This window comes from Brevundimonas kwangchunensis (assembly GCF_039523815.1).
Lineage (GTDB): Bacteria > Pseudomonadota > Alphaproteobacteria > Caulobacterales > Caulobacteraceae > Brevundimonas > Brevundimonas kwangchunensis.
Genome location: NZ_BAAAGA010000001.1, coordinates 343,969 through 398,972 on the forward strand (window position 1 = coordinate 343,969; position 55,004 = coordinate 398,972).

Consider the following 55,004-nt stretch of genomic DNA (forward strand, 5'->3'; position numbering starts at 1 on the left):
CACCTTCGGTGGAGAGGTGAGGGTTCGCGTTCACCTCTCCACGCAGTGGGGAGGTGGCTCGACGGCGTCAGCCGGCGAGACGGAGGGGTCACCCCCTCACAGCCCCAACGTCGGACTATCCAGATCCAGCTCCGCCGCCGGGATCACCACCACGTCCGGATGGGCTGCACGCAGGGCGTCGATGAACATCGAGGCCTCGCCGACCACGACCACATAGGCCTGCTCCGAACTCACCGCCTGCGCCGCCGCGCGGACGGTGTCCGGCGTATTGGCGCTGATGCTGGCGGGATAGGTCTCGATGACGCTGAGCGGCAGGCCGTAGGTCACCGCACTGGCCAGAGTGCCGCCCAGACCGCCCGTGGTCTCCAGCCCGCGGGAGAAGCCGCCATTGATGAAGGCCTCGCGGTCGGTGACGGCCTGATCGGTCACGGCCTCGGTGCGCAGGCGGTCGAACTCGTGCAGCACCAGCCCGACGACCTCGGCCGCGCTCTCGTTCTTGGTCTGGGTCGAGGCCGCCAGCAGGCCGCCGTCGCGGCGCGCGCCCAGCGTCGAATAGGCGCCGTAGCTCAGGCCGCGCTTGGCGCGGATTTCCTGGAACAGATGGCCGTTCTGCCCCTGCCCCATGATGCTGTTGACCACCGACAGCGGATAGAAGCTGTCATCGGCGCGGCGCGGACCGCGCACCGCGGCGCTGACCGCCGCCTGACCGGCGCCCGGCAGGTCCACGACGACGATGCGCGGCGCCGGCACGGCTCCGGCACGGTCGCCCAGCGTCGGGATGGCGCCCGACGGCTTCGTCCAGCCGCCCAGCGTCCGCTCGGCGAAGGCGAAGGCCTCCTCCGGCTCCATGCCGCCGGTGATGATCATCGTGGCGTTGTCCGGACGCCACCAGCGCTGATGGAAGCCGACGATCTCGTCGCGGGTGATGGCGCCGATCGAGGCCGGGGTGCCTGACGACGGCGCGCCATAGGCCGCCTCGCCGAAGGCCAGACGGTTCAGCACCAGACTGGCCAGCGGGCCCGGCTGACGCAGGTTCACGCGCAGGGCGTTGGCGCGACGGGTCCGCGAGCGCTCGACCTCCTCGGCCGCGAAGGTCGGGTTGCGCACCACATCGGCGAACACCGCGCCCGCCTGATCCGCCGAGGCGATCGGCGTCGACAGGGACAGGCCCGTGACGTCCGCATCCGCCCCGCCGCCGATGTTGGCGCCCAGCGCCTCCATCGTGCTGGCGATCTGCGGCGCGGTGCGTCCGCCGGCGCCGGCCGTGGCCAGGTCGGCGGTCATCGAGGCGACGCCCGGACGATCGGTCGGGTCAGCCGCCGCGCCGCCCCCGATGATCAGTTGGGCGTTCATGATCGGCAGGTCGGTGGACTTCGCCACGATCACGCGCATGCCGTTCGACAGGGTGCGTTCGACCACCGTCGGGGCGACCGCGGCGCGGGCCGCGCCCGGCGCGGGCGGGGCCATCCGCTGGCCCTCGGGCAGCAGTTCGTTCGGCGGCAGGATGGCCGGCGGCACGCTGACGAAGGTAGGGGTCGGCGCCGGATTCTTCCAGCTGTCCTCCGGCACGCCCTCCGGATGCTGGCTCTCGTCCTGGTAGCGGATGGAGACGCGGGCCTGCTCGTTCAGATACTGCCGCGCCACGCGCTGCACATCGGCGGCGGTCACGGCCTGGATGGCCGTCAGATGCGTATCCGGCGCGCGCGGATCGTTCTCCGAGACCAGCGCCTGACCCAGGATGAAGGCGCGGCCCGAGGCCGTCTCGCGCTGACGCAGCTCCGAGGCCACGATCTCCATCTTGGCCTCGGCCAGCTCGGCGGCGGTGACCGGCTCGTCGCGGATGCGGTCCAGCTCGGCGTTCAGCGCGGCCTCGGCATCGGGGATGGCCTTGCCCTGGGCGACCGTGACGCTGACGGTGATCGAGCCGTCCTCCTCCATAGAGCCCGAGCTCAGGAAGGCGCCGGAGGCCAGCTGGCTGCGATAGACGAGCGACTGATAGAGGCGCGAGCTCTCGCCCCGCGACATGATGCCCGACAGCACGTCCAGCGCCGCCGCATCGGCATGGTTCGCCGCCACACCCGGATAGATGGCCGCAATCGCCGGCAGCGGCACGTTCGGGGCGTAGGACTCAACGAGGCGCGGCCGGGTGCGCGGCGTCGGAACCGGACGCTCGAACACCGGCACCGGGCGATCCGGATTGCGGATGTCGCCGAAGTACTGATCCACCAGCCGGTCCAGCTCGGCCTGATCGAAATTGCCCGAGACGATCATCGTCGCCGTGGCCGGCCGATAGTAGGCCTCGTGGAAGGCGCGGGCGTCGTCGATGGTCGCCGAGTCCAGCTCCTCGATCGAGCCGATCACGCTGCGGCGATAGATGCTCTCGTCGAAGCTGTTGTCGCCGATGACGAAGCGCTGCAGCCGGCCGTAGGGCGGTGCATAGACCCGCTGGCGCAGTTCCTCCTTCACGATCGACCGCTCGGCGTCGAACACCGCCTGATCGACCACCGGCCGCGCCATCCGCTCGGCGTGGGTCCAGAGCATGGTCTCCAGATACTGCGGCGGCACGGTCTCGTAGTAGTTGGTGAAATCCTGCCCGGTGGACGCGTTGCGGCTGCCGCCCGCGTTCTCGACCAGGGTCGAGATCTGGCCGTAGGGCAGGTTCACCGTCTTGCGGCTCAGGATGTGTTCGAACAGGTGGGCGAAGCCTGACCGGCCTTCCGGATCGTCCTTGCCGCCCACGTCATACCAGAGGGTCACCGTCACCGTGCCGGCCGAGGGGTCTGGCATGGAGTAGACGTCCAGCCCGTTGGACAGCTCCCGGTGCGCGAACTGCAGCGGCGGCACAGAGATCGCGGCCGGCTCCTGCGCGGCCGCGGCGAAGGCCGGCGCGGCCAGGGCGATCAGCGAAGCGCCCAGAAGGGCCAGGGTGCGGGTCATATCGGTTTTCCCCCTTGGGACTGAGGGGCCGGACCCTGACAGCGCACCCGCCGGCCGCCTAGTTACAGGACGGTAATATACACCGCCGGACAGGACGATATTCCAGCCTCCATGGGTCGTCCGGACTGCGACAAAGCCAACGTCACGCTTAAGTCGACTTCCGACAGACGAACGGCCACGGTTCGCCGTATGCGCCGGATATGACCGCCTTTTCGCCTGGCAACAGACTGATCGACGCGCTGGAGTCCGATGACCGCGAGGCCCTGCTGGCACAGACCGTCGTGACCGAATTCGACGCCGGCCATGTCTTCCACGAGCCCGGCGATTCGATCGACCACGTCCATTTCATTGAGCAGGGAATCGTCTCCGCCGTCGCCGTGCTTCAGGACGGCCGCACGGTCGAGACCGTCATGGTCGGCTGCGAGGGCGTCGCCGGGGCTCTGGCCGCCAGCGTTCCGCAGTCCGCCCACACCCGCAACGTCGCCCAGGTCGCCGGCGTCGCCCGCCGCATCGAGGCGTCGCGTCTGCGCGTTCTGGTCGGCGACCGCCCCGGCCTGCGCGCCGTCCTCGCCAGCTATCTCGCCAGCCTTCAGGCCGAGCTGGAGCAGTCCTCCGCCTGCAACGCCCTGCATCGCGCCGATCAGCGCTTCGCCAAATGGCTGCTGCGCTGCCATGACCGGGTGAAGGGCGCCTCCTTCAACCTGACGCAGGAGTATCTGGCCACCATGCTGGGCTCCCAGCGCACCACGGTGAACGAGGCGGCGCAGGCCCTGCAGAAATCCGGGGCCATCTCCTATTCCCGCGGCCGGATCACCGTCCTGGACCGCGCCGCGCTCGAGCGGGTAGCCTGCGAATGCTACCGCGCCGCCGACACCTTCCGCTGGTCGCCGAAGCGCTGATCCGCGCGGAACCCTACCGCTTCGCTTCCGTTCCCGCCTCGTCCTGAACACGAGCGAGGAGCGAACCCATGGCGGACACCGGCAACGCCCTTCTTGATCGGATGCCCGAGGCGGATCGCGACCTGATCCTCGACGGCGCCACGCGCGTGCCTTTGATCCTCGGCGACGACCTCGTAACGCCCGGCGACCGGATCCTGCACGCCCACTTCCCGGTGTCTGGCATCATCTCGACGGTCAACGAGATGGCCGATGGCCGCTCCGTCGAGGCCTTCATGGTCGGCCGCGAGGGCGTCGCGGGCATCGAAGCCACGGTCATCCCGATGACTTCCGCCTCGCGCCAGACCATCCAGATCACCGGCGAGGCTCTCAAGGTCGACACGGCCCGCATCCGCATGCTGGTCGACGAGCACCCGTCGATCCGCCGCACGCTGGCCCTCTATCACGCCGAGATCCAGCGCGAGCTGGAGCAGACCTCCGCCTGTCACGCCCTGCATCCGGCCCATCGCCGCCTCGCCAAATGGCTGCTGCGCTGCCACGACCGGGCGGACGGCGACGTGATGCAGCTGACGCAGGAGTACATGGCCGCCATGCTCGGCTCGCAGCGCACCACGGTGAATGAGGCCGCCCAGTTGCTGCAGGCCGAAGGCGCCGTGCGTTACGCCCGGGGCCAGGTCCGGGTGCTGGATCGCAAGGCGCTCGAGCGCGCCTCCTGCGAGTGCTATCGCAAGATCATCGTGCACACGGCCGCGGCGGCCTAGCCTTCGAGAATCGCGTCCACCTCGTCGCGGGTCGGCATGGCCGGCTGAGCGCCCGCCCGCGTCGCGGCGATGGCTCCGGCGGCGCAGGCGAAGGTCAGCGCCTCCTGCGGCTCCATGCCTTCCAGCAGGGCCACGGTGATCGCGCCGACGAAACAGTCGCCCGCGCCGGTGGCGTCGATCGCCGTCACCTTCGGCGGCGTCGCCCAGGCCATCTCGACCCCGCGCTGGTACATGGTCGCCCCGGCCGACCCCTTCGTCACCACCACGCGCCCGCCGCCGTGGTGGATCAGGTCGCCGTAGAAGGCGGCCTCGGTCTCGTTGACCACGATCAGGTCGGCCCGGCGCAGCAGTTGATCCGACACCGGCTGGGCCGGCGCCAGGTTCACGCAGACGAAGTCCGTCGCCCGCCCCACGGCCGCCTCGACCGTCTCTATGGGCAGTTCCAGCTGCAGCACCAGTGGCCCCTCGATGCGGGCCGGCAGCTGCTCGGGGAAGACCTGATGGTTGGCCCCGGCCGCCACCACGATCTGGTTCTCGCCGGACGGATCGACGGCGATCAGGGCCACGCCCGTCGCCGCATCGGCGTCGCCGATCACCCCGCCCACATCGACGTCGTCGGCCAGCAGCAGGGCCATCGCCTCCTCGGCCATGGCATCGCGCCCGACACGACCAATCATGCAGACCTCGGCGCCCAGCCGCTGGGCCGCCAGCGCCATGTTCGCGCCCTTGCCGCCCGGATGCCGCGCCAGCGTCGCCCCGGTCACGGTCTCCCCGTCGTCCGGCAGCTTCGGCGCCGACGCCACGAAGTCCAGATTGATCGATCCGACGACCGTGATCCTCATGCGCACTTCTCCCCGATCAGCCCGAATACCCCGTCCGCATCTGCCTTCGTCGCCCAGCGGTGCCGCAGCGGCTCCCCGGCCACCGCCTCGCGGAACTCCACCGCCGTATGCCCGCGCGTCAGCTCGCTGTCGGTCTCCACCCGGATCAGGCAGGGCGCCAGTTCGAACAGCTCCGGTTTCAGCAGCCATGCCACCGGACAGGGGTCATGCAGGGGCGAGGCGTCCCAGCCGACGATGGTCCGCTCGACCCGCTGCGAGAACCGCAGCATGGCCGTCGCCGCATCGCTCTTCGCCGTACCCAGCGCCTCGATGGCCGCGATCCGCTCTTCGGTCGCCCGCACCTGATGCGTCGCGTCCAGACCGAACATCACGACCTCGCATCCGGTCGCCAGCACCTCGGCCGCGGCCTCGGGATCGGCCCAGATATTGAACTCGGCCGAGGCGGTGATATTGCCGCCCTCGCTGCGCGCCCCGCCCATGACGGCGACGGCGCCCAGCCGCTGCGCCAGCGCAGGTTCCTTGCGCAGCGCCAGCGCCAGATTGGTCATCGGTCCCAGCACGGCCAAGGCGACCGACTTCGCCGGCCGGCTCATGACCAGATCCACGATGGCGTCTGCCGCATGCCCGTCCGCGCATGGAAGATCCGGCTCGAACGGCTCCAGATCGCCCGTCCCCTCCGGTCCGTGGAAATCCGTCGCCGTGCCCAACACCCGTTTCAACGGCCGCTCGGCGCCCATGAAGACCGGCACATCCCCGCGCCCCGCGATCTGGCGCAGCATCCGCGCATTCCGCGCGGTCTTCTCCACCGGCACATTCCCGCCCACGGTCGTCACCGCCAGCAGCTCCATTTCACGGGCCCCGAAGGCCAGCATCAACGCCACGGCGTCATCCACGCCCGGGTCGCAATCGATGATGAGAGATCGTCTGTTCACCAGCCGGGTGTGAAGCGGGTCGCGCTGGAGGGCAAGGGAGGACAGCGTCTGCCTTCAGCCGCCGGCCGCACTTCGGCTGCTGCCAAGGCGCGGAGTGTGGGGCGAGGTATCCCCGGTCGGTTTATCGACCACAGACGGAAGTCTCCTGCCGACCCATTGCGGACGTTGCTAGGCGTTGCGAATGCGAGCGTTCTCGAAACACACGCCACAGATCAACGTGACCTTCGCGAAGGCCTCTGATTCATCGTTCCAACCGTCATGCTGGGCTCGAGACGCTTCACAATCGTTACACCAGGCCGCGAGTTCATCTGAGGCGTCCGGCTCCTGCTCGCCTGAAGGCTCGATAAAGCCAAGGCCCGATCCACGCACAAGGTGCTGGCAGACAAATGCAGGTAAGCAATCGCCATGGGTAGGGCAGGATACAAGGCCTATTGAGCGGTCCGATGGAGTCCCATGCCCCTGTCCGCTTTCCACCCGTTGCGGAAGTTGGAGCGCGCCTTAGACTTCAGGCATGACCGACTTTGATCCCGATAGCCCGAACGACGCTTGGCAGTTGAGGTTGTCGGACGTCGTGTGGCGTTTCGGACTGGACCTAAAGGCCCTTCATCAAACCAACCCCTGGCTCGATCAGCCCCTCCTGCCCCAAGCGATCAACAGCCTGATGACCGAGCTTTGGGACGCTGGATTCAGTCAGACTGAAATCCGGGACGCCTTCGCCTTCGCAATCGCTGATATGCCCCGCTACGCCGCTGGCGAAGAACGGCGACCGTAGGTCTGTTTTCCACCCTTAGGGGAACTTCTCTTCCCGACCCATTGCGGACATTAGCGGTTGGGCCAATCGAACCAGCCATTCGGTCCGATATCGTCGTCCACGCCCTCCGGCAGTCCGAACGCCTCGGCCAAAAGTATCGACCGCAGTTGGCCTTGAGGCCCGAGCGACCACGAGAAATGCCAACCGCCCCAACGCCTGCTGTGGTGTCTCACGTCATACCCGGTGGAGGGGCCGTCAGGTCTGGAATCGCCGCGTCCGTTGATAAGGCGGACCTCCCCGTCCAAGAAGCGCGGAGCAGCCCAGAAACACGGATCATCCAGAACCGAGTTGATTCGCCGTTCGCCCTGTGGAGTAAGGCGAACTTGTCGCCAGTCAGTCCACTGAAGGGACTGCGGGGAGCTGGCCGGGGTTGATCGTGCGTAGATTTCCCACCCCGCAGCAGATCGACGTCCAACGATCTCACGTATGGTCGGATCGGTGGTCAGGCCGCCGGGAGAGGTTATGAAGTGGATAGTGGAGGTGGGGTCGTCGATGCCCCACGAGACATCGCTTTCCGTGGCCGCCCAGTTTTTCCAGACACCTTCCAGCAGCGCATCGTTAGGGTCATCATTAAGATGCGTGGGAAGTTCAGAGTAGTCGATGTTTTGCCAAGCGGGGCATTGAGCAGGCGTCACAGCAGTCTTCGCCGAGTTACAACCCGAGGCTACGGTCAGTCCGACCGCCAACAGGAATATCACCCTCTTCAATGTCTGTGCTCCCCAATCCCGCCGGAGCGCGACGGCTTTAGCTTATCGCCGATCGATGTCCGCTTTCCACCCATTGCGGCCTCCCCCAGCGACCGCTTCACCCACACGCCTCAACACACGCCCGCGCCAGAACTTCCGCCGAGTCCGTCAGCGGAACCGGGCTCTCTTCGGCGCGCAGCAGCAGCGGCACCTCGGTGCAGCCGCCGATGATGACCTCGGCGCCGGCCTCCGCCAGCGCGCCTGCCAGCCGCCGCATCTCCGCCCTCGGTCCGTCCGTCAGGTCGCCGGCCTTGAAGGCGAACACGGCCGCCATGAAGGCCTTCCGATCACCCTCGTCGAGCCGGACCATCTCCAGCCCCGCGGACGTCAGCGCCTCGTCGTACAGCGCCTCCCCGCCCGGCGTGGCCAGCACCCCGATCCGATGGTCGCCGCCGGCGGCGACCGCCTCCACTGTCGCAGCGATCATGTCGATGAAGGGCAGGCCCGCCGCGCGGATCGCGTCCGCATGGGCGTGGGCGGTGTTGCACGGCATGGCCAGCACCTCGGCTCCGGCGTTGCGCAGCCGCACCGCCATCTCGCCCAGCGTCCGGCCCGCCGCCTCGCCCCGGGTATGGCGGTTCGGCACATGCGGGTTCAGGTCGACCAGCATGCGGATGTGATCCTCGTCCCCCTTCGCCGGCGTCAGCGCCTGCACCTGCGCCATGAAGGCCGTCGTCGCGACCGGCCCCATGCCGCCGAGGATGCCCAGAATCTTGCCCACGCCTCAGCCCTTCTGGCTGGCGGTGAAAACAGCCAACTGGTCGGCGAAGGCCCGCGTCCACGCCGGCCGCACCTCGGCCCGCGCGATGTAGGCGGTCAGGTTGGCATAGTCGTTCAGCATCCCCGAACTGCCCAGACGGCGCAGCACCGTCACCATCATCAGGTCCCCGGCGCTGAACTCCCCGTCCAGCCAGTCGGCGTCGCCCAGCCGGGCCGACAGGTCGTCCAGCCGCACGCGGATGCGCTGCTCCAGCATCGGCAGGCGCTCGGCGTGATACGGCTTGTCCGCTTCGGTCAGCACCGCGCCCTCGCGCTCGACGATCGGCGCCTGCACCGTCGTCTGGGCGGCGAACATCCAGTTGATGGCCCGCGCCCGCGCGGCCGGATCGGCCGGCAGCAGGCCCGGCGCGCTCTCGGCGATGTGCAGCACGATCGCGCCGGACTCGAACAGGGCCAGCCCGTCCTCCTCCAGCGTCGGGATCTGGCCGAACGGATGGATCGCCTTGTGCGCCGGTTCTTTCATCTGCGCGAACGAGACCAGCCGCACGTCATAGGCCCGGCCGACCTCCTCCAGCGCCCAGCGCACCTGCATGTCGCGCGCCAGCCCGCGGCCCTTGTCGGGCGACGCCTCGAAGGCGGTGATGACCGGCTTCATCCTAAAGCGCCCCGTCCAGTTCGCCCTGATAGCCGAACAGCCCCTGCGCCCCGCCGGTGTGGAGGAAGACCACCGTCTCGCCCTCGAACCGACCGGCTTTCGCCAGGGCGATCAGCCCCTTCATCGCCTTGCCGGAATAGACCGGGTCCAGGACGATGCCGTCGGTCCGCGCCGCCAGCTTGAGCGCCTCGATCACCGCCGCGTCGATGAAGCCATAGCCCTCGCCGACATAGTCGCAGTCGGCGACCACCATCTCCGCCGTCACCGTGTCCGGTCGGCCCAGCAGGGCGGCGGTCTCGCGCGCCAGCTTCAGCACATTCTCCTCCTGCTTCGGTTTCGGCGCCCGCACGCCGATGCCCAGCACCGGAATGTCCGTTCCCATCACCGCCAGTCCGGCGACCAGACCCGCATGGGTCCCCGCGCTGCCCGTCGCGGTGACGATGCGGTCGATCTTCAGGTCCAGTTCGTCGGCCTGCACCACGATCTCGCGCGCGCAATCGACATAGCCCAGCGCCCCTACCGGGTTGGAGCCGCCGCCGGGGATTACATAGGGCCTGTCGCCGCGCGCCCGCACCTCGGCCGCCGTCTTCTCCAGCTCGGCCGGCATGTCGGTCCCGCCCGGCACGGTGCGGATTCCCGCGCCGAACAGCCGGTCCAGCAGCACATTGCCGTTGCGGGTGTAGTCGATCGCCTTCGACCCGGTCCGCTCCTCGAGGATCACCTCGCAGGCCAGACCGTGCGCAGCGGCCGCCGCGGCCGTCTGGCGCACATGGTTCGACTGCACCGCGCCCTGGGTCACCAGGGTGTCGGCGCCCTGCTCGAACGCCTCGCCCAGCAGGAACTCCAGCTTGCGGGTCTTGTTGCCCCCGCCGGCCAGCCCCGTGCAGTCGTCCCGCTTGATCCAGAGCTCCACGCCCAGCGCCTCGCTCAGGCGCGGCAGCGGCTCCAGCGGCGTCGGCAGATGGGCCAGTCGGACGCGGGGAAAGCGGGCGAGGTGCATGCGAAACACTCCGTTGATACGCGCGTCCGCCTTAGCACCCGAGCCGCCGCGAGAATATCTCCGGCAATGTCGGGAACCGAACCCGGCGATCCCGGTTATCGCATCGGACCTTGCGGCGATGCGCGCTCGACAAAGTCCTTCAAGCGGCCCCGGTCTCTTCCACGCCCCCCGACGAAGACCGGGGCCGTACCTTGTCTCAAGCACCGTAATCGATCAGGCGCTTGCCCGACTCAGGTGACAGGTCCGATCCTGTCCCCATGGCCGAATCGACCCAGCCCGCCCGACTGCGCGACCGCGCCTCGACCGAGCGCCTCATCGTCGAGGCCGGCGAGCGCATCCTGCTGCGCGACGGCTTCCCCGGCTTGAACGTCCAGACGCTCGCCGCCGAGGCCGGCTGCGACCGCAAGCTGGTCTATCGCTATTTCGAGGGCGCCGACGGCGTGGTCGACAGGATCGCCGCGCGCGCCCACGCCGGTCTCGTCCGCACCCTGGACGCCGCGCCCGCCGAAGAGGCCGCCTCGTTGCGCGCCTTCGCCCGCCTCAGCCTCGCCGCCTGGATCGCCGCCCTGCGCGCCAGCCCGCTGACCCTGCGCCTGATGGCCTGGGCGCTGGTGGAGTCCTCGCCCCTGCTGAACCGCATCGAGGACCAGCGCGCCGCCGTGCTGCAGGCCTGGATGCGCGAGCGTCGCCCCCGCCTGCGCGTCCCGCCCGAGGGCGATCCCGTCGCCCTGAACGCCGTGCTTCTGGCCGCCGTCCAGCATCTGGCCCTGTCGGCCGGCTCCCGCCCCGGCGTCGGCGGCGTGGCTCTGGACGACGCCGGCTGGGCCCGCATCGAGGCCGCGTTGGACCAGTTGCTGGTCGCCTTCCCGGACTAGAAGGTCAGCCGCATGTCGTGCCGGTCGCTGCCGGGCGCATAGCCGTCCTTCACCACGCCCTCGATGACGAAGCCGAACCGCTCGTAGAAGCCGGTCGTATGCTGTCCGGTGTCCAGCCGCACGCTGGTCACGCCCGGCTCGGCCCGCGCCGCCGCCAGCCGTGCCTCGGTCAGCATCCGCCCCAGCCCCTGCCCGTGCAGCCCCTGCTCGACCATGCCCCAGCACAGCGACACCGTTCGCCCGTCCGGCTCCACCGCATGGCCGCCGCAGGCGACGATCCGTCCATCCCGCTCGATCACCTGATAGGGCCAGCGCATCTCGTCCAGAAACGCCGCATAGCCGTCCCGCTCCGCCCCGTCGAAGAAGCGCGGAACATTGCTGTCGAACAGGGCCAGACAGGCGTCGCGGTCGGCGGTCTGATAGGGGCGGGCGATATCCATACCCAATCATCGACTTGACCCCCGCGACCGGCAAGCGCAGTTTCCGCGCGTTCTCCGGGGGGTCGCAATCGAGCGGCTGAGATTGGCGTAGCCGCCTGACCCGTCGAACCTGATCCGGGTCATGCCGGCGAAGGGATGAGTAACGCGCGGTCCGGACGCCACAGGACCCACGCCCGACGTCGGCGGACCTCAAACGTCTTGAGGCCGCCATGAACATCATCGTCACCCCGCCCGTCACGCCGGAAGAGCTCGACCTGGCTCAAGCAGCGAGCGCCCGCGGCGCGAGCGATAGCCACGAACCAAATGTGGAGCTCCCGCTCGCCGACGCCCGCAGGGCTGTCGCCGCAGAGCACGGCCGCATCCCCACCGGCCCGCGCGCCGGCGGCGTGAAGGTCTATGTCGCAGGCGAGCTCTACCCCGAGATCCGCGTCCCCTTCCGCGAGGTCGCCGTCCACCCCTCGGCCAACGAGCCGCCGGTGACCATGTACGACAGCTCCGGCCCCTATACCGACCCGTCGGTGACCATCGACATCAAGCGCGGCCTGCCGAAGGTGAAGTCCAGCTGGCAGCTGGATCGCGGCGACATCGCCCCGGTCGCCGATCCCCGCGAGGTCAAGCCCGAGGACAACGGCCACGCCAGCGGCAAGCACCTGGCCCCGCGCTTCGACGTCTCCAACCATCAGGTCTTCAAGGGCGTCCCCGGCCGCCCCGTCACCCAATACGAATACGCCCGCGCGGGGATCATCACCCCAGAGATGGAATACGTCGCCATCCGCGAGAACCTGCGCCGCGAGCAGTCGGCCCCCTGCGTCCGAGACGGCGAGGACTTCGGCGCCTCCATCCCCGACTTCGTCACGCCCGAGTTCGTGCGTCAGGAGATCGCCCGCGGCCGGGCCATCATCCCGCACAACATCAACCACCCCGAGGTCGAGCCGATGATCATCGGCCGCAACTTCCTGGTGAAGATCAACGCCAACATCGGCAACTCGGCGGTCCTCAGCTCGGTGGACGACGAGGTCGACAAGCTGGTCTGGGCCACCCGCTGGGGCGCCGACAACGTCATGGACCTGTCGACCGGCCGCAACATCCACAACATCCGCGACTGGATCATCCGCAACAGCTCGGTCCCCATCGGCACCGTGCCCATCTATCAGGCGCTGGAGAAGGTCGGCGGCGTGGCCGAGGACCTGACCTGGGAGGTCTATCGCGACACCCTGATCGAGCAGTGCGAGCAGGGCGTCGACTACTTCACCATCCACGCCGGCGTGCGCCTGCCCTTCGTGCCCCTGACCGCCAACCGCGTCACGGGCATCGTCAGCCGCGGCGGCTCGATCATGGCCAAGTGGTGTCTGGCGCACCACAAGGAGAGCTTCCTCTACGAGCATTTCGCCGACATCTGCGAGATCATGCGCGCCTACGACGTGTCGTTCTCTCTCGGCGACGGCCTGCGTCCCGGCTCCATCGCCGACGCCAATGACGAGGCCCAGTTCGCCGAGCTGCGCACCCTGGGCGAGCTGACGAAGATCGCCTGGGACCACGGCTGTCAGGTCATGATCGAGGGCCCCGGCCACGTGCCGATGCACAAGATCAAGGCCAACATGGATGAGCAGCTCAAGCACTGCCACGAGGCGCCCTTCTACACCCTCGGGCCGCTGACCACCGACATCGCCCCGGGCTACGATCACATCACCAGCGCCATCGGCGCGGCCATGATCGGCTGGTTCGGCACCGCCATGCTCTGCTACGTCACGCCCAAGGAGCACCTGGGCCTGCCGGATCGTCAGGACGTCAAGGACGGCGTCATCACCTACAAGATCGCCGCCCACGCCGCCGACCTGGCCAAGGGCCACCCGGCCGCCCGCGCCCACGACGACGCCCTGTCACGCGCCCGCTTCGAGTTCCGTTGGGAAGACCAGTTCAACCTCGGCCTCGACCCCGAAACGGCCCGCAAATACCACGACGAGACCCTGCCCAAGGAAGCCCACAAGACCGCCCACTTCTGCAGCATGTGCGGCCCGAAATTCTGCTCGATGAAGATCAGCCAGGACATCCGGAGAGATGCGCAGGCGCAGAACGACGCGGGCGGCAGCCTGGCCGAGGCGGAGGCCGGGATGGCGGAGATGAGCGCGAAGTTCAGGGCCGGGGGCGGTGTGGTGGAGGTGAAGGTGTGAGGATACCGGAAACGGATAGAGAATCGCAGAGGCTTGAGCGACTCGATTCCAGAGGCCATCTTTCGCTTTGGCGAACTGCGAGGTGAGACATTGGCAAGACAGGTTCCTAGTGTCGAAGCGCAGAAAGCCGCTTTTGCGGAGGCGAAGCGCCGCATCCGACTCGCTGTCGAAATTGAAGAAAATTCTCTAAGCTTCAGTGACCTCACTGCGCTTACAGAAATCCCTTCTTCAATAACCCAGATTCAGGGACTGGCTTCGTTAAGTTTCGACGATACCTCCATATCTGATATTACCCCTCTGGCCGGACTGGAGAAGCTGTTCTCATTAGATTTAGACGACACGTTCGTACTAGATCTTTCACCGCTAGCAAATCTTGAGCATTTGTGGTCGCTGTACATATCAAACACATTGATATCAGACCTATCGCCGGTATCGAACTGTAAGAATCTACTCACTATACGCGCCAACGGAGCGCCCATAGATGATTTGTCCCCATTGACCAATCTACCCTCGCTGAGAACACTTTCAGTGAGCGGAACAAAGGTTAAGTATCTTGAACCGTTATCCCCACTAGTCAGCCTTACATCCCTCAATGTATCCAATACAGACGTCAGAGAACTTGCGCCGCTGGCAGCTCTACAGAGATTGAGCGACCTCGATATCAGCTCAACGGGCGTGTCTGACCTAACTGTGCTGAGAGGATTACACCGCCTTTTCAACCCACTTGGCAAAAGCGGCCTAACCTTCAAGAATTGTGCATTCCTTTCTGAACAACTCCAAGATCTTTCCAAAGAACGTAATCCTCGACGAACGATTGAAGCCGGCAAAATTATTGGCGCTGGCGACGGCTTGGCCCAAGCAGCTCGGGAAGATGATAGGGAAGAGGTTGCCCTCGGACAGAGACCTGCGCCTTACAGTTTTACTTGGCATGATGAGCGAATAGAAGCTCTCCCTCATATGCAAGCACCGTTCAGCGAGAAAACCGCTGACGAGATAATAGAAATACTCAAAGAAAAACTCGAATATGCGTTAAGTCAGTTGCAAGGCAACCGCGCAGACCCGCTTCTGCACAGCGCCCTTAGCAATTCTCTGCGCGAGATATCTGGAGGATCCTCAGCCGTTAGAGATGGCGTGTTACTGATGCGCCTCCGAACGTTGCAAGCGCTTTCAACCGCCTATTTTTCTGGCGAGAATGAGAGTGAAACTGGTGTCAGGGCGGCAGTGATAGACGCCGCATTGAGCTTGGAAGATTTGCTTGCCGTTTACCCTGGTGCACGAACCATTGACGCCAATAGACAGGCGCTTGAGTTCCAGTCATCTCAAACAGACATGCGCGATTTCAGCGCAGCTACGCAGGAAATTATCCGCGTTGCGGAGTCTTCCGATGTCGTCGCCCCTTCGGCGATAAAGGCGCTGCTAGATGGGCAGTACGAAATCGGAGTTTTAAGCGAACTCGTCGATACCTCTTCTAGCGAGGTCACGCGAGCGGCTGCAATCGAACGCCGTGCGACGCTTGCGAGCCTCCAGCTTCTGGGCATCCGGAACTTCCTAGTTACCCCTCTGAAACGAACAATGGAGGAACTGGGTCCAGTCGCAGGGGACAGTTGGAAACAATTCAAAGCAGCGATTCCAGAGGCGGTCGGCGACGCCACGAAGTCGGTAGTGTCCGGCGCAATCAAGGCGGGTGCGGCGGGGCTTGTCGCCATGCTAGCCGGCCCTATTGCTGGGATGGCGATGCTGGCAGCCAGCTTTGCCCCGCTGGCAAAGGCCGCAAACAAAGTCGCCGAAGGGATGGAGATTGACGATGATCAAGCGGGTGCTGACAGCTAGGTCGCGTTGCGCAACATCATCGCCCAACCGCTGCGATCCCTGCCGCCTCCGGGCTGAAAGGGTCGTCTGATCACCGCCGACGACGACGGCCTGTCGAAACCGGCCAGCGGCAAGGCGGCGTAAGCCACCATCATCCCGCCACATCCCGTGCGCTCCATCCCCGCATGCGCGCCCCGTCCTCCTCGCCGCCCTGATCGTGCCCGTCCTGGCCGCCGGGGCGGCGTGGGCCTGCAGTTGCGTGCGGCACGACAGCGCGGCGCAGCAGCTGGCCGAGGCGGACGTCATGTTCGTCGGCCGGATGACGTCCTTCTCCAACCACGCCATGGGCGACGACTGGCCGCACGCCATGCACATGGCCCGGTTCGAGGTCAGCCGGACGATCAAGGGCGAGGCCCTGGCCGAGCTCGCCGTCATGCACGCCACCGACGCCCCGATGTGCGGCGTCCGGTTCGAGATGGGCCGCGAGACCGTCATCCTCGCTCGCGTCCAGGACGGCGTCCTGACCACCTCCGCCTGCAGCGCGCCGCAGTTCCCGCTGGCGGATTACGAGCGGGCGGCGCGGGCGGGCTAGTTTCAATTCCGCTCATCCCCGCGACCCGTAGGGCGGCGCGGAGCAGCCAAGGCGGGGACCCAGTGCCGCGGTCAGGTCGGACGCAGGCTATCCGGAGCGCGCTGCGAAGCGTCTCTGCTGAACACCTGTATGTGCTGGGTCCCCGCCTTCGCGGGGATGAGCGGAAGATTCAGGCATACGACAAACTCTGACGCATCACGCCCCTATGGTGCCCGCCCTCAAGGCTGCGAAGGGAGGTGCGAGAATGTCGAATGCATCGATTGCATCAATTGCATCAGTCCCGCGCGCGCCTCCCGAAATCCTCCCCATCGGGGGAGGGGGACCATGCGCAGCATGGTGGAGGGGGCCGGAACCGCGCGCCGCCTCACGTCAGACATCACGCCGAACTCAAGCCCCCTCCACCGCTTCGCGGTCCCTCTCCCCCGGTGGGGGAGGATTGGCGGCGCGGGCTTTGAGGGTGGCGAGGACGCCTTCGAGATTGTCGAGCACGTCTCGCGCGGGGATGCGCAGGACGGCGATGCCCTGCGCGTTCAGCCACACCGTGCGGCGAGCGTCATGACGCGCCCGGTCGGGATCCTCATGTCCGGAGCCGTCGACCTCGACAGCCAACCGGGAGGCCTCGCAATAGAAGTCGAGAATGTAAGGGCCGACCGGATGCTGGCGACGGAAAGGAACGCCGCCCAGTCGTCGCCCCCGGATCACCGTCCAGAGGATGACTTCCGGCAGGCTCAGGCGGCGGCGCAGATCGCGTGCCTTCGCGACGGCGGCCTTGGGCGCATACATGGCGGCAGCGTCTCACGCAGCGCCATCGCGGCAACCAGTTTGCGACGAACCCTACAGCTCCCGCCCCAGCCCCGCGACGCAATCCCGCAGCCCGGCGATCGCTTCGCCCAGGCCGGCCGTCGAGCCGCCCCACAGCAGGGCGCCGTTGGCGTCGTCGATGCGGATGGTGGTGACCTCCGGCAGCAGCTCCAGCATGGCCGCCGCGTCGGTGCCGACAGCAAAGCCGCCGGTGCGTTCGGGGCCGCGCACGCCCTGCATCTGCTCGGCCACCACCACGCCGTTCAGGCTCAGGCGATGGGTGAAGCTCTGGTTGGCCGTGTCACGCCATTGCGGGCTCAGCACCTGCAGGCTGGCCGACCGGCCGTTGCTGTCGATCCACAGATGATAGACCTGCCCCTGCATCCGGTACTGCCGCATCAGCACGCAGTCGTCCTGATAGCGGGTCAGCATGTACTGGCCGATGCGCTGCCCTTGCGGCGCGGCCTGGGCTTGCGGCGCTGCGGTCGTCAGAAGCGCCGCGGTCAGAAGTTCGATCATCGCGGTCTCTCCGGAAACGGCGCCCGGCTTACCGCGCGCGCCGTCTCCGGTCGAGGGTCAGGCCATCTGCGTCTTCGGCTCGGCGGCGATGCGGCGCAGGGCGTCCTCGAACACCTCGGCCGGCTGCCCGCCCGAGATCAGGTATTTGCCCTCGACCACCACGGCGGGGACCGAGTTGATGCCGCGCTGACGCCACAGGGCCTGGGCCTGACGCACGGCGTCGACATAGCGGCCGGACGCCAGCACCTCGGCCGCCTCGGCCCGGTCCAGCCCGGCCTGTTCGGCCGCTGCGGTCAGCACGCCCGCGTCGCTGATGTTCTTCCCCTCGGTGAAGTGGCGGGCGAACAGGCTCTGCTTCAGCGCCTTCTGGCTGTCGGGCGAGACCTCGCCGGCCCAGTGCAGCAGGCGGTGGGCGTCGAAGGTGTTCCAGATCCGGCTGTCGGCCGTCATCTTCATCTCGAAGCCCACGGATGCGGCCCGCTCGCGGATCATCTCGCGGTTGGCGGCGGACTGTTCCGGGGTCGAGCCGTATTTGGCGCCGATGTGCTCGACGATGTTCTCGCCCTCGGGGACCATGTTCGGGTTCAGCTCGAAGGGCTGGAAGTGGACGTCGGCGGTGACGCCCTCGGCCTTGAGCCTGTCCAGAGCCGTCTCCAGTCCGCCGAGGCCAACGACGCACCAGGGACAGACGACGTCCGACACGAAGTCGATGTGCAGGGGCTTGTTCATGGCGCGCTTCCGGATGATGAAACCGGGATATGGGGGCGTGATCGGCGCGCGCCAGCCCTTCACGTGACCGTGCGTCTCTCTCGCCCTCTTCGCGAAAAACGACGCGTTTTCAGGTGACTAATCGGTAATTTTTTCCGTGTCGGCTGGCGTACATTGCTGATTTCATTCGACTTCAGCGCGAGAACGGTGCAGATTGGCTTCACCGCGAGCCGATGCGTATCAAACCAGCATGTCGCGGCTGAGAGATATTGGTCCACCCCCTGCCAAGGGGTCGTTCGAACACTCCCGCTCTTTACCTTTCGGGAGTCGTGCCTTGTCCAAATTCACCCTGCGCTTGCACCATGCATCGGGCACGGATCCTGTCGATGAGGCCCTGGCCAACGTCGACGACGAGTTCGAGGCCCGCGAGCTGGCCCGCATGCGGCTGCTGCTCACCCGCGACTACAGCCACGTCGAGCTGCACAGCCTCGGCACGCCGGTCGAGACCTTCGCGCGCGACAGCGAAGCCTGACCGTGCGTCAGCAAAAGCGTGGCCCCGGCGCCTCAGCCGGACGGATTCCCGCCTTCTGAAGCCTCCGTTCACCGCCCGGTCACTGGCGCGGCCCATTCTTCCGGAACGAAGTGAGGGCAAGAGGTTTGAAGAGGCCATGCTCATGCATCTGAAACGACTGGCCACGCGCGTCTGCACGCCGGACGAGCTGGACATGATCGAGCATTACACCTCGCCGGCCGAGAAGACGGCCGATCTGGTGGTGCATGTCGTCGGCCTGACCCTCGCGGCGGTCGGCGGGATCGTGCTGGCGGCGCTGGCCGCGGTCTATGCCGGGGTCGGCGCGGTGGTCGCCACGGCGCTCTACGCCCTGTGCCTGATCGCCATGCTGACGGCCTCGACCGTCTACAACCTGACCCGTCCCTGCGCCGCGCGCCCCGTGCTGCGGCGCCTCGACGAGGCGGCCATCTTCCTGATGATCGCCGGCAGCTACACCCCCTTCACGACCCAGCGCTTCGAGGGCGCCTGGGCCATCGGCTTCACCCTGCTGGTCTGGGCCGTGGGCCTCGGCGGCGCCTTCGCCAAGATCGTCCTGCCGCGCCTGTCCGACGCCATCTGGAGCGCCGTCTACGTCGCCTTCGGCTGGCTGGCAGTCATTGCGCTGAAGCCCATGATGGACACCGTCCACCCCGCCGCCCTGGCCCTGCTGGTCATCGGCGGCCTGATCTACACCGCCGGCGTCTTCATCTTCATCAGCCCGAAGGTGAAGTTCCGTCGGGCCATCTGGCACGGCTTCGTCGTGGCCGGCGCCTCGGTCCACTGGGCCGCCGTGCTGGTCGGCGTCGTGCTGGCTCCGGCCGCCGCCGGCGTCGGCTAGACTTTCGCGCTCGCAGCGCGGAAAGTGGGCGCTGCAACAGGGAATGGAAAACAGCGCGTGGCTGACAGGAAGACGGGTAACGGCGACACGGTCGTCATCAAGAAATACGCCAACCGCCGGCTCTACAACACGGCCACCAGCGCCTATGTGACCCTCGAGGACCTCGCCAAGATGGTCCGCGACGGGACCGAGTTCGTGGTCTTCGACGCCAAGACCAATGACGACCTTACCCGCCAGATCCTGACCCAGATCATCTTCGAGGAAGAGAGCCGCGGCGAGGCCCTGCTGCCCGTCCAGTTCCTGCGCCAGCTGATCGGCTTCTACGGCGGCCAGATGCAGAGCGTACTGCCCAGCTATCTCGAGATGTCGCTGGACAGCTTCGCCCGCCAGCAGGAGCAGATCCGCGGCCAGTTCACCAAGGCCTTCGGCGCGACGCCGGGCGCGGGCCTGATGGACGAGGCGGTGAAGCGTAACATGGCCCTGTTCAGCGAGGCCATGAAGATGTGGCCGGGCTTCGGCGGCGTCGGCGCCGCAGCGGCTGCCCGTCCGACGCCTCAACCGACCGAGGCGCCGAAAGCTTCCGAGTCCGATCCGCTGGACGAGATGCGTCGCCAGATGGACGAGATGCGGGCCCAGCTGGACAAGCTGTCGAAGTCATGACCGACGAGGTGCGCGCGATCGGTCCCGTAGAGCGTCGCGACCGCCGCGACGCCGATCGCCGCACGGCCGAGCGTCGCGCCGCCTCCACGTCCCGCGCCCTCGTCCCGGTCAACCCGCCTCAGGCCGAAGCTGCCGAGCCCCCGGCAAGACCTGCCCCGACCCCGCCGCCCGCCGATGGAGGCGTCGCGATCTTCGCTGCCCAGATGCTGGGCCAGACCGGGCAGCGCCGTGGCCTGAAGGGCGGCCCGCCCGTGCTGGACGCGGCCCGCTCCGCCTATCTGGGAACCGCACATTCCGGCGCATCCGATCGCCGGCCGAAGCCCGGCCGCAAGGAAGATACTGACATCTGAGGGACCGGCACGGTCCTTGCTGCGGAGCGGCGGTCACTGACCGTTTCCGGACCGCCCCATGCTCGCCCACCTCGCCCGCACCATCGACGTCACCGTCGTCGCGCTGATCTTCGTGGCATTTTCCTGAGGGCTTAGACGCCCCCGAAATCCAGGTCCTTGCGGGCCGAGATGATGGTCACGATAAAGCCGGCCAGCACGTCCAGCATGACCATGGTCACGATCAGGAAGAAGGTCGAGGTCGCGAAGCCCTTTATCAGCAGGAACTCGACCAGGCAGATCACGAACAGGATCATCGACAGGGCGTGATTGACGATCGCGACCTTCTGGCTCGACGTCGACTTCAGCAGTTCGAAGAACAGCAGGATCAACGCCAGGAACAGGATCAGGTCACCCGCGCCCACGTTCCAGCTGGTCCCCGAGGCCATCGGGATCGAGAACATCGGATCGCGCAGAACAGCATCCGCGCCCGCCGCAGCCGCCGAAGCATCCCCGCCGCCCAGCACGCTGGTGAGGACCACCAGATTGTACAGAACCACCGGGATCACGAGCAGCGGAAGGGCGATCAGCATCGCGGGAGCTCCATCAGGCGGGCCTCAACGGCCGCGCTTGTTAACGATGCATACCTCGCTTCGCTCCATACGGCTACGCCCGCTCGCCTGACGGGCGAGTACCTCAGAACTCGCTGATCGCGCCCGGCTGACGCGCGCGGGTCTTCAGCCACATCACGCCCAGCAGGTCCGAAAACGAGGCCATCAGCCGGCCCCAGTTCGTATACTTCGACTGGCCCGTCTCGCGGTGGCGGTGATCCACGTCCAGATACCGGTTCTCATAGCCTTCCCGGATCATCAATGCCGGCAGGTAGCGGTGGATGTGATCGAAATAGGGAAGTTTCAGGAAGACCTCCCGGCGGAAGGCCTTCAGCCCGCAACCCGTGTCGGCCGCATCGTCGTTCAGCAGCTTCTTGCGGATGCGGTTGGCCCAGCGCGAGGCCCAGCGTTTGGCTTCGGTATCCTGACGTTTGGCCCTCACCCCACCGACCAGAGCCACCGTCGAGGGCGAGGCGATCAGCAGGTCGGCCAGCTTCGGTGCATCCGCTGGCGGGTTCTGTCCGTCGCCGTCCAGCGTCACCACGATCGGCGCGCGCGCCGCCAGCACCCCGGTGCGCACGGCTCGGCTCTGCCCGGCGTTCGAACCGTGGCTCAGCACCCGGAGCATCGGCAGTTCGGCCTGCAGCGCGCGGAGTTCGTCCAGCGTTGTGTCCTTCGAGGCGTCATTGACGAACACCATCTCGAACGACCGTCCGGCGAAGGCCGCGGCGATCTCGCGAGCCAGCGGGCCGGCGGCGCCGGCTTCGTCATGAACGGGAACGACGACGGAAATGTCGGGAGCGGCTTCGGTCATAATCCCTGTCTAGCCGATGGCTGACGCGGGCCAAAGCGGCGTGTTAGGAAGATGAACATGACGCGCCTCGACCTCGATCGTTACATCGCCGGATGGCGCGGCCCCCTGCTGGCGGCCCTCGTCGCCCTGTTCGCAGGCCTGCCCGTGCTGGCTCTTCTGCCGCCGCTGGATCGCGACGAAAGCCGCTACGCCCAGGCGACCTCCCAGATGCTGGAGACCGGCGACTACGTCGACATCCGCTTCCAGGATGAACCGCGCTGGAAGAAGCCGGTCGGCATCTACTGGATGCAGGCGGTCGCTGTGGCCGCGACATCCAAGGTCGAGGACCGGCTGATCCAGCCTTACCGCGTCCCCTCGATCCTCGGCGCCATGATGGCCGCCGCCGCCGTGGCCTGGGCCGGGGCCGCCATGTTCGGGCAGAGAGCGGGCTTCCTCGCCGGGGCCATGCTGGGCGCGACCTTCCTGCTGTCGACCGAGGCGGGCATCGCCAAAACCGACGCCATGCTGTGCGGCGCGGTCACCCTGAGCATGGCTGCGCTGGCGCGGATCTATCTGGCGACACGGGCCGGCGAGATACCGCGAAGACCGCACAAGCTGCTGTTCTGGGCCGGTCTTGGCCTGTCCATCCTGATCAAGGGCCCGATTGGCCTGGTTGTGATCGCTCCTGCCATGATCGCCCTGTCGATCTGGGACCGCGACCTCAAATGGATGCGCCGGCTGGGCTGGGGCTGGGGTCTGCCGCTGGTCGCCCTGATCGTCGGCCCTTGGGCCATCGCCATCACGATCGCCACCGACGGCGGGTTCTGGCGCGAGGCCATTGCCGGGGATCTGGCGCCCAAGGTTGCGGGTGGACATGAGAGCCACGGCGCGCCTCCGGGGCTGTATCTGCTGATCGCCTTCCTGACCTTCTTCCCGGCGGGGCTGATGCTGCCCGCCGCCGTCTCGACCGGCTGGCACCGGCGTGCGGAGCCGGCGATCCGTTTCCTCGTCTGCTGGCTGGTTCCGGCCTGGCTGATCTTCGAGCTGACCCCCACCAAACTGGTCCACTACAACCTGCCGGCCTTCGGCGCGCTGGCTCTGCTGGCCGCCGCCGCCCTGACCCGGCCCATCGGCAAGATCTCGCGCCTCACCGGCGCCGGGTTCTCGGTCGCCGCTGGCTTGGTGCTCGCCGCCATCGTGGTCGTGGGGCTGACCGAGTTTGGCAAGTCGACGGCCCAGACCTGGGCCACCCTGACCATCGTCTTCGCGGTGCTGGCCGGCCTGATCGGCGCCTTCCTGATGATGCACCGCGCGGCGGTGACGGCGGTGATCGTCTCCCTGACCCTCGGCGTAATCGCCCACGGCGCTCTCGCCGGCACCTTGCGCCAACTCCGCCCGCTGTCGGTCTCGCCGCAGTTGCAGCAGGTGCTGGAGCGCGCCGACCTGCATCCGCGTCAGGGCCGCCCCGGCCCCGTCGCCATCGCCGGCTATCATGAGCCCAGCTTCGTCTTCCTGACGGGCCGGGAGACCGAGCTGACCGACGCCGCCGGCGCCGCTCGTGCATTGGCCGAGGGACGCCCTGCCATCGTCGAGGAACGACTCGAGCGCGACTTCCATCAGGCCGAGGCCGCCCTGGGTGTCACCGGTCGCTCGGTCGGCGTGGTCAACGGCCACAACTACTCGCAGGGCGACGACGTCGAGCTGACGGTCTACGCCCCGCCCGGCGCGGCCGCCCGCGCTGTCGAGCGCGCCCGATGAGCCGCAAGATCACCATCGTCGAGGTCGGTCCCCGCGACGGGCTGCAGAACGAGAAGGCCGTGCTCGAGCCCGCCGTCCGCGCTGATCTGGTACGCCGGCTGGAGGCCGCGGGCGCGCGCCGGATCGAGGCCGTCAGCTTCGTCCATCCGAAATATGTGCCGCAGATGGCCGGCGCCGAGGAGGTCATGGTCGCCCTGCCGCACGAGACCGGCCGCAGCCGCATCGGCCTGGTCCTCAACGGCAAGGGCTATGACCGGGCGCTCGGGACCAGCGTTGACGAGGTCAATGTCGCCATGTCGGCCACCGACGGCTTCGGACTGAAGAACCAAGGCCTGACCGTCGATCAGCAGGTGCAGATGCTGGCCGACATCGTCGCCGGCCGCGCCAACGCCTTAACCCAGCCCGGCGCGACGCCGTCGCTGTCGGCGACCCTGTCCTGTGTCTGGGGCTGCCCGTTCGACGGCGAGGTCGGCGTCGATCAGGTCGCCGATCTGGTCGGCCGCATCGCCGAGCTCGGCGTCGAGGAGATCGCCTTGGCCGACACCATCGGCGTCGGTGATCCGTGGAGCGTCACACGCAAGGTCGAGGCCGCGCGCAGGGCTGCGCCGGACGCCACCCTGCGCCTGCACTTCCACGACACCCGCAACACCGGCCTAGCCAATGCGTACGCCGGGGTCGAGGCGGGTGTCGACGTGCTGGACGCCTCGGTCGGCGGCATCGGGGGCTGTCCCTTCGCGCCGGGCGCGACCGGCAATATCGCGACAGAGGACCTCGTCTACATGCTGGAGCGCGCCGGGTTCGAGACCGGCTACGACCTCGACCAGTTGATCGAAAGCGCCCGCTGGATCGGCGAGAAGATCGGCCGCCCCGCCCCCAGCGCCCTCAGCCGCGCCGGCGGCTGGCCCCGCTAGAGCTCGACAGCGAGGATCGGATCCTTGTCCTGCGGCAGCAGGGCGACGACGCGATCCAGCAGCTCGAAATACGAATCCGCCACCGGCGTGAAGTACGGAACCGGATCCCTCTTTTCGTAGATCGCCCGCCCGGCATCGAGGACATCGTATGTGTAGATCTGGCGATCCCCGCCGTTCAGCTGCATGGCCAGGAAGATGCGCGAATCATCGACGGCCAGACCGATGTTGATGAAGCCCGCGGCGGTCAGCGCCTCGTCTTCGTCAGCCCCATGACCGTACTGCGCGAGGTAGAATGACCGGCCCGCCACCGAGAAATGCCCGCCGTCGGCAAAGCGAACCGGGATGAAGGGCGGACGGGGCAGCCAGCTCTCCAGCGTCCGGCGCAGGTCAACGAACCACTGCGGCAGGGTGTAGGCGTCATGGGCCGCCTCCCAATCGATCCGTGTCTGACTGAGGGCGTAGAAGGTGATGCTCGGAAACCGTTGGACAAACCGGGCCAGCATCGCCTTGTCGCCGGCCGGCAACGGCGAACCGTCTATCCAACTCAGCATAACGTCACCCCGGCCGAGGATCCGGCCGTTGGCGTGCTCGGACAGGTCCGGGCAGCCGATACGGTGGGCATAATCCTCGAACAATTTCGCGGCGCTGAAGTCCGGCTTCGTCAGGTCATGACGCACGAAAGAGATCGCTGTTGCATCATAGGCATTGGCCGTGAGCATCGGCAGCCCCGGCCGGACGACCATGCTCATGCCGCCCGCGACAGGTCCGCAGCAAAGACCATGTCCTTCCCAGAGTTCACGCGTCGCCGACCAGTCGAACCCCGCCGGCAGGTCGATGAGCAGGCCGGACGCAGCCACGGCCTGAAGCGCCTCCCAGCTCTGGTCGTCCCAAGGATTTCCGAACAGGGCCCCGCGCCGCAGGTTCTCCAGGCCCAGCAGGTCGGCGGCGCTGGTCAGCGAGGTGTACAGCAAATCCACCCGCTCCAGCCCCGCGCAGGACACTATGCCCGCCAACGATCCGATCCGCGTCGCGATCACCTCCAGATGCGCCAGCGCCAGCATGGCCCGGCAGACCGCCAGCCCGTCGATCTCCGAGCCAATGATGCGCAGATGGGTCAGGCCGCTACAGGCCTGCAGCCCCTCGAGCGACCGCGCGCCGGTGACGGTAAGGGTCCGCAGACCGCCGAGCTCGGCGTCGCTGAACGGCGGCCCATGCCCCAGCGCTCCAGTGAGGGCGGAGAGGCAGGCGGCGTCTTCGATGGCTTGGGTCATGTCCCAGCATGCCGCGCCCCGCCCTGCCTTCGACGTCGCCACTGCGGCCCTGGTCGCAAACCGGTCGGGCTGAAACCAAATGTCGGCTTCCGGATTTTGTCCACATGGCCATGGACATCGACGCACTTCTCGAAGGCGGTCCCTCCTACGGCGTGGTCGACGCCAAGGACGGCTTCCTCCTGTACGGCCGCGAGGGCCACGAAGCGGAATTCCGCGCCCTGACAGCCGAGGTGGAAGCCTTCGCCGACGGCTACGAAGTCATCCCGCTCGAGACTCCGGACGACAGCCCCGACCGCCTGTTCCTTGCCCCCCTGACCGAAGAGAAGAGCTTCGCACCACGGCGCTAGAGGTTGAGCAGCGACGGGTCGCCGCCTTGGGCGGAGATGTTGTTGCTGATGGCCTTCTCGGCGGCGAAGCGGATCAGGCTGTTCGGCCCGCCGGCCTTCGGGCCGGTGCCCGACAGGCCTTCGCCACCGAACGGCTGGACGCCCACGACCGCGCCGGTGATCGAGCGGTTGATGTAGACGTTGCCGGCCGGGACCAGACGGATCACCTCTTCCGCGAAGGCTTCGATGCGGCTGTGGACGCCCAGAGTCAGGCCATAGCCGCGCGCCGCCAGCTTGCCCGCCACGCTCTTCAGGTCGGCCGGGTCATAGCGGTAGACGTGAAGGATGGGGCCGAAGACTTCCTTCTCGAGGAAATCCGGGGTCGGGATTTCGGCGATCGTCGGAGCGAACAGGTCGCCCTTCTCGGCGCCGGCCGGCAGTTCGGCGCGGGCGACGATCTTCGCTTCCTTATTCAGGCGCTCGACGTGGGCCTCCAGATTGGCGCGGCTCTCGGCGTCGATGACCGGGCCGATGTCCGTGGCCGGGTCGGTCGGGTCGGCGACGACCTGCGCCGCCAGCGCGCCCCTCAAACCGGCGATCAGGGCGTCGGCGGAATCCTTCGGCGCATAGAGGATGCGCAGGGCCGAGCAGCGCTGGCCGGCCGAGCCGAAGGCCGACAGGATCACGTCGTCGATCACCTGCTCCTTCAGCGCCGTGGTGTCCACGAACATGCCGTTCAGACCGCCGGTCTCGGCGATGAAGGGGATGATCTGACCCGGACGGGCGGCGATGGATCGGTTGATCATCGAGGCGGTGTCGGTGCCGCCGGTGAAGGCGACGCCGTCGATGCCCTGATGCGAAACCAGAGCCGCGCCGACCGTCTCGCCACGGCCCGGGACGAGCGCCAGCAGGTCGGGGTTCAAGCCAGCCTTGTGATACAGGCGCACGGCCTCGGCGGCGATCAGCGGGGTCTGTTCGGCGGGTTTGGCCAGCACCGCGTTGCCGGCGGCAAGAGCGGCGGCGACCTGGCCGGTGAAGATGGCCAGCGGGAAGTTCCACGGGCTGATGCAGGCGAAGACGCCGCGGCCGTGCAGGACCAGTTGGTTTATCTCGCCGACCGGACCCTTCAGGTCCTCGCGCCCGCCGAAGTCACGCTCGGCCAGCATGGCGTAGTAGCGGCAGAAGTCGGCGGCCTCCCGCACTTCGGCGACGCCGTCGTTCAGCGTCTTGCCTGCCTCGCGCGACAGCAGGGCGACCAGGCGGTCCATGTCGGCTTCCAGCGCATCGGCCATGGCGCGCAGGACCGGGGCGCGACCAGCCCCACCCTTGCGGTCCCAGACGATCTGGGCGCGGGCGGCCGCGTCGGCGGCGGCGTCGATGTCGGCCGTCGTGGCTTCCGAGACGTGACCCAGCACCTGCGTCCGATCGAACGGGTTGGTCACGTCCTGCGGGTTGGTCCCGGCCTTCAGCTTGCCGCCGATCAGCGGACCGGCGGTCAGCTTCTCGCTGTCGACCTTGGCCAGGGCGAGGGCGTGGCGTTCACGGTCGGCGGCCTGCGAATAGTCGCGGCCCAGCGAATTCTGGCGGTCCATGTACATGTCCTTGGGAACAGGAATTTTGGCGTGGCGGTCGGGGTGGGCCTCGACGGCGGAGATGGGGTCGGCGGCGACGGCGGAGGCCGGCACGCGCTCGTCCAGCAGGGCGTGGACGAAGGAGGAGTTGGCGCCATTCTCGAGCAGGCGGCGCACCAGATAGGGCAGCAGGTCCTCATGCCCGCCGACGGGAGCATAGGCGCGGACGGTGACCGGGCCGAAGGCGTCGCGCGCGGCGTCGTACAGGGCTTCGCCCATGCCGTGCAGGCGCTGGAACTCGATCTTCACGCCGCGGTCGCTGGCCATCTTGTGAACCGCCGCCAGCGAGTGGGCGTTGTGCGTCGCGAACTGGCTGTACAGGTGCGGCGCGGCCTCGATCATCAGGCGAGCGCAGACCAGATAGTTGAGGTCCGTCGCGGCCTTGGTCGTGAAGACCGGATAGTCGGTACGGCCCGCGACCTGGGCGCGCTTGATCTCGGTGTCCCAGTAGGCGCCCTTCACGAGGCGGACCATCAGGCGGCGGCCCGAGGTCTTCGCCAGATCGGCGACGCGGCGGATCACCTCCGGGCAGCGCTTCTGATAGGCCTGAACGGCGAGGCCGAGGCCCTTCCACTCGCCCAACTCGGGCTCGTGAACCAGCCGGTCCAGCAGCTTCAGGGACAGGGCGAGGCGGTCGGCCTCCTCGGCGTCCATGGTGAAGTTGATGTCGTACCTGGCCGCGATCTTCGCCAGCCGCAGGACGCGGGGATAGAGCTCGTCCCAGACGCGGGTCTCGTGCGTGGCCTCATAGCGGGGCGACAGGGCCGACAGCTTGACCGAGACGCCGTGGCCGACCTCGGGGCCCTGCCCCCTCGCGGTCCGCCCCACAGCCTCGATGGCGTCGGCATAGATCTTCTCGTAGCGCTCGGCGTCGTGGGCGGTGCGGGCGCCCTCGCCCAACATGTCGAAGCTGCAGAGCCAACCTTCCTTGTTCGACCGCTTCAGCGCCGACTCGATGGTGCGGCCGACGACGAACTGTTCGCCCATGATGCGGACGGCGGCGGCGACGGCCTCGCGGATGACCGGCTCGCCAAGGCGGCCCACGATACGCTTCAGGAAGCCCGGCAGGTCGGTGCGGGCCTCGTCGTCGACGTCCACCAGCTTGCCGGTCAGCATCAGGCCCCAGGTCGAGGCGTTGACGAACAGGCTGTCGGATTGACCGAGGTGCGACGCCCAGTCGGCCGCGCCGATCTTCTCGGCGATCAGCCTGTCACGGGTATCCTCGTCCGGCGTGCGCAGCAGGGCCTCGGCCAAGCACATGAGGGCCAGACCCTCGCGGGTGCCCAGAGAGAACTCCTGCAGGAAGCTCTCGACCACGCCCTGCTTCTTCACGCTGCGGCGGGCGCGTTCGACCAGATCCGTGGCGGAGGCGAGGACCCCGGCGCGCTCGGCCGCATCCAGCGGGGTCCGGTCCAGCAGGCCACGGACCACCGTGGTCTCGTCGGCGAACTTGCCGTGATCCAGCGTGTCCCAGCCGGCGACGCTTGAAGGAGAGAAGGCGGCGGTGCTCATGAGCGCGGATGTCCTGTGTATTTGCGCATATATGGCGGACACATCCGAATGTGCATCGTATGATCGGCGGCACAGCCGAAGATCGTTCGGCGCAGAGCCCTTCGAACCGATGGAAAACCTCGACGCCGTGGATCGCCGCCTGTTGAAGGCGCTGCAGGAGGACGGCCGGATTTCCAATGCGGAGCTGGCCCGGCGCTGCAATCTGTCCCCCGCCGCCTGTTTCGAGCGGGTCCGGCGGCTGCGCGAGAAGAAGGTCATCACCGGCTACGCCGCCCTGATCGATCCGGCCAAGGTCGGGCGGGGACTGATGATCTTCGTCGAGGTCCTGCTGGACCGGACCACCGGCGACATGTTCGAGGCCTTCGCCGAGGCGGTGCGCCGCCAGCCGGAGGTTCTGGAGTGCCACATGGTGGCCGGCGGCTTCGACTATCTGATCAAGGCCCGCGTCGGCGACATGGACGCCTACCGGGCCTTCCTGGGCGATGTTCTGGTGAAGATGCCCGGCGTCCGCGAGACTCGCACCTACGCGGTGCTGGAAGAGGTCAAGGCAACGACCGCGTTACCTCTGTAGTCTCATTCGAGCAGGGGGCCGAGGTCTTCGCCGAACCGCTCCCGCGCGAGATCCACGACCTGTTCATTGGTCAATCGCGCGGGGATCGAGATCAGGTCATTGGCCCAGCTCTGAACAGCGTCCGCGCCATGTCGTGTCTCCAGATCGACGAAGATCCGCCAGGACGCCGCATACCGGGCGATAGCATTGCCCTCATCGCTGATGACGTCCCCCGGTCCGAACTGGAAAGTCCCGTTGGGCTGAAATGTGGGATCCGCCAGCTTGCGAGCCCGATCCTCGGGAGAAAGCTGCCGCAAGATCGCCTCGGGCCGGACCTGCAACCCGCCCCAGCGCCCCAGAGTCAGACGCTCGGAAACATCCGCAATCGCGGCCTCGCGCTCCGCGATCACTCGCTCGGCCCGGTCCGGCGCAAGCTGGAGGGCGACCTTGAAGCCGACCCAGCTCGCATGGCCCTCCCTGAACCATCGAGGTCCCATGGGCGCGACGCGCTTCTGATACTCATGGACCTGCTCATGGGGGATCACCGTGGTGATCAGGTCCTCATCCCCCTCGTCCAGAGAGCCGTCGGCGGTCGTACGGATGATCCAGCGGTTCTGGACCTCATCCCCGCGCGGAGGCGCGTAGGCCGCGTCCGTGGTGAAGACGACATCGTCCCAGCGAGCATCGCGGCGATCATCCGCAAGCTGCTCCTCAAGGAGGGCGATCTGCGCGCCGAGGCACGCTGCTCGCGAACGCGCCGCCCTCTCCGAACCCGCGTCGAAATACACCCGCATCCAGCCGCCCGAGGCCTCGTTTGTAAGGCGGAGGCTGGCGAGGGCGCCATCGGGCTGGTCTTCCGAGAACCGAAGCCCCATCACCTGAGGCGTTTCGCCGATGGACGCGGAGCACGCCGCGACCAGATCACTCTCGCCGGCAGGCGCTGACACGAGCACCGCTGCGCTGACGAGTTCCAAGATTAAAAACCTCATTGAAAGCTCCGCGTCAAAAGCCGCCATGAGCCATCCAGATGGTTGCACGAGGATTTCAGCGCGAACCCGTTCATCGCAACATCTGAAGCGTTCGTCGCAAGGCCTGACGGAACGGTCGTCTCGAACCCGTCTCGCCAACGTCATCGCGAAGCGCTAGACCGTTCCTCCGATCAACGGCGGGAGCCTTCCGGCCCACATGCGCATCGTTCTGGCCACCGACGCCTGGGAGCCCCAGGTCAACGGCGTCGTCCGCACCCTGAGCCGCATCACGGCGGAATGCCGCGCGATGGGTCACGAGGTCGAGGTCGTCGAGCCGAGCCAGTTCAAGACCATCCCCTGCCCCACCTATCCGGAGATCCGGCTGGCCCTGGGCGCCGAGGAGGAGATCCGGGAGCGGCTGCGCGCCTTCGAGCCGGAGGCGGTGCACATCGCCACAGAGGGCCCCATCGGCATCGCCACGCGCCGGATCTGCGTGGAATGGAAGCTGCCCTTCACGACCAGCTACCACACCAAATTCCCCGAGTACGTCTCGGCCCGGTTCCCGATTCCGGTCCAGGTCGGCTACGCCTACATGAAGTGGTTCCACAAGCCGTCGGGACGGCTGATGGTCGCCACCCCGACCCTGCGCGACGAGCTGACGGCGCACGGTTTCCGCAATGTCTCGCCGTGGACGCGGGGCGTGGACACCGAGCAGTTCAACCCGGACCTGGCCCCGATCTACGACGAGCTGGGCGGCAAGGACTGGCCGCGTCCGTTCTGGCTGAACGTCGGCCGGGTCGCGGTCGAGAAGAACATCGAATCCTTCCTCGAACAGGACCTGCCGGGCACCAAGATCGTGGTCGGCGACGGGCCGGCGCGCGAGGAGCTGCAGGCCAAGTACCCGGATGCGAAGTTCCTCGGCGCGCGGTTCGGCGAGGAGCTGGCGCGCTGCTTCCGCGACGCCGACGTCTTCGTCTTCCCCAGCTGGACCGACACCTTCGGCCTGGTGATCCTGGAAGCGATGGCCACGGGCACGCCGGTCGCCGCCTATCCGGCCCACGGCCCCATCGACATCATCCCCGGCTCGAACGCCGGGGCGATCGACAAGAACCTGAAGACCGCCTGTCTCGAGGCGCTGAAGTGCGACCGCAAGGCCGTGCGCGCCTATGCCGAGAAGTTCAGCTGGCGCGCCTCGGCCGAAGAGTTCGTGCGCAACCTGCAGCCCTATCCGGAGCCCGAGCGCGGCCGCTTCTGGCGCCGCCTGCGCAGGATCGCCCGCCTGCGCCGCAAGGCGGCCGCATAACTGATGCAATGAATGCAATGGATGCAATCGACGCCTTTCGACGAGGGCGTCCTGTTGTTCATTCGCCTGATTGTCAAAGACCGAAGCCGGCACTCTGACACGCGGATGCGTCAAATCCTGTCGTACCGATCATGAAAAAGGCCCCGGATCGCTCCGGGGCCTTTGTCTTTCGGATCGCCCGATCAGTTGGCGGGCGCGGTCATCGGGGTCAGGGCGGTGGCGATGGCGCGCTGGGCGGTCAGTTCGTCGGCGGCCAGCGGGATCAGGCCGCGGTCCTGCAGGTAGCCGCCGCGACCGGCCGAACCTTCCGACATGAACTCCAGCACGAACTGCTCGAGGCCCGGCGTGACGCCGATGTGCTGCTTCTTCACATAGATGTAGAGGCTGCGGGCCAGCGGGTAAGACCCGTCAGCAATGGTGTCCGCCGAGGGGGCGACGCCGTCGATCGTCTCGGCCTTCACCGTGTCCATGTTCTGCTCGAGGAACGAATAGCCGAACACGCCCAGCGAGCCCGGGGTGCGGGTCAGGGTCTGGACGATGGCGTTGTCGTTCTCGCCCGAGTCGATCCAGGCGTTGTCCTCGCGCACGGTGTGGGCGATGGCCTCGAAGCGGTCGCCGTCGGCGGCTTCCAGAGCGGCGAGGGCCGGCAGCTTCTTGGCGCCCGGCGTCATGCCCAGTTCAAGGAAGGCGTCGCGGGTGCCCGAGGTGGGCGGCGGGCCATAGACCTGGATGCGCTGGGCCGGCAGGTTCGGGTTGACCTGGTTCCACATGGTCGCCGCATTGGCGACGAACTGGCCCGAGGCGTTCGGGGTTTCCTTGGCCAGGCCGAGGTAGAGGTCTTCCAGACGCAGGTTGAAGCTGGCGCCGGTGCGGGCCGTGGCGACCACGATGCCGTCATAACCGATCTTCAGCTCGACGATATCGGTCACACCATTGCGCTGGCACAGCTCGAACTCGGACTTCTTCATCGGACGCGAGGCGTTGGCGATGTCCGGGGTCGACGGGCCGACGCCCTGACAGAAGGCCTGGATGCCGCCGCCGGTGCCCAAGGCCTCGACGCGCGGGGCCGCGCCGCCGGCTGTGCGTGAGAAATTCTCGGCCACGCGGGTGGCGAAGGGGAAGACCGTCGAGGAACCCGCGGCCCAGATGCCGGCGCGCGTCGCCGACGAGCCGCCGCCGGCGTTGTCGCCACAGGCGCCGAGGGCGAGGAGCGCGACCGCCGAGGCGGCGAGCAGGGTGCGTGTCATCGTCAGTCTCCGGACTACGGCTGAATGTGCGCCGCTTAGACCAGAGGATTGTGACGGTCAGGCGAAGGTTATGCCCGCGGGATCGCCCGCGTGGGGGAGGTCGGGCCGGTTGGCTCGCCCCGGACCAGCTGCCAGTCGGCGACCTGATAGCCGTCCTCGGCCAGGCAGGTCGTCATGGCGGCACGGATCTGGCGCTCCTTGTTCGCGCGCTGGATGCGAGAGACACCGTAGATGGCGAGGGGCGCGATCACGACGAGGCTCGCCGCCGCACTCAAGGCAGCGGCGGGAGCTGCGAGGGCGCCTGTTGCGGCGGTTACACCAGAGACCGCGGATGCTCCTGCGGCGTACGCAGCCACACCGCCGACGGCGACTCCGCCGATCGCGGCGCTGCTGCGACCTTCGCGGAAGCTCTCGCGGCAGCCTTCGGCTACCTGCTGGCTGCAGACGTTGAAGGCGGCTTCGAAGGCTGCCTGATCCGCCGGCGCGACGGCCATGACGGGAGAGAACCCACGCGGGTTGGACGCGCAGCCGGTCAGAACGGCGGCGATGGCGAGGACGGCGGCGGACGTACGGATGCGCATGGGAACTCCCCCTCAAACGACAGGAGAAGGCTACATCGGGCCAACGCGCCGAGGCGTTTGCCTTCCGCAGCAAACGGGCTGCTGGTCGCAAAGCTGTAATGCCCGGCGCGGGTGGGCGGCTTCTGAGCGGCCAACCCGAAACTCGCCCCTCACCCGACCGCGCCAGGACGACGGCTCTCGCCATCGTGCGCGATCTCCCTCTCCCCTCGGGAGAGGGAGCAGCCGATCAGATGTGGATCGCGTGGCCCAGAGCGCGCAGGCTGGCCTCGTGGAAGGCCTCTCCCAGCGTCGGGTGGACGTGGATCGTGCCGGCGACGTCTTCCAGCACGGCGCCCATCTCCAGCATCTGGGCGAAGCTGTTGGACAGCTCCGAGACGTGCTGGCCGACGGCCTGAACGCCCAGCAGGCGGTGATCCGTCTTCGAGGCGATAACGCGGACGAAGCCGCCGTCCTCGCCCGCCTCGATGGCCAGGGCGCGGCCGATGGCCATCAGGGGGAAGACCGACTGGAGGACGTCGTCGCGGCCCTCGACGTCCTGCGGGCCGAGGCCGGCCGACACGATTTCCGGCTCGGTGAAGCAGACGGCGGCGATGGTGACGGGATCAAAGCGCTTGTCATGGCCGGCGATGATCTCGGCGACGATCTCGCCCTGGGCCGAGCCCTTGTGCGCCAGCATGGGTTCGCCGGTCAGGTCGCCGATGGCCCAGACGTTCTTCATCGAGGTGGCGCAGCGGTCGTCGATCTTCACGAACGGACCGGCCATGGCCACGCCCATGTTTTCCAGACCCCAGCCTTGGGTCCTCGGCTTGCGGCCGACGGTGACCAGCGCCTTGTCGGCGGCCAGCTGGATCGCCTCGCCGTCCTTCGTCGTGACGTTCAGCTTGCCCTTCTCGAAGCCGCCGGCCTTCGCGCCCAGCAGCAGCTTCACGCCATGCTTCTCCAGCCACTTCGTGACCGGGTCCGTCAGCGCCTTGTCGTAGAGCGGCAGGATGCGCTCGGCCATTTCGACGACCGTGACCTCGGCGCCCAGCTTGCGGAAGGCGATGCCCAGCTCCAGCCCGATATAGCCGCCGCCGACGACGACCAGCTTGTTCGGCACCTTGTCCAGCGACAGGGCCTCGGTCGAGGAGATGACGTCGCCTCCGAACTTCAGGAAGGGCAGCTCGACCGGCTCCGAGCCGGTGGCCAGGATGACGTGTTCAGCGCTGATGGTGATGTCGCCGTCATCGGTCTTCACCGTGCAGGTCTTGGCGTCCGAGAACTCGGCCCAGCCCTTGATGACCTTGACCTTGGCCTTCTTCAGCAGGGCCGCGACCCCGCCGTTCAGCTTCTTGACGATGCCGTTCTTCCACTCGACCGTCTTCGACAGATCGACGGCCGGCTTCGACGCCGTGATGCCCAGCGTGCCGCCGTCGGCGGCCTTGGCCACCGTCTCGAACTTGTTGGCCGCGTGGATGATGGCCTTGGACGGAATGCAGCCGACGTTCAGGCAGGTCCCGCCCAGCCCGTCGCCGCCATCGACCAGAACCGTGTCGAGGCCCAGCTGGCCGCAACGGATGCCGGCGACATAGCCGCCGGTGCCGGCGCCGATGATGAGGACTTTGGTTTTGAGGGTCTGCGACATCTGATTTCCGCTCATCCCCGCGAAAGCGGGGACCCAGTTCTTTTGTGAGGCGACCAGTCAGGACGACCGGCTGCGTTCAAGCTTCAGGACCGCTCGCCCAAAACACTGGGTCCCCGCTTTCGCGGGGATGAGCGGAGAGTGAGGGTCACCCCATCCAAAGCGTCGCCGGATGCTCCAGCAGGCCCTTGATGCGCTGGACGAAGACGGCCGCGTCGTGGCCGTCGACGATGCGGTGATCGAAGGACGAGGACAGGTTCATCATCTTGCGGACGACCATCTGGCCGTCCTTGACCACGACCCGCTCCTGGATCTTGTTGGGGCCGACGATGGCGACCTCGGGGTGGTTGATGATCGGGGTGTGGGTGATGCCGCCCAAGGTCCCCAGCGAGGTGATGGTAATGGTCGAGCCGGACAGCTCCTCGCGCTTGGCCGAACCGTCCTTGGCCGCGCCGGACACGCGGGCGATTTCGGCGGCGGTGTCGTAGGGATCGCGCGCCTCGGCGTGGCGGACCACCGGCACCATCAGGCCGTTCGGCGTCTGGGCGGCGATGCCCAGATGCACCGCGGCGTGCTGGGTCAGGACGCCGGCCTCGTCGTCATAGGTGGCGTTGATCTGCGGCTGGTCGCGCAGGGCCACCACGATGGCGCGGGCGATGAAGGGCAGGACGTTGAGCTTGGCCTTGCCCGTCTTCTTCGCCTCGGCGTTCAGATGGGCGCGCAGCTCTTCCAGCGCCGTGACGTCGATCTCCTCGACATAGGTGATGTGCGGGATGCGACGCACGCTCTCGGCCATCTTCTCCGCGATCTTGCGGCGCAGGCCGATGATGCGGACCTCGGTCGTGCCCTCGGCCTTCGCATAGCCCGAGCCGGTCGAGGCGACGGGCGCGCCACGGCCGCCGGAGGCGACGTAGGCATCCAGATCGCCATGCTCGATGCGGCCGGCCGGGCCGGAGCCCGGAACGAACTGCAGCTCGACGCCCAGATCGCGGGCGCGATTGCGGACGGCGGGCGAGGCCAGGGGGCGCTGGTTGCGGTCGGAGAGGGTGCGGGGCTTGCCCCCCTCCCCGGCTGCGCCGGTACTCCCCCCGACGGGGGAAGATTTGGGAGCGGGCGGCGGCGCCTTGGATCCTCCCCCATCGGGGGAGGGGGACCGCGAAGCGGTGGAGGGGGCAGCGGCCGCAGCCGCAGCCACATTGCCCTTGCCCTCGACCTGGAAGCTGACCAGCGGCCCGCCGACAGGGACCTGCTGGCCCGCCGCGCCGTGCAGGGCGACGACCGTGCCGGCGACGGGTGAGGTGATCTCCACCGTGGCCTTGTCGGTCATGATGTCGGCGAGGATCTGGTCCTCGGACACCGTGTCGCCGACCTTGACGTGCCAGCCTACCAGCTCGGCCTCGGCCGTGCCTTCGCCGACGTCGGGCAGTTTGAAGACGTAGTTGGCGCCGGCGGCGGGCTGGACCGCGGCCGGAGCGACGGCGGGCTTCGGAGCCTCGACCGGCGCCGGGGCGGCCTCGGCCTTCGGCGCGGGGGCCGGAGCGGGTGAGTCGGACGCATTGCCCGCGCCCTCGACCTCGAACTCGACCAGCGGGCCGCGGACCGGAACCATCTCGCCGGGCTCGCCGTGCAGCGCGACGGCCTTGCCCGAGACGGGGGCCGTGATCTCGACGGTGGCCTTGTCGGTCATGATGTCGGCGACGATCTGGTCCTCGGCGACGACGTCGCCGACCTTGACGTGCCAGCCGACCAGTTCGGCCTCGGCGGTACCTTCGCCCACGTCGGGCAGCTTGAAGACGAAACGACCCATCTCAGCGACCCCCGCTCATGACGGACTTCAGGGCGTCGGCCACGCGTTGCGGGCCGGGGAAGTATTCCCACTCGAAGGCGTGCGGATAGGGGGTGTCCCAGCCGCAAACGCGCCCGATCGGGGCCTCGAGGTGGTAGAAGCAGCGCTCCTGCACCAGGGCCGACAGCTCGGCGCCGTAGCCCGAGGTCTTGGGCGCCTCGTGCACGATGACGCAGCGGCCGGTCTTCTTCACCGAGGCCTCGATGGTCTCGATGTCCAGCGGCACGAGGGTGCGCAGGTCGATGACCTCGGCGTCGACGCCGGCGTGCTCTGCGCCCGCCAGCGACACCCAGACCATGGTGCCCCAGGCCAGGATGGTGACGTCCGCGCCTTCCTTCATGATGCGCGCCTTGCCGATCGGCTCGACGTATTTGCCGGTCGGGACCTGGGCCAGCTCCTGCGCCTTCCAGGGCGAGACCGGGTTCTCGTGCCAGCCGTCGAACGGCCCGTTGTACAGGCGCTTCGGCTCGAAGAAGACGACCGGATCGTCATCCTCGATGGCCGCAATCAGCAGGCCCTTGGCGTCATAGGGGTTGGACGGGATCACGACCTTGAGGCCGGCGATGTGAGTGAACAGGCTTTCCGGCGACTGGCTGTGCGTCTGGCCGCCGAAGATGCCGCCGCCGTAGGGGCTGCGGATGGTGATCGGCGAGGTGAACTGGCCGGCCGAGCGATAGCGCAGCTTGGCGGCTTCCGACACGATCTGGTCGTAGGCCGGATAGATGTAGTCGGCGAACTGGATCTCGACGACCGGACGCAGGCCGTAGGCGCCCATGCCGATGGCGGCGGCGACGATGCCGCATTCGCTGATCGGGGCGTCGAAACTGCGGGTCAGGCCGTGCTTCTTCTGCAGGTGGTCCGTCACGCGGAAGACGCCGCCGAAATAGCCGGCGTCCTCGCCGAAGCTGAGGACGTCCTTGTCCTCGGCCATCTTGACGTCCAGCGCCGAGTTCAGCGCCTGAATCATGTTCATTGGTTGCACGCCGGTGTCGGGCGCGGTCGAGGCCGGGGCGTTGGAGGCGGTCACCATGTCCGGCTCGACGCCGTCGGTGCGGTCGGCCTCGGTGAAGGTGGTGTTGTCGCTCATGATCAGACCCCCACTTCCCGGCGCTGTTCGACCAGGCGCCAGTCCTCGGTGGCGAAGACATCCTCGAACATGGTCTTCACGCTGGCGCGCGACTGACCGAGCGTGCCGATGGCCTCGGACTCCTTGCCGGCGGCGCGGACCTGTTCAACGGCGTCGGCCTCGGCGGCGGTCTGCTGCTCGTCGGACCATTCGCCCAGACCGATCAGGTGCTGCTTCAGCCGCTCGATCGGATCGCCCAGCGGCCATTTCTCGTGCTCGTCGCCCGGGCGGTAGCGGCTGGGGTCGTCCGAGGTCGAGTGCGGGGCGCCGCGGTAGGTGAACAGCTCGATGACCGTCGCGCCCTGGTTGGTGCGGGCGCGCTCCTCGGCCCACTGGGTCGCGGCCCACACGGCGAGGAAGTCATTGCCGTCGACGCGCAGGGCCGGCAGGCCGTAGCCGATGGCCTTGGACGCGAAGGTCGTCTCCAGACCGCCGGCGATGCCCATGAAGGACGAGATGGCCCACTGGTTGTTGACGACGTTCAGGATGACCGGCGCGCGATAGACGGCGGCGAACGTCAGCGCGTTGTGGAAGTCGCCCTCGGCCGTGGCGCCGTCGCCTATCCAGGCGATGGCGATCTTGTCATCGCCCTTGTAGGCGCTGGCCATGGCCCAGCCGACGGCCTGCGGCACCTGAGTGCCGAGATTGCCCGAGATGGTGAAGAAGCCGTACTCCTTGGACGAGTACATGATCGGCAGCTGGCGGCCCTTGATGGGGTCCGAGGCGTTCGAATAGATCTGGTTCATCATGTCGGCGAGCGGGTAGCCGCGCGAGATGAGAAGGCCCTGCTGGCGATAGGTGGGGAAGCCCATGTCCTCGCGGTTCAGGATCATGCCCTGGGCGACCGCGATCGCCTCCTCGCCGGTGCACTTCATGTAGAAGCTGGTCTTGCCCTGGCGGTGGGCGCGGTGCATCCGGTCGTCGAACGCGCGCGTCAGGATCATGGCCTTGAGCCCGCGCCGCATGGTGTCGGCGTCCAGCATCGGGTTCCACGGGCCGACGGCCTTGCCCTCGTCATCCAGCACGCGGACCAGCCTGAAGGCATGGTCGCGCATCTCGAACGGGGTGGTGGAGACCGAAGGCCGATCGACCGCGCCGGCGGGATCGAACTTCAGGTGGCTGAAATCAGGGGCGTCGCCCGGACGGCCCGAGGGCTCGGGCACGCGCAAGCTGAGCGATTGCGTATTGGGCTTCTTCATTCCGTCCTGCCGTCCGGTTGATCCGACCGCGTTTCCTCAGGCTTCGTCTATCACGACGCCGGCGCCAAGGCTTGCGCGTTTTTGACCTTGCACTCTGCCGATCGCGGGTATTTTATTGCGCGAAACATAGAAGCGGAGAAACGCATTGGCTGACGAGTTGGATCCCGTCGACGCCCGCATCCTGGACATCCTGCAACAGGACGCCGGCCTTTCGGTGGCCGAGGTCGCCGACCGCGTCGGCCTGTCGGCCTCGCCGTGCTGGCGCCGGATCAAAAGACTGGAGGACGCCGGCCTGATCCGCAAGCGGGTCACCCTGCTGGACGCCGCCAAGCTGGGTCTGGACTTCGAAGTCTACGCCATCGTCAAGCTGAACCTGCCGTCCAGCGACAACCTCGACGCCTTCGAGCGCGCCGTGGCCCACTGGCCCGAGGTGGTCCAGTGCGCGACCATCACTGGCCGCGAGGACTATGTGCTGCGCATCATCACCTCGGACATGCACGCGTTCGACCGCTTCCTGCGCGAGAAGCTGCTGAGCCTGGGTATCGTCTCGGACTGCGAGAGCCACATCGTCACGCGCGGCGTGAAGAACGTGACCGCCCTGCCGCTGGGCATCATCACGCCGCACGTCGGATAGGGTCCCTAGCGGCCGTCTCTTGCGGGCGTCAGCACATGTTCGACGAGGGCCACCAGAAAACGGCCAGGCTCCTCATGAGGCGGCAGGTGCGCCGAGTGCTCGAACCAGACGACCGCCTTTGACGGCGCAGCCAGGTCTTCCAGCCAGTCTGCCGCGATACCGGATGGCGTGGTGAGGTCGTGCCTGCCGAGGAACATGAAGACCGGGAAAGTTGTCGTACGGATCACTGTCTGATCCACTTCGATCAACTCTGGAAGCAGGGTCCCGACGGAAAGCTGGCCGCCGGCATCAATGGCGCGCCGGTCCTCCAGATCATAGTCGGGATGAAGTCGGGCGGCCCGAAAGAAAAAGTCCGCGTTGTCGCGCCCCGCCGCAAGCCCCCCGTAGAGCATGACCCATTTGCGCACGACATTCAGTCTGTCGAACGCCAACGGTCCGGGCCCCGGGTAAGGCGCCAGAGGCTCAAGCTCGGACAGGGCCGTCGCGTCGTTGCGCTCGCGGGCGAGCTCGAGCAGCAGCCGGTACTGTTCGGCCTCATTCCGGCGCATATCCATCAGAGGCCCAACGCCGACGTAGGCGCTGACCCAGTCCGGGCGCTGCATCGCCGCATCCAGCCCGATTACATTGCCCCACGAGTGGCCCAGCAGCACGACCTTCCGCTGCCCGTACCGCTCGCGCATCAGGCCGATCAGTTCGACAAGATCTTCGGCCATCCGCTCACGAGACAGCGTCGGTCGTGTCGCCTCCTCCCCATTCTCCCGCAGGGTCTTGCCAGTTCCGCGCTGATCCCACTGAACGACGGTGAAATAGTCCTCCAGGCCGCGCTGGTAAGGCCAGCTGCGTCCCATCTCGATGGCGCCGGGTCCGCCGTGAACATAGATCAGGATCGGATTGGAGCGATCCGCGCCGCGGACCGAGATCCACTGCTCCATGCCGCCCAGCCGGACGCGTTCTGTAGTCTGAATGCCCTCCGGCGTGACGATCCTCTGCATGTCGGCGATCATGGGCCGAACCGCAACATAAGCCTCTTCCGGGGTCTGTGGAGAGGGCGTCTGGGCCGACGCGGGCGCAGCCAGCGAGATCATGACAACGAGGATGGCGAGTATACCGGACTTCATGACTAGGACTCCTCCGCCACCACAATCCGCTGATCGGCGGGATGGATGCAAAAGTTGAGGCCAATCGCGGAACCAGCGGGGCCGGCGGCATTGCCAGCGTGCTGCCTTCCAGCGATGTTCGGACTCAGGCTCGAAGGGGACAAGACATGATCGAACTGGTGATCGACGCGCGGCGCAAGGACCTCGGCGGGTTCGAGGTCGGGCGGGTGCTGCCGTTCCATTCGCGCCGCATGGTCGGCCCCTTCATCTTCCTGGACCAGATGGGGCCGGCCGAGTTCGCGCCGGGCTCGGAGGCCATCAATGTGCGGCCGCACCCGCACATCGGCCTGTCGACCCTGACCTATCTGTTCGAGGGCGAGATCATGCACCGGGACAATACCGGCGCGACCCAGGCCATCCGCCCGGGCGAGGTCAACTGGATGGTCGCCGGCAAGGGCATCGTCCACTCCGAGCGCACCGACCCGCTGAAGAAGACCCAGGGCGGCCCCATGCACGGCATGCAGGCCTGGATCGCCTCGCCGACCGAGCTGGAAGAGGTCGATCCGTCCTTCCATCACCACGGCGAGGACGGTCAGCCGGCCTATGAGAACGCCGGCCTGTTCGCCCGTCTGGTGGCCGGCGAGGCCTATGGCGCGAAAGCCGCCGCGCCGATCCAGTCGCCGCTGTTCTATGTGCACTGGGAACTGGCCGAGGGCGTGCGCACGGCGCCGCCTCCGGGCAAGGGCGCCGGCGGCTATTCCGAGCGGGCCCTGTACGTCGCCAAGGGCGAGATCGAGGTCGGCGACCGCACCTTCCACGAAGGCCAGATGATCGTGCTGGAGCCGAACGCCGATCCGACCGTGAAGGCCATCCGCCCTTCGTCCGTCATGGTGCTGGGCGGCGAGCCGGTCGGCCCGCGCGTGATCTGGTGGAATTTCGTCTCCTCGTCGCAGGAGCGGATCGATCAGGCCAAGGCCGACTGGAAGGCCGGCCGCATGTCGCTGCCGCACGAGGACGATCTGGAGTTCATCCCCCTGCCCGACGTCCCCGCGACGCCCGAGCCGGCCCCGGTGAAGCCGGAGCCGACGCACCCGGTCTAACGCCCTTCTCCCGCAAGGGACAGAAGGATCAGCGGCTGTTGGTGACCACCCAGTCCACCAGCGCCTGCAGAGCGGCGGGGTCGAAGGTTTCCTCGATCGTCGGATACTCGGCGGGCAGGCCGGTGGTCGCCGTCTGCATCAGGTGGTTGAGCTCCGGGAAGGTCTCGATCCGGGCGTCAGGGCGGATGGCGGCGAGGGCGGTGGCGCTCTGCTGCGCATCGACCTGCACGTCCTTGCCGCCATACAGCGCCAGCAGCGGGCCGCGATACGCGGTCAGCGACGGCGCCGGATCGTGGGCGACGAACCAGCGCATCCACGGGCGACGGGCTGTCTGCTCGGCATTCTGGATCGCTGCTGGCGGCAGGCCTGCGGCGGCGGTCCGGACCGCCTCGGCGGCGGCATCCGCGTCTCCGGCGTTCGCGGCGATCGCTTCCATCAGGCGGCGCTGGATCGCCGTATTGCTCTCGACAATCGTCGCCGGCAGGCCCGAAGCCTGCTGGATGCGCTGCGATTGAGATGTCAGGACCTCAGCGCCGGAAACGGCCGGTCCGGCGATCAGGACCATGAAGGCCACCGGCTGTCCGGCCTGCGCGACCAGCGGCGCGATCGTGCCGCCCTCGCTGTGCCCGATCAGGCCGACACGATTTGCATCGATGCCCTGATGCGCAGCCAGCCAGGCGAAGGCCGCGCCGGCGTCCACGGCGAAGTCAGCAGTCGTCGCGCCTATCGGATCGCCGGTCGAGCCGCCGACGCCTCGGTCATCGACGCGCAACACCGCCACGCCGCGCCGGGTCAGGGCATCGGCGATGACGGCGAAGGGCTTGTGGTCGAACAGGGTCTCGTCGCGATCCTGTTGCCCCGATCCGGTGATCAGCAAGGCGGCCGGGAAAGGTCCGTCGCCCTGTGGCAGGGTCAGGGTCCCGGCCAGTTCGACCCCGGCGGTGGGGGTCGGAATGCGAGCCTCTTCCTCGCGATAGGGATAGGGCGGCGCCGGCGTCTGGGGCCGTGCGGGTCTGGCGACAGTCGCCGTTTCGGTGGTGCGGGTCAGGATCAGCGGCAGGGAGCCGCCTTGGGTCAACGCGCCGGTGATCGTGCGGCCGTCCTCGGACAGTCGGCCTTCGAAGCGGGCGCTCGCCGTAGGGACTGCGAAGCGGACGGTTCCGTCGCGCAGGTCCAGCCCCTCGACGGACAGGCCGTTCGCGCCCTGATCGGGGCTGTCGATGGCGGCGCGCGGCGCATCGCCGGACGTATCGACCCTCAGCACCATTCGCAGTGATTGCCCGCCGACGCTGACATTGCCTTCCCACGACCCGCCCAGCGAGGCGGTCTGCTGCTGCGGGGCGGCCGCCAGTACGGAGACTGCGGCGACGAGGGCTGTGGCGATCATGGCGTTTCTCCTGAAGTTTCCACCCTAGGGTGCAGAACTGTAACCGTCGAGGACTTGAACGGCGGCCGATCAACCCGATCTGTCCGCCATGACCGCTTTCTCCGTGCTCGACCTGTCGCCCATCGTGGAGGGCGGCGACGCCCGCCGCGCCCTGCTTGAAACCACCGAATTGGCCCGCGCGGCCGAGCGGCTGGGCTTCACCCGCTTCTGGCTGGCAGAACATCACAACATGCCCGGCATCGCCAGCGCGGCGACCGCCGTGGCCCTGGCCCATGTGGCGGCGTCTACCGAGACCATCCGCGTCGGCTCGGGCGGGATCATGCTGCCCAACCATGCGCCGATGGTGGTGGCCGAGCAGTTCGGCACGCTGGAGGCGCTGCATCCCGGCCGGATCGATCTGGGCCTGGGCCGCGCGCCGGGCACCGACGGCGAGACCGCTCGCGCCCTGCGCCGCTATTTCGAGGCGGCCGACCAGTTCCCGCGCGACGTGATGGAACTGCAGAACTTCCTCGGCGATCCGGTCGAGGGGCAGCGGGTGACGGCCTGGCCGGGCGCGGGCTCGAAGGTGCCGATCTGGCTGCTGGGCTCCAGCCTGTTCAGCGCCGAACTGGCCGCCCATCTGGGCCTCCCCTTCGCCTTCGCCAGCCATTTCGCGCCCGAGCTTCTGCTGCCGGCCCTGCGCACCTATCGCGAGGGCTTCCGGCCGTCGAAGCAACTGGCCGCGCCCTATGCGATGGCCGCGATCAACGTCTTCGGCGCCGATACGGACGAGAAGGCGAAGCATGTCTCCACCGCCATGCAGCAGGCGTTCGCGGCGGTGGTGACCGGCAAGCCGGGCCGGCTGAAGCCGCCGGTGGACGACATCAACACCGTGCTGGACGCCCGCCAGATCGCGGCCGTCGAGAGCCGTCTGACCTATGCCGCCATCGGCGGCGCGGCGACGGTGCGGACGAAGCTTCAGGAGTTCATCGCCCTGACCGGGGTCGACGAGGTCATGGTGACGGGGATGATCTTCGACATCGAGGATCGGGTGAAGAGCCTCGAGGTGACAGCGGAGGCAGTGGCCGGGTTGTAGGCTGTCTGTTTCATCACAAAGGACACCAAGGAGGCACGAAGAGCACCAAGGCGCTCCGCGCGCGGCATGCCGCGTGCAAACAGATCAGGGATTGATCGACGCCTGCGGCGTCATCTTGGCGCTGCTCTCTTCGTGTCCTTCGTGCCTCCTTGGTGTCCTTGGTGAAGAACCCCGACGCCCCCTCAGAGCCCCCGCAGGAACTCCAGCAGCAGCCGGTTCACCTCGTTCGGCCGCTCCTGCTGGATCCAGTGGCCCGCGCCCTCGACCACCGTCTGAAGCCGCAGGTCGTCGATCCAGTCCTTCAGCCCCGCCTCCTGCGGTCCCGAATAGTGCCGCACCGGATCGCGGTCGCCGACGACCAAGGCGGCCGGGACGCGGATGCGGGCGTCCTGCAGCCACGGCGTCAGCGCCCAGTTGCGATCCACGTTCCGGTACCAGTCGAACGGGGCACGGAAGCCGCCGGCGGTGAAGGCGTCGACGTACTCGCGGAAATGGGCCTCGCTCATCCATGGCGGCAGGGGCGCGTCGTCCGGCAGGGTGGACAGGAAGGTCTCGCCCTCGGGGATGAAGCCGGTGGACTGACGCTCGGGCGGGGTCGCGCCGTCATAGGCCCAGAAGCCCTTGCGCAGACCGGTTTCGACATCGGCGTCGAAGATGGCGTGGGCGTCATCGGCCTGGAACTGATTGATGTAGAGCTCGCCCAGCCCGCCGCGCTTCGCCAGCACGGCCATGGCGGCGGTGGGCGGCCCCTTGGGACGTCGCGGCTGGAACGGCACCGACAGGGCGAAGACGGCGCGGAACAGGTCCGGTCGCATCAGGGCGCAATGCCAGGCCACCGGCGCACCCCAGTCGTGACCGACGACGACACAGGTCTCGTGCCCGAGCGCCCTGACCAGATCGACCATGTCGCCGGCCAGATCGAGGATGGAATAGGCGTCCCGCGCCTGTGGCCTGTCCGTGCCGCCATAGCCGCGCATGTCGGGGGCGACCGCATGGAAACCGGCCTCGCCCAGCGCCTCGACCTGCGCCCGCCAGCTGACGCCCAGCTCGGGGAAGCCATGGATGAACAGCACCAGAGACCCCGAGCCATGCTCAAGGATCTGCTGGCTGAGGCCGTCGGTCTGGATCAGGCGGGTCTGCATCCCGCCAGCGGATCACCTGCGCGCCGGGCGCGCAAGCCGACTTAGAGCGTCGCGCCCGTCGTGCGCATGATCTCGGCGCGCAGTTCGGGCATGCCGACGCCCTTCTCGGCCGAGGTGACGATCACCGCCGGGAAGGCGGCGGGGCGTTTGGCGATGGCCTTCAGCGTCGCCGCCTGGACCTTCTCGGCCTCGCCCTTCTTCAGCTTGTCGGCCTTGGTCAGCACGATCTGGTAGCTGACGGCCGCGAGGTCGAGCGCGTCCAGAGCCTCGTCATCGACCTTCTTCAGGCCATGCCGGCTGTCGATCAGCAGATAGACGCGCTTCAGCGTGACCCGGCCGCGCAGATAGTCCCGTCCCAGATCCTGGAACTTCTTGACCGTCGTCCTGGACGCCTTGGCCCAGCCGTAGCCGGGCAGGTCGACCAGCCGCATCTTGCCGTCGAGATCGAAGAAGTTGACCTCGCGCGTCCGGCCCGGCTCGTTCGAGGCGCGGGCCAGCTTGTGCATGCCGACCAGCCCGTTGATCAGGCTGGACTTGCCGACGTTGGACCGGCCGGCGAAGGCGATCTCGGGCAGGTCAGGCTCGGGCAGCTGCTCGATCTTCGCGCAGCCCAGGACGAAGGTCGCGGGCCGCGCGAAGAGGACGCGGCCCTCTTCCAGTTCCTCGGGGGTGAACTCGTCCAACTACGCCTTCGCCTTCTGGAACCGGGCGAGGAAGGTGTCGATCGGGTTCTCGGCCTTGAAGCGGTGCATGATGATGTACTGCTGGAAGATGGTCAGCACGTTCGACCACGCCCAGTAGATCAGCAGGCCGGCCGGGAAGGTCGCCATGATGAAGGTGAAGACGATCGGCATCAGCTGGAAAATGCGACGCTGCATCGGATCCGGCGCCTGTGGGCTCATGGCCATCTGCAGCCACATGGTCAGGCCGTAGACGATCGCCAGGATGCTCAGCGAGAAGGTGCCGGTGAGGTGGGCGCCGAGGAAGGGCACCGTCGACGGATCCCACGGGATCAGGCCCCACAGGTTCCAGATGGTCGTCGGGTCCTTGGCCGAGAGGTCGCGGATCCAGCCGAAGAACGGCTGGTGACGCATCTCGATGGTCACGAACAGCATCTTGTAGACGGCGTAGAAGACCGGGATCTGGAGCAGCAGCGGAAGGCAGCCGGCCAGCGGGTTGATCTTCTCCTTCTGGTACAGCGCCATCAGCTCCTGCTGCTGCTTGGGCGCGTCGTCCGGATGCTTCTTCTTGATCTCCTCCATTTTCGGCTGGAGGTTCCGCATCTTCGACATGCTCTCGTAGCTCTTGTTGGCGAGCGGGAACATGACGAGGCGGACGGTCAGGGTCAGGGCGAGGATGGCCAGACCGAAGTTGCCCAGCACGCCGTAGAAGAACTCGACCAGGATGAAGATCGGGCGGGTCAGGAAGAACAGGAAGCCCCAGTCGATCGCATAGACGAAGCGCGGCAGGTCGAGGCTCTGCTCGTAGCCCGCGAGGATCTCGTTGCGCTTGGCGCCGGCGAACAGGCGGGTGGTCTCGGTGATCTGGCGACCCGGCTGGATCGTGTGCGCGGCGCCCAGCATGGAGACCGAGTGCATGTCGTAGGTCTGGGCTTCCGTCACGCGGAAGGAGGCCTCGATGCGCTCGTTCTGGGCCGGGATGATCGCCGCCAGCCAGTATTTGTCGGTGATGCCCATCCAGCCGCCGGTGGAGGAGAAGTTCTGCTCCGGCTTCTTGGCCCAGGCTTTGTATTTCAGCTGCTCGGTCGTGTACTTGCCGTCCGCGCCGAAGGTGCCGATGCCGCCCTCGTGCAGGATCTGGTTGCGGCCCAGATCGTCCGGCACGCCCTGGCGCTCGACGCGGGCGCCCGGCGCGATGGTGATCGCCTGGGTCGAGAAGTTGGCGACCGTATCGGTGATGGTGAAGACGTACTGGTCGTCGATCGAGATCAGGCGCGTGAAGCGCAGGCCCGCGCCGTTGTCCCAGGTCAGGGTGACCGGGGTGGTCGGGGTCAAGGTCGTGCCCTGGGTCAGACGCCAGGGCGTGTTGGCGCCCGGGACGCCGCCCGGAACGTTCGGACCGCTCCAGCCGAACTGGGCGAAGAAGGCGTGACGCATGCCCTGCGGGCGGAACAGCTCCACCGCCGGCGAGTCCTTGTCGATGGTCTCGCGGTAGCGGGTCAGGAACAGGTCGTCGATGCGCGCGCCCGTCAGCGCCAGCGAACCGGTCAGGGTCGGCGTCTGGATCGCGACGCGTGGGCCGGCGCCGAGGGCGGCGGTGCGGTCGGTCGTGAAGACGGCGGCGCTGGGCGACGGCGAGGTGATCGGCGCATCGGCCGTCTGTTCGGCGGCGGCCTGCTGGGCCTCCCGGCGCTTCTCGGCCTGGGGCTGCATCACGAAGACGCTGTAGGTGACCAGCATGATCGCCGCGATCACGAGGAAGAGGGTCGTGTTACGGCTGTTGTCGTGAGGGGGCATGGAGATCAGGAATCCTGGCCGGCTGTCGCGGGCGTCGAGGGCGCGGTCTTGGGCGCCGGCCGCGGGGTCGCGAGCCTTGTAAGCGCCGATTTCACATCGTCAAGCAAACGGTCCCAGTCACGGTCCGCCGTGCCCATGCGGGCGATGAACACATAGTCGCTCCCGGCGACGCCCAGATGCGGCGCAAGCGCACGGGCGGCCTCGCGCAGACGGCGTTTGGCGCGGTTGCGAATGACGGCCCCGCCGACCTTGCGGGTGGCGGTGAAGCCGAGGCGCACGGTGGCCGCGCCGTCCTGCCGATCCAGTCGCTGGACAACCACGGCGCCGCGGGCCTCTGAAACGCCTTTCGCGGCCGCCAGAAACTGGGGCCGCGATGTCAGGCGTTCGATTTTGAACGGGTCGCTCACGCAGAGCGCCGACGACTTAGGCCGTCAGGCGCTTGCGGCCCTTGGCGCGGCGGCGCTGAACGATCTTCTGACCGTTCTTCGTGGCCATCCGCGAACGGAAGCCGTGACGGCGCTTGCGCACGAGTCGCGACGGCTGATAGGTCCGCTTCACGGTCGGCTCCTTGATAAATACTGGTGGACGACGGAACACGTCCGCCGCAGGAAGGGCGGGCGTATAAGGGGGTCAGCGCGTTGAGTCAACGCCGCCAGCGCCCGATGAACGCCTTGTATGGAGAGAGAATGGACCGCGTGAAGCGCTTTCTGCCCCTGATCGTGCTGGCGGCCGTCATCGCCGTCATCTTCGGCATGGGCTGGAACCGCTATCTGTCGCTGGACACCATCCGCGACCACGGGGCCGAATTCCGGGCGTTCACCGCCGATAACTATGTCGTCAGCCTCCTGATCCTGATGGCCGTCTTCGCCATCCTGACCGCCAGCGTGGTGCCCGGCGTCTTCTTCGTGACGATCACCGCCGGCTATCTGTTCGGTCCGTGGGTCGGCGGCGTGGCCACCTCGATCGCGGCCACCCTCGGAGCCCTGATCGTCTATGGCGTGGCGCGGACGGCGCTGGGAGCCTCCCTGCGCGAGAAGGCCGAGCGGGACGCCGGTCTGATGCAGAAGGTCTGCGCCGCCATCGACAAGGATACGTTCTGGTACGTCCTGGCCTCGCGGCTGGCCGTGGTCGTGCCCTTCCACATGATCAACATCGCGGCGGGCGTGATGGCCGTGCGGCTGACGCCCTACACGGTCGCCACGGTGATCGGCCTGCTGCCGGCCCACATCATCTACTGCTGGATCGGGGCGCGGCTGAACACCCTGCTGGCCAACGACCCCAACCCGGACTTCCAGGCCCTGTTCGGCCAGTTCTGGGCGCCCATGCTCGGGGTCTTCGTGCTGGCCGTCGTCCTGCCCTTCGCGCTGAAGGGACTGCAGGCCCTGCTGGGCGGGAGGGCGAAGCCAGCATGAGCCAGGCCCGCGCCCTGCTGAGCTCGATCCGCAAGGCCCTGCGCGTGCCCGGCGACTGGCGCGAGTGGGTGAAGATCCATGCGCCCGACGCCCTGGCCGGCCGCCTGCTGCTGCTGACCTTCGTCTTCGCCGCGGCCGTCGAGGTGATGATCGTGGCCCCCAGCGCCGCGAGCTTCCACGAGCGCTGGCTTCTGGACCGGCTGCAGTCCGCAGAACTGGCCTCGGTTGGAGTCGAGGCCCTGCCCTATTCGGCCGTCGAGGACGATACGGCCGAGCAGCTTCTGGCCATCGGCGGCGTGCAGGCGGTGGTCGTCGGCGATCAGGGCGTGCGCCGTCTGCTGTTGCAGGCCCCGAACCTGCCCCGCACCCCGGACCTGATCGACCTGCGTCAGCGTCGTCCGCTCGCCCGCGTCCTCGACCCGTGGAAGACCCTGTTCGGTCACCCCGACCGCTCCATCCGTGTGCAGGCCCGGCCGCGCTATCGCTCGGGCGACTTCATCGAGATTCTGGCGCCCGCCCAGCCGCTGAAGGCCGAGCTGAAGACCTTCCTGCTGAACAGCCTGATCACCTCCCTGTTCGTGTCGCTGGTCGCCGGCGGGCTGCTCTACGCCGGTCTGGCCTTCCTGGTGCTGCAGCCCCTGCGCCGCGTGACCCGCTCGATCGAGAATTTCGCCGAGGATCCGGAGCGCGAGGGCGATCCTCCCAGCGGCCGGCATGACGAAATCGGCCGGGTCGAGCGCGAACTGGCCCGGATGCAGGACGAGGTGCGGCAGTCGCTGCGCTCGCGCGCCCGTCTGGTGGCGCTGGGCGAGGCGGTGGCCAAGATCAATCACGACCTGCGCAACATGCTGACCTCGGCCCAGATCGCGTCCGAGCGTCTGGCCGATTCGCCCGATCCGACCGTGGCCAAGGCCCTGCCCCGGCTGGAGCGCGCGCTGGGCCGCGCCGCCGCCCTGTCCCGCAATGTGCTGGAGTACGGCCGCAGCGAGGAGCCGGCGCCCCAGAAGATGCGGCTCCAACTGGCCGCGGCGGTGGTGACGGCGGCCGAGGACGCCGGCCTGTCGCCCGACGGGGTGAAACTGGTGAAGAGCATCCCCGCGCGCTTCAGCGTGCTGGCCGACCCCGACCAGTTGCACCGCGTGCTGGTCAATCTGATGCGCAACGCCCGGCAGGCGATCGAGGCCGACGCCACGCGCGGCGATCGCAAGGGGCATGTCCGGGTCAGCGCAGCGCATGAGGGCGGAGACTGTGTGATCCATGTCGAGGACGACGGCCCCGGCATACCGCCGCGCATTTCCGAGCGCCTGTTCGAGGCCTTCGTCAGCGGCAAGGCTTCGGGCGGCACCGGACTGGGCCTGACCATCTCGCGCGAACTGGCCGAGAACGGCGGCGGCTCGCTGAGCCTGATCGATACCGGGCCGACCGGCACGTTGTTCGAACTGCGGATTCCCAACTGAGACCAAATCGCCCGAACGGCGTTTGGACTCGCGAAACGGCCTGAAACGGTCCAGCTTGGGGCCGACGCCGTCCGCCCTGTGGAGCCTGCCATGACCCGTCTTCCCCTCGCCTGCGCCGCCGCGGTGCTGACGCTGGCCGCCGTGCCGGCTCTGGCCCAGCAGGCCAAGACCGTCGCCCCGGTCGCCGTTCCGCAGCAGGCGGAGCCCTCCGTCGGGTCAGAGGAATGGTTGCGCCAGCGCGGCGAGACCTACAGCGCCGCGCCGGACTCGGCCCAGAACCCCGCGGAGATCGAGGCGACCTCCAAGCTGAACGCCGGCAATGCCGCCCAGGCCGAAGCCGCCGAACGGGCCGACGCCGAAGCCCGGGCCGCCTTCGAAGCCGAGAACCAGCGCTGGCGCGAGGAACAGGCCCGCTCCAGCACTGCCCGCGCCCAGTGGGAGGCGGACGTCGCCGCCGCTGACTCCGCCCGCACCCGCTGGGAACGGGAGCGTGCGCAATGGGAGGCCGACGTCGCCGCCTGCCGCGCCAGCAACCGCGTCTGCATCGTCCCCGAGCCGCCGGCCGCGCCGAAGTAGACGTAACCAATTACCCTTCGGAAAGAGGGGTTTTTTAAAATCTCCCTGCGATTGTCCGCTTCGGTACGCCGGAGTTGAAAGCGGAAATGGGTCAGGTCTGGCGGCTATATCGCCCGGAGCGACGCGCGGAGACGCGGACGGACTTCGCTGTCCTGCTGATCGGCTATTTCGCGGTCATGCTGGCCGGCGTCTTCGCCGCGCGCACGCCCGGCGACCACACCGTATTCTGGGCGGCCAACGGCGTGCTCGTCGCCGGCCTGCTCGTGCTGCGCCCCAAATGGCGGCTCGTCTTCATGGCCGTCTGTTTCGCCGCCAACCTGGGCATGAACGCCTGGCAGGGCCTCTCTGTCGCGCTGAACCTGACCTACGTCATTCCCAACATCGCGGCGGCCGTACTGGTCGCCTTCGGCGCGCGCCGGTTCTGCGGCGCGGCGCTGGACCTGTCGCGACCCAAGCGGCTGGCGCAGTTCACCGTCGTGGCGGCGATCAGCATGGCCGCGGTGGTGCTGCTGGGCGGCTGGACGCTGAACACCTTCTTCCATCCGTGGAACGCCATCGTCGACGGCCCGATCTGGTTCATCGGCGACTTCCTCGGCCTGATGCTGAGCGCGCCGGCGATGCTGATGCTGATGCAGCGACGCCGTCTGCAGGCCGCCGCCGGCTTCGCCGAGCGCAGCGCGATCCTGGCGCTGATCATCGGAGCGACGGCGCTGGGATGCCTCAGGGCCGACCTGCCGCTTCTGTACCTCGTCTATCCGGTCCTTCTGCTGGCGGCCTTCCGGCTGGGCGCCGCGTGGATCTATCTGGCCGCCTACCTGTCCGCCTCGGTGGCGACCTTCATGACCGTCCACGGCTACGGCCCGCTCGCGGCGATCGATCCGGTCATCCGTGACATGGATTTGCGGCCGATCCAGCTGTTCGCCGCCAGCCTGCTGCTGGCCGCCGTGCCCGCCGCCAGCGCCCTGGCCGAGCGCGAGCGCAACGCTCGCCGGCTGGCCCGCCGCGAGGCCGCCGCCCGCGCCGCCCATCGCCGGGCCGAAGCCGCTATCGCCTCCAAGGCCAGCTTCCTGGCCATGATGAGCCACGAGATCCGCACGCCCCTGAACGCCGTCATCGGCTTCAGCCAGATCCTGAACGAGCAGGACGACCTGACCGAGGAGACCCGCCGCAAGGTCGGGTTGATCGGCCGTTCCAGCCGGGTGCTGAAGGACCTCGTCAATGACCTGCTGGACTTCTCCAAGATGGACGCGGGCAAGTTCGATCTCAGCCCCGTGCCGGATCGCCTGCAGGTGACGCTGGAGGACGCGATCGCCATCGTTCGCGACGGCGCCGAGGACAAGGGACTGGTCGTGCGGCTGGACAGCGACGCCGCGCCTGGTGCCGGCCACATCTTCGACGGCGCCCGCCTGCGTCAGGTGCTCCTGAACCTGCTCAGCAACGCGATCAAGTTCACCGCCCGGGGCGAGGTGGTGCTGTCGTGCGAGGTGACGCCCGGCGAGACCACCGACGTCGTCGAGATCGCCGTGCGCGACACCGGCATGGGCATTCCCGAGGACAAGCTGCCGCTGCTGTTCCAGGCCTTCACCCAGGTCGACGCCTCGATCGGCCGTCAGCATGGCGGGACCGGTCTGGGCCTCGCCATCTCGCAATCGCTGGTCCAGCTGATGGGCGGGAAGATCACCGTCGAGAGCAGCCCGGCCGGCTCGACCTTCCGCTTCACCCTGCAGCTGGAGCACACCGAGATCGTCGAGGATGCCCCGGCCCACGAGGCCGGGCGCGGCGCCTACCGCGTGCTGGTGGTCGACGACCATCCGGTCAATCGCGAGATCGCCTGCCTGATGCTGCGGACCGCCGGCCACGAACCAGAGTCGGTCGAGGATGGGCCGTCCGCCATCGAGGCTGTGCAGACCGGCGACTACGACATCGTCCTGCTGGATATCCGGATGCCGGGCATGGACGGCTTCCAGGTCGCCCGCGCCATCCGCGCCCTGCCCGATCGCCGGGCGATGACGCCGATCCTCGCGGTCAGCGCCGACACGGTCGCGGACCAGATGGCGAACTATGTCGCCGCCGGGATGAACGGACACGTCTCCAAGCCCATCAACCAGATGAGCCTGCTGGATGCGATCGACGCCACGCTGAACGTCCGGCCGGAGCCCGACTTCGAGGCCGACGAGGCGCTCAGGGCCTGATCAGGCCTCCGAGCTCTCTTCCTGACGCTTCTTCATCAGGGCGTCGAACGAGCCCCAGACACCGTCGGCGCCATGCCAGGAGCCCTTGGTCGCGGCCTTGGAGTATTCGGTCGCGCGGGCCTCGAAGAAGTTGGCGTGCTCGACGCCCGACAGCAGCGACTGCAGCCACGGCAGCGGGTTTTCGGTGATGCCGTACAGCTCCGGCAGTTGCAGCTGGCGCAGGCGCCAGTCGGCGATGAAGCGGATGTACTGCTTGATGTCATCCGGAACCATGCCGTTCACCGGACCCATCTCGAAGGCCAGATCGATGAACTTGTCTTCCATGTTCACGACGGTGCGGCAGCATTCGACGATGTCGTCCGCCACGCTCTTGGTGACCACTCCCGTTTCCTTGTTGAAGGCGTGGTACAGCTTGATGATGCCCTCGCAGTGCAGGCTCTCGTCCCGCACCGACCAGGACACGATCTGCCCCATGCCCTTCATCTTGTTCTGGCGCGGGAAGTTCATCAGCATCGCGAACGAGGCGAACAGCTGAAGCCCCTCGGCGAAGCCGCCGAACATGGCCAGGGTCCGGGCGATGTCGGCGTCCGTCTCGACCCCGAACTGGCCCAT

The 55,004-nt window shown here is 67.7% G+C and carries 53 protein-coding genes and 1 riboswitch (1 of these 54 running past the window's edge); of the genes, 23 read left to right on the top strand and 30 right to left on the bottom strand.

What is annotated here, in order from left to right; translation table 11 throughout:
- Positions 1-96: 96 nt before the first annotated feature.
- Positions 97-2,937 (bottom strand): M16 family metallopeptidase, encoded by a 2,841-nt coding sequence (locus ABDZ95_RS01655; protein ID WP_343789376.1) that lies wholly within the window; start codon positions 2,935-2,937, stop codon positions 97-99.
- 200 nt (positions 2,938-3,137) lie between these two features.
- Here ABDZ95_RS01655 and ABDZ95_RS01660 point away from each other — a divergent pair, with 200 nt between their 5' ends.
- Both ABDZ95_RS01660 and ABDZ95_RS01665 read left to right on the top strand, forming a co-directional pair.
- Positions 3,138-3,836, top strand: coding sequence for a Crp/Fnr family transcriptional regulator (locus tag ABDZ95_RS01660; RefSeq protein ID WP_343789379.1), 699 nt, complete (start codon positions 3,138-3,140; stop codon positions 3,834-3,836).
- Between the two features lie 68 nt (positions 3,837-3,904).
- A complete protein-coding gene (locus tag ABDZ95_RS01665; RefSeq protein WP_343789382.1) occupies positions 3,905-4,594 on the top strand; it encodes a Crp/Fnr family transcriptional regulator in 690 nt (229 codons plus the stop codon).
- On the opposite strand, the gene ABDZ95_RS01670 is transcribed toward ABDZ95_RS01665, so the two are convergent.
- Entirely contained in the window at positions 4,591-5,436 is an 846-nt protein-coding gene (locus tag ABDZ95_RS01670; protein ID WP_343789385.1) for a ribokinase, read from the bottom strand. The genes ABDZ95_RS01665 and ABDZ95_RS01670 overlap by 4 nt on opposite strands.
- Positions 5,433-6,368, bottom strand: a complete 936-nt coding sequence (locus ABDZ95_RS01675) for a nucleoside hydrolase (RefSeq protein ID WP_343789388.1) — start codon at positions 6,366-6,368, stop codon at positions 5,433-5,435. Before ABDZ95_RS01675 ends, ABDZ95_RS01670 begins: the two co-directional genes overlap by 4 nt.
- Before the next feature lie 511 nt (positions 6,369-6,879).
- On the opposite strand from ABDZ95_RS01675, the gene ABDZ95_RS01680 reads away from it, so the two are divergent.
- Positions 6,880-7,140 (top strand): hypothetical protein, encoded by a 261-nt coding sequence (locus ABDZ95_RS01680; RefSeq protein ID WP_343789391.1) that lies wholly within the window; start codon positions 6,880-6,882, stop codon positions 7,138-7,140.
- Positions 7,141-7,190: 50 nt separating this feature from the next.
- Here the strand turns inward: ABDZ95_RS01680 and ABDZ95_RS01685 are convergent, their stop codons facing one another.
- From ABDZ95_RS01685 to cuyA, 4 genes are all read right to left on the bottom strand, one after another.
- The gene (locus ABDZ95_RS01685; protein ID WP_343789394.1) at positions 7,191-7,865 is read right to left on the bottom strand and encodes a hypothetical protein; all 675 of its coding nucleotides are present in this window, start codon (positions 7,863-7,865) and stop codon (positions 7,191-7,193) included.
- Positions 7,866-7,983: 118 nt separating this feature from the next.
- Positions 7,984-8,646, bottom strand: a complete 663-nt coding sequence (cuyB, locus tag ABDZ95_RS01690) for a cysteate racemase (protein ID WP_343789397.1) — start codon at positions 8,644-8,646, stop codon at positions 7,984-7,986.
- Positions 8,647-8,649: 3 nt separating this feature from the next.
- The gene (locus ABDZ95_RS01695; protein ID WP_343789400.1) at positions 8,650-9,300 is read right to left on the bottom strand and encodes a glutathione S-transferase family protein; all 651 of its coding nucleotides are present in this window, start codon (positions 9,298-9,300) and stop codon (positions 8,650-8,652) included.
- A gap of 1 nt (position 9,301) precedes the next feature.
- Positions 9,302-10,300, bottom strand: coding sequence for a D-cysteate sulfo-lyase (gene cuyA / locus ABDZ95_RS01700; protein ID WP_343789403.1), 999 nt, complete (start codon positions 10,298-10,300; stop codon positions 9,302-9,304).
- 257 nt (positions 10,301-10,557) lie between these two features.
- Here cuyA and ABDZ95_RS01705 point away from each other — a divergent pair, with 257 nt between their 5' ends.
- Positions 10,558-11,175: a TetR/AcrR family transcriptional regulator gene (locus ABDZ95_RS01705; protein WP_343789406.1), complete on the top strand. Its 618-nt coding sequence runs from the start codon at positions 10,558-10,560 to the stop codon at positions 11,173-11,175.
- Here the strand turns inward: ABDZ95_RS01705 and ABDZ95_RS01710 are convergent.
- Positions 11,172-11,615 carry a GNAT family N-acetyltransferase gene (locus ABDZ95_RS01710; RefSeq protein ID WP_343789409.1) on the bottom strand — a complete coding sequence of 148 codons (444 nt, stop codon included), beginning with the start codon at positions 11,613-11,615 and terminating at the stop codon, positions 11,172-11,174. The two genes, ABDZ95_RS01705 and ABDZ95_RS01710, sit on opposite strands and share 4 nt — an antisense overlap.
- A 45-nt stretch (positions 11,616-11,660) precedes the next feature.
- Positions 11,661-11,769, top strand: a riboswitch (TPP riboswitch).
- A 55-nt stretch (positions 11,770-11,824) separates the two neighbouring features.
- Here ABDZ95_RS01710 and thiC point away from each other — a divergent pair.
- From thiC to ABDZ95_RS01725, 3 genes are all read left to right on the top strand, one after another.
- Positions 11,825-13,786 (top strand): phosphomethylpyrimidine synthase ThiC, encoded by a 1,962-nt coding sequence (thiC, locus tag ABDZ95_RS01715; protein WP_343789412.1) that lies wholly within the window; start codon positions 11,825-11,827, stop codon positions 13,784-13,786.
- 33 nt (positions 13,787-13,819) lie between these two features.
- Positions 13,820-15,616, top strand: coding sequence for a leucine-rich repeat domain-containing protein (locus ABDZ95_RS01720; RefSeq protein ID WP_343789415.1), 1,797 nt, complete (start codon positions 13,820-13,822; stop codon positions 15,614-15,616).
- Between the two features lie 196 nt (positions 15,617-15,812).
- Positions 15,813-16,187, top strand: coding sequence for a hypothetical protein (locus ABDZ95_RS01725; RefSeq protein ID WP_343789418.1), 375 nt, complete (start codon positions 15,813-15,815; stop codon positions 16,185-16,187).
- Between the two features lie 387 nt (positions 16,188-16,574).
- On the opposite strand, the gene ABDZ95_RS01730 is transcribed toward ABDZ95_RS01725, so the two are convergent.
- The 3 genes from ABDZ95_RS01730 to ABDZ95_RS01740 are packed head-to-tail and all read right to left on the bottom strand — an operon-like array spanning position 16,575 to position 18,236.
- On the bottom strand, positions 16,575-16,970 hold the full coding sequence (locus tag ABDZ95_RS01730) for an endonuclease domain-containing protein (protein ID WP_343789421.1): 396 nt from the start codon (positions 16,968-16,970) through the stop codon (positions 16,575-16,577).
- A 51-nt stretch (positions 16,971-17,021) separates the two neighbouring features.
- Positions 17,022-17,507 (bottom strand): hypothetical protein, encoded by a 486-nt coding sequence (locus tag ABDZ95_RS01735; RefSeq protein ID WP_343789423.1) that lies wholly within the window; start codon positions 17,505-17,507, stop codon positions 17,022-17,024.
- Positions 17,508-17,564: 57 nt separating this feature from the next.
- Complete coding sequence (locus ABDZ95_RS01740) at positions 17,565-18,236, bottom strand: DsbA family oxidoreductase (RefSeq protein ID WP_343789425.1); 672 nt, start codon at positions 18,234-18,236, stop codon at positions 17,565-17,567.
- A 313-nt stretch (positions 18,237-18,549) separates the two neighbouring features.
- Between ABDZ95_RS01740 and ABDZ95_RS01745 the strand changes: the two genes are divergently transcribed.
- From ABDZ95_RS01745 to ABDZ95_RS01760, 4 genes are all read left to right on the top strand, one after another.
- On the top strand, positions 18,550-18,747 hold the full coding sequence (locus ABDZ95_RS01745) for a hypothetical protein (protein WP_343789428.1): 198 nt from the start codon (positions 18,550-18,552) through the stop codon (positions 18,745-18,747).
- A 136-nt stretch (positions 18,748-18,883) separates the two neighbouring features.
- On the top strand, positions 18,884-19,603 hold the full coding sequence (gene trhA / locus ABDZ95_RS01750) for a PAQR family membrane homeostasis protein TrhA (protein ID WP_343789430.1): 720 nt from the start codon (positions 18,884-18,886) through the stop codon (positions 19,601-19,603).
- 57 nt (positions 19,604-19,660) lie between these two features.
- Positions 19,661-20,263 (top strand): polyhydroxyalkanoate synthesis repressor PhaR, encoded by a 603-nt coding sequence (gene phaR, locus ABDZ95_RS01755; RefSeq protein WP_343789433.1) that lies wholly within the window; start codon positions 19,661-19,663, stop codon positions 20,261-20,263.
- A complete protein-coding gene (locus tag ABDZ95_RS01760; RefSeq protein ID WP_343789436.1) occupies positions 20,260-20,613 on the top strand; it encodes a hypothetical protein in 354 nt (117 codons plus the stop codon). The genes phaR and ABDZ95_RS01760 overlap by 4 nt, the downstream gene beginning before the upstream one ends.
- A gap of 131 nt (positions 20,614-20,744) precedes the next feature.
- On the opposite strand, the gene ABDZ95_RS01765 is transcribed toward ABDZ95_RS01760, so the two are convergent.
- Positions 20,745-21,182 (bottom strand): hypothetical protein, encoded by a 438-nt coding sequence (locus ABDZ95_RS01765; RefSeq protein ID WP_343789439.1) that lies wholly within the window; start codon positions 21,180-21,182, stop codon positions 20,745-20,747.
- A gap of 103 nt (positions 21,183-21,285) precedes the next feature.
- Positions 21,286-22,014, bottom strand: a complete 729-nt coding sequence (locus ABDZ95_RS01770; RefSeq protein WP_343789442.1) for a glycosyltransferase family 2 protein — start codon at positions 22,012-22,014, stop codon at positions 21,286-21,288.
- Positions 22,015-22,071: 57 nt separating this feature from the next.
- Here ABDZ95_RS01770 and ABDZ95_RS01775 point away from each other — a divergent pair, with 57 nt between their 5' ends.
- Complete coding sequence (locus tag ABDZ95_RS01775; RefSeq protein WP_343789445.1) at positions 22,072-23,751, top strand: ArnT family glycosyltransferase; 1,680 nt, start codon at positions 22,072-22,074, stop codon at positions 23,749-23,751.
- Positions 23,748-24,662, top strand: a complete 915-nt coding sequence (locus tag ABDZ95_RS01780) for a hydroxymethylglutaryl-CoA lyase (protein WP_343789448.1) — start codon at positions 23,748-23,750, stop codon at positions 24,660-24,662. Before ABDZ95_RS01775 ends, ABDZ95_RS01780 begins: the two co-directional genes overlap by 4 nt.
- On the opposite strand, the gene ABDZ95_RS01785 is transcribed toward ABDZ95_RS01780, so the two are convergent.
- Complete coding sequence (locus tag ABDZ95_RS01785) at positions 24,659-25,933, bottom strand: leucine-rich repeat domain-containing protein (RefSeq protein WP_343789451.1); 1,275 nt, start codon at positions 25,931-25,933, stop codon at positions 24,659-24,661. The genes ABDZ95_RS01780 and ABDZ95_RS01785 overlap by 4 nt on opposite strands.
- A gap of 104 nt (positions 25,934-26,037) precedes the next feature.
- Between ABDZ95_RS01785 and ABDZ95_RS01790 the strand changes: the two genes are divergently transcribed.
- On the top strand, positions 26,038-26,280 hold the full coding sequence (locus tag ABDZ95_RS01790; RefSeq protein WP_343789454.1) for a hypothetical protein: 243 nt from the start codon (positions 26,038-26,040) through the stop codon (positions 26,278-26,280).
- On the opposite strand, the gene putA is transcribed toward ABDZ95_RS01790, so the two are convergent.
- A complete protein-coding gene (putA, locus tag ABDZ95_RS01795) occupies positions 26,277-29,402 on the bottom strand; it encodes a bifunctional proline dehydrogenase/L-glutamate gamma-semialdehyde dehydrogenase PutA (RefSeq protein ID WP_343789458.1) in 3,126 nt (1,041 codons plus the stop codon). The genes ABDZ95_RS01790 and putA overlap by 4 nt on opposite strands.
- Positions 29,403-29,511: 109 nt before the next feature.
- On the opposite strand from putA, the gene ABDZ95_RS01800 reads away from it, so the two are divergent.
- On the top strand, positions 29,512-29,973 hold the full coding sequence (locus tag ABDZ95_RS01800) for an Lrp/AsnC ligand binding domain-containing protein (protein WP_343789461.1): 462 nt from the start codon (positions 29,512-29,514) through the stop codon (positions 29,971-29,973).
- A gap of 2 nt (positions 29,974-29,975) precedes the next feature.
- On the opposite strand, the gene ABDZ95_RS01805 is transcribed toward ABDZ95_RS01800, so the two are convergent.
- Entirely contained in the window at positions 29,976-31,085 is a 1,110-nt protein-coding gene (locus ABDZ95_RS01805; protein WP_343789464.1) for a hypothetical protein, read from the bottom strand.
- 52 nt (positions 31,086-31,137) lie between these two features.
- Here ABDZ95_RS01805 and ABDZ95_RS01810 point away from each other — a divergent pair, with 52 nt between their 5' ends.
- Positions 31,138-32,223 (top strand): glycosyltransferase family 4 protein, encoded by a 1,086-nt coding sequence (locus ABDZ95_RS01810; protein WP_343789467.1) that lies wholly within the window; start codon positions 31,138-31,140, stop codon positions 32,221-32,223.
- A gap of 182 nt (positions 32,224-32,405) precedes the next feature.
- Here the strand turns inward: ABDZ95_RS01810 and ABDZ95_RS01815 are convergent, their stop codons facing one another.
- The 6 genes from ABDZ95_RS01815 to ABDZ95_RS01840 all read right to left on the bottom strand — a co-directional run bounded on the left by ABDZ95_RS01815 (position 32,406) and on the right by ABDZ95_RS01840 (position 39,843).
- Positions 32,406-33,470, bottom strand: coding sequence for a substrate-binding domain-containing protein (locus tag ABDZ95_RS01815; protein WP_343789470.1), 1,065 nt, complete (start codon positions 33,468-33,470; stop codon positions 32,406-32,408).
- 68 nt (positions 33,471-33,538) lie between these two features.
- Complete coding sequence (locus tag ABDZ95_RS01820) at positions 33,539-34,051, bottom strand: hypothetical protein (RefSeq protein WP_343789473.1); 513 nt, start codon at positions 34,049-34,051, stop codon at positions 33,539-33,541.
- Positions 34,052-34,277: 226 nt separating this feature from the next.
- On the bottom strand, positions 34,278-35,675 hold the full coding sequence (gene lpdA, locus ABDZ95_RS01825; protein WP_343789476.1) for a dihydrolipoyl dehydrogenase: 1,398 nt from the start codon (positions 35,673-35,675) through the stop codon (positions 34,278-34,280).
- Positions 35,676-35,820: 145 nt separating this feature from the next.
- Complete coding sequence (locus ABDZ95_RS01830; protein WP_343789479.1) at positions 35,821-37,479, bottom strand: 2-oxo acid dehydrogenase subunit E2; 1,659 nt, start codon at positions 37,477-37,479, stop codon at positions 35,821-35,823.
- A 1-nt stretch (position 37,480) separates the two neighbouring features.
- Positions 37,481-38,605: an alpha-ketoacid dehydrogenase subunit beta gene (locus ABDZ95_RS01835; RefSeq protein ID WP_425542929.1), complete on the bottom strand. Its 1,125-nt coding sequence runs from the start codon at positions 38,603-38,605 to the stop codon at positions 37,481-37,483.
- 2 nt (positions 38,606-38,607) lie between these two features.
- Positions 38,608-39,843 carry a 3-methyl-2-oxobutanoate dehydrogenase (2-methylpropanoyl-transferring) subunit alpha gene (locus ABDZ95_RS01840; protein ID WP_343789482.1) on the bottom strand — a complete coding sequence of 412 codons (1,236 nt, stop codon included), beginning with the start codon at positions 39,841-39,843 and terminating at the stop codon, positions 38,608-38,610.
- 145 nt (positions 39,844-39,988) lie between these two features.
- Here ABDZ95_RS01840 and ABDZ95_RS01845 point away from each other — a divergent pair, with 145 nt between their 5' ends.
- A complete protein-coding gene (locus ABDZ95_RS01845; RefSeq protein ID WP_343789485.1) occupies positions 39,989-40,477 on the top strand; it encodes an Lrp/AsnC family transcriptional regulator in 489 nt (162 codons plus the stop codon).
- A 5-nt stretch (positions 40,478-40,482) separates the two neighbouring features.
- Here ABDZ95_RS01845 and ABDZ95_RS01850 read toward each other — a convergent pair whose 3' ends face one another.
- Complete coding sequence (locus ABDZ95_RS01850) at positions 40,483-41,595, bottom strand: alpha/beta fold hydrolase (protein WP_343789488.1); 1,113 nt, start codon at positions 41,593-41,595, stop codon at positions 40,483-40,485.
- Between the two features lie 146 nt (positions 41,596-41,741).
- On the opposite strand from ABDZ95_RS01850, the gene ABDZ95_RS01855 reads away from it, so the two are divergent.
- Positions 41,742-42,674, top strand: coding sequence for a pirin family protein (locus ABDZ95_RS01855; RefSeq protein ID WP_343789491.1), 933 nt, complete (start codon positions 41,742-41,744; stop codon positions 42,672-42,674).
- 28 nt (positions 42,675-42,702) lie between these two features.
- Here the strand turns inward: ABDZ95_RS01855 and ABDZ95_RS01860 are convergent, their stop codons facing one another.
- Positions 42,703-44,061: an alpha/beta hydrolase family protein gene (locus ABDZ95_RS01860; protein WP_343789494.1), complete on the bottom strand. Its 1,359-nt coding sequence runs from the start codon at positions 44,059-44,061 to the stop codon at positions 42,703-42,705.
- 88 nt (positions 44,062-44,149) lie between these two features.
- Between ABDZ95_RS01860 and ABDZ95_RS01865 the strand changes: the two genes are divergently transcribed.
- Positions 44,150-45,136 (top strand): LLM class flavin-dependent oxidoreductase, encoded by a 987-nt coding sequence (locus ABDZ95_RS01865; RefSeq protein ID WP_343789497.1) that lies wholly within the window; start codon positions 44,150-44,152, stop codon positions 45,134-45,136.
- A gap of 182 nt (positions 45,137-45,318) precedes the next feature.
- Here ABDZ95_RS01865 and ABDZ95_RS01870 read toward each other — a convergent pair whose 3' ends face one another.
- Genes ABDZ95_RS01870 through rpmH form a run of 5 tightly spaced genes read right to left on the bottom strand, consistent with a single transcriptional unit; the run spans position 45,319 to position 49,313 of the window.
- Positions 45,319-46,278, bottom strand: coding sequence for an alpha/beta fold hydrolase (locus tag ABDZ95_RS01870; RefSeq protein WP_343789499.1), 960 nt, complete (start codon positions 46,276-46,278; stop codon positions 45,319-45,321).
- 41 nt (positions 46,279-46,319) lie between these two features.
- Complete coding sequence (gene yihA / locus ABDZ95_RS01875) at positions 46,320-46,961, bottom strand: ribosome biogenesis GTP-binding protein YihA/YsxC (protein WP_343789502.1); 642 nt, start codon at positions 46,959-46,961, stop codon at positions 46,320-46,322.
- On the bottom strand, positions 46,962-48,755 hold the full coding sequence (gene yidC / locus ABDZ95_RS01880) for a membrane protein insertase YidC (protein WP_343789505.1): 1,794 nt from the start codon (positions 48,753-48,755) through the stop codon (positions 46,962-46,964).
- 5 nt (positions 48,756-48,760) lie between these two features.
- The gene (gene rnpA, locus ABDZ95_RS01885; protein WP_343789508.1) at positions 48,761-49,162 is read right to left on the bottom strand and encodes a ribonuclease P protein component; all 402 of its coding nucleotides are present in this window, start codon (positions 49,160-49,162) and stop codon (positions 48,761-48,763) included.
- Positions 49,163-49,178: 16 nt separating this feature from the next.
- Positions 49,179-49,313, bottom strand: a complete 135-nt coding sequence (gene rpmH, locus ABDZ95_RS01890; protein ID WP_123288089.1) for a 50S ribosomal protein L34 — start codon at positions 49,311-49,313, stop codon at positions 49,179-49,181.
- 128 nt (positions 49,314-49,441) lie between these two features.
- On the opposite strand from rpmH, the gene ABDZ95_RS01895 reads away from it, so the two are divergent.
- From ABDZ95_RS01895 to ABDZ95_RS01910, 4 genes are all read left to right on the top strand, one after another.
- Positions 49,442-50,167, top strand: a complete 726-nt coding sequence (locus tag ABDZ95_RS01895; RefSeq protein WP_343789511.1) for a TVP38/TMEM64 family protein — start codon at positions 49,442-49,444, stop codon at positions 50,165-50,167.
- The gene (locus tag ABDZ95_RS01900; RefSeq protein WP_343789514.1) at positions 50,164-51,624 is read left to right on the top strand and encodes a sensor histidine kinase; all 1,461 of its coding nucleotides are present in this window, start codon (positions 50,164-50,166) and stop codon (positions 51,622-51,624) included. The genes ABDZ95_RS01895 and ABDZ95_RS01900 overlap by 4 nt, the downstream gene beginning before the upstream one ends.
- Before the next feature lie 90 nt (positions 51,625-51,714).
- The gene (locus tag ABDZ95_RS01905) at positions 51,715-52,200 is read left to right on the top strand and encodes a hypothetical protein (protein WP_343789517.1); all 486 of its coding nucleotides are present in this window, start codon (positions 51,715-51,717) and stop codon (positions 52,198-52,200) included.
- Positions 52,201-52,286: 86 nt separating this feature from the next.
- The gene (locus ABDZ95_RS01910) at positions 52,287-54,392 is read left to right on the top strand and encodes an ATP-binding protein (RefSeq protein ID WP_343789520.1); all 2,106 of its coding nucleotides are present in this window, start codon (positions 52,287-52,289) and stop codon (positions 54,390-54,392) included.
- On the opposite strand, the gene ABDZ95_RS01915 is transcribed toward ABDZ95_RS01910, so the two are convergent.
- Positions 54,393-55,004: the 3' portion of a ribonucleotide-diphosphate reductase subunit beta gene (locus ABDZ95_RS01915; RefSeq protein WP_343789523.1), read on the bottom strand. 438 nt of this gene lie beyond the right edge of the window; only the last 612 of its 1,050 coding nucleotides appear in the window; its start codon lies off the right edge, out of view; it ends in the stop codon at positions 54,393-54,395.

What these genes read in the sequence shown, in the direction of transcription:
- ABDZ95_RS01655 (WP_343789376.1), bottom strand. Translation starts at nt 2,937, where the DNA reads ATGACCCGCACCCTGGCCCTTCTGGGCGCTTCGCTGATCGCCCTGGCC.
- ABDZ95_RS01660 (WP_343789379.1), top strand. Translation starts at nt 3,138, where the DNA reads ATGACCGCCTTTTCGCCTGGCAACAGACTGATCGACGCGCTGGAGTCC.
- ABDZ95_RS01665 (WP_343789382.1), top strand. Translation starts at nt 3,905, where the DNA reads ATGGCGGACACCGGCAACGCCCTTCTTGATCGGATGCCCGAGGCGGAT.
- ABDZ95_RS01670 (WP_343789385.1), bottom strand. Translation starts at nt 5,436, where the DNA reads ATGAGGATCACGGTCGTCGGATCGATCAATCTGGACTTCGTGGCGTCG.
- ABDZ95_RS01680 (WP_343789391.1), top strand. Translation starts at nt 6,880, where the DNA reads ATGACCGACTTTGATCCCGATAGCCCGAACGACGCTTGGCAGTTGAGG.
- ABDZ95_RS01695 (WP_343789400.1), bottom strand. Translation starts at nt 9,300, where the DNA reads ATGAAGCCGGTCATCACCGCCTTCGAGGCGTCGCCCGACAAGGGCCGC.
- cuyA (WP_343789403.1), bottom strand. Translation starts at nt 10,300, where the DNA reads ATGCACCTCGCCCGCTTTCCCCGCGTCCGACTGGCCCATCTGCCGACG.
- ABDZ95_RS01705 (WP_343789406.1), top strand. Translation starts at nt 10,558, where the DNA reads ATGGCCGAATCGACCCAGCCCGCCCGACTGCGCGACCGCGCCTCGACC.
- ABDZ95_RS01710 (WP_343789409.1), bottom strand. Translation starts at nt 11,615, where the DNA reads ATGGATATCGCCCGCCCCTATCAGACCGCCGACCGCGACGCCTGTCTG.
- thiC (WP_343789412.1), top strand. Translation starts at nt 11,825, where the DNA reads ATGAACATCATCGTCACCCCGCCCGTCACGCCGGAAGAGCTCGACCTG.
- ABDZ95_RS01730 (WP_343789421.1), bottom strand. Translation starts at nt 16,970, where the DNA reads ATGTATGCGCCCAAGGCCGCCGTCGCGAAGGCACGCGATCTGCGCCGC.
- ABDZ95_RS01735 (WP_343789423.1), bottom strand. Translation starts at nt 17,507, where the DNA reads ATGATCGAACTTCTGACCGCGGCGCTTCTGACGACCGCAGCGCCGCAA.
- ABDZ95_RS01740 (WP_343789425.1), bottom strand. Translation starts at nt 18,236, where the DNA reads ATGAACAAGCCCCTGCACATCGACTTCGTGTCGGACGTCGTCTGTCCC.
- trhA (WP_343789430.1), top strand. Translation starts at nt 18,884, where the DNA reads ATGCTCATGCATCTGAAACGACTGGCCACGCGCGTCTGCACGCCGGAC.
- ABDZ95_RS01760 (WP_343789436.1), top strand. Translation starts at nt 20,260, where the DNA reads ATGACCGACGAGGTGCGCGCGATCGGTCCCGTAGAGCGTCGCGACCGC.
- ABDZ95_RS01765 (WP_343789439.1), bottom strand. Translation starts at nt 21,182, where the DNA reads ATGCTGATCGCCCTTCCGCTGCTCGTGATCCCGGTGGTTCTGTACAAT.
- ABDZ95_RS01770 (WP_343789442.1), bottom strand. Translation starts at nt 22,014, where the DNA reads ATGACCGAAGCCGCTCCCGACATTTCCGTCGTCGTTCCCGTTCATGAC.
- ABDZ95_RS01775 (WP_343789445.1), top strand. Translation starts at nt 22,072, where the DNA reads ATGACGCGCCTCGACCTCGATCGTTACATCGCCGGATGGCGCGGCCCC.
- ABDZ95_RS01780 (WP_343789448.1), top strand. Translation starts at nt 23,748, where the DNA reads ATGAGCCGCAAGATCACCATCGTCGAGGTCGGTCCCCGCGACGGGCTG.
- ABDZ95_RS01785 (WP_343789451.1), bottom strand. Translation starts at nt 25,933, where the DNA reads ATGACCCAAGCCATCGAAGACGCCGCCTGCCTCTCCGCCCTCACTGGA.
- ABDZ95_RS01790 (WP_343789454.1), top strand. Translation starts at nt 26,038, where the DNA reads ATGGCCATGGACATCGACGCACTTCTCGAAGGCGGTCCCTCCTACGGC.
- putA (WP_343789458.1), bottom strand. Translation starts at nt 29,402, where the DNA reads ATGAGCACCGCCGCCTTCTCTCCTTCAAGCGTCGCCGGCTGGGACACG.
- ABDZ95_RS01800 (WP_343789461.1), top strand. Translation starts at nt 29,512, where the DNA reads ATGGAAAACCTCGACGCCGTGGATCGCCGCCTGTTGAAGGCGCTGCAG.
- ABDZ95_RS01805 (WP_343789464.1), bottom strand. Translation starts at nt 31,085, where the DNA reads ATGACGTTGGCGAGACGGGTTCGAGACGACCGTTCCGTCAGGCCTTGC.
- ABDZ95_RS01810 (WP_343789467.1), top strand. Translation starts at nt 31,138, where the DNA reads ATGCGCATCGTTCTGGCCACCGACGCCTGGGAGCCCCAGGTCAACGGC.
- ABDZ95_RS01815 (WP_343789470.1), bottom strand. Translation starts at nt 33,470, where the DNA reads ATGACACGCACCCTGCTCGCCGCCTCGGCGGTCGCGCTCCTCGCCCTC.
- ABDZ95_RS01820 (WP_343789473.1), bottom strand. Translation starts at nt 34,051, where the DNA reads ATGCGCATCCGTACGTCCGCCGCCGTCCTCGCCATCGCCGCCGTTCTG.
- lpdA (WP_343789476.1), bottom strand. Translation starts at nt 35,675, where the DNA reads ATGTCGCAGACCCTCAAAACCAAAGTCCTCATCATCGGCGCCGGCACC.
- ABDZ95_RS01830 (WP_343789479.1), bottom strand. Translation starts at nt 37,479, where the DNA reads ATGGGTCGTTTCGTCTTCAAGCTGCCCGACGTGGGCGAAGGTACCGCC.
- ABDZ95_RS01835 (WP_425542929.1), bottom strand. Translation starts at nt 38,605, where the DNA reads ATGAGCGACAACACCACCTTCACCGAGGCCGACCGCACCGACGGCGTC.
- ABDZ95_RS01840 (WP_343789482.1), bottom strand. Translation starts at nt 39,843, where the DNA reads ATGAAGAAGCCCAATACGCAATCGCTCAGCTTGCGCGTGCCCGAGCCC.
- ABDZ95_RS01850 (WP_343789488.1), bottom strand. Translation starts at nt 41,595, where the DNA reads ATGAAGTCCGGTATACTCGCCATCCTCGTTGTCATGATCTCGCTGGCT.
- ABDZ95_RS01855 (WP_343789491.1), top strand. Translation starts at nt 41,742, where the DNA reads ATGATCGAACTGGTGATCGACGCGCGGCGCAAGGACCTCGGCGGGTTC.
- ABDZ95_RS01860 (WP_343789494.1), bottom strand. Translation starts at nt 44,061, where the DNA reads ATGATCGCCACAGCCCTCGTCGCCGCAGTCTCCGTACTGGCGGCCGCC.
- ABDZ95_RS01865 (WP_343789497.1), top strand. Translation starts at nt 44,150, where the DNA reads ATGACCGCTTTCTCCGTGCTCGACCTGTCGCCCATCGTGGAGGGCGGC.
- ABDZ95_RS01870 (WP_343789499.1), bottom strand. Translation starts at nt 46,278, where the DNA reads ATGCAGACCCGCCTGATCCAGACCGACGGCCTCAGCCAGCAGATCCTT.
- yidC (WP_343789505.1), bottom strand. Translation starts at nt 48,755, where the DNA reads ATGCCCCCTCACGACAACAGCCGTAACACGACCCTCTTCCTCGTGATC.
- ABDZ95_RS01895 (WP_343789511.1), top strand. Translation starts at nt 49,442, where the DNA reads ATGGACCGCGTGAAGCGCTTTCTGCCCCTGATCGTGCTGGCGGCCGTC.
- ABDZ95_RS01900 (WP_343789514.1), top strand. Translation starts at nt 50,164, where the DNA reads ATGAGCCAGGCCCGCGCCCTGCTGAGCTCGATCCGCAAGGCCCTGCGC.
- ABDZ95_RS01905 (WP_343789517.1), top strand. Translation starts at nt 51,715, where the DNA reads ATGACCCGTCTTCCCCTCGCCTGCGCCGCCGCGGTGCTGACGCTGGCC.
- ABDZ95_RS01910 (WP_343789520.1), top strand. Translation starts at nt 52,287, where the DNA reads ATGGGTCAGGTCTGGCGGCTATATCGCCCGGAGCGACGCGCGGAGACG.